The 57,671-nt window shown below is 34.4% G+C and carries 51 protein-coding genes, 2 pseudogenes and 2 other annotated features; of the genes and pseudogenes, 10 read left to right on the top strand and 43 right to left on the bottom strand.

Annotated features, from left to right (window positions below; translation table 11 throughout):
- Positions 1–203 precede the first annotated feature (203 nt).
- The 8 genes from LJC66_RS09435 to LJC66_RS09400 form a co-directional block, all read right to left on the bottom strand.
- Complete coding sequence (locus LJC66_RS09435) at positions 204–614, bottom strand: GNAT family N-acetyltransferase (RefSeq protein ID WP_195694509.1); 411 nt, start codon at positions 612–614, stop codon at positions 204–206.
- Positions 615–699: 85 nt separating this feature from the next.
- Entirely contained in the window at positions 700–984 is a 285-nt protein-coding gene (locus LJC66_RS09430) for a DUF5316 family protein (protein WP_195694510.1), read from the bottom strand.
- 175 nt (positions 985–1,159) lie between these two features.
- Entirely contained in the window at positions 1,160–1,642 is a 483-nt protein-coding gene (ybaK, locus tag LJC66_RS09425; protein WP_230932402.1) for a Cys-tRNA(Pro) deacylase, read from the bottom strand.
- A 258-nt stretch (positions 1,643–1,900) separates the two neighbouring features.
- A complete protein-coding gene (locus tag LJC66_RS09420; protein ID WP_195694511.1) occupies positions 1,901–2,890 on the bottom strand; it encodes an ABC transporter ATP-binding protein in 990 nt (329 codons plus the stop codon).
- Positions 2,883–3,881: an ABC transporter ATP-binding protein gene (locus LJC66_RS09415; RefSeq protein WP_195694512.1), complete on the bottom strand. Its 999-nt coding sequence runs from the start codon at positions 3,879–3,881 to the stop codon at positions 2,883–2,885. The genes LJC66_RS09420 and LJC66_RS09415 overlap by 8 nt, the downstream gene beginning before the upstream one ends.
- Positions 3,878–4,786, bottom strand: a complete 909-nt coding sequence (locus tag LJC66_RS09410) for an ABC transporter permease (protein ID WP_230932401.1) — start codon at positions 4,784–4,786, stop codon at positions 3,878–3,880. Before LJC66_RS09410 ends, LJC66_RS09415 begins: the two co-directional genes overlap by 4 nt.
- Positions 4,787–4,795: 9 nt before the next feature.
- Positions 4,796–5,749: an ABC transporter permease gene (locus tag LJC66_RS09405; RefSeq protein WP_050691645.1), complete on the bottom strand. Its 954-nt coding sequence runs from the start codon at positions 5,747–5,749 to the stop codon at positions 4,796–4,798.
- A 59-nt stretch (positions 5,750–5,808) separates the two neighbouring features.
- Positions 5,809–7,347: an ABC transporter substrate-binding protein gene (locus tag LJC66_RS09400; RefSeq protein ID WP_230932400.1), complete on the bottom strand. Its 1,539-nt coding sequence runs from the start codon at positions 7,345–7,347 to the stop codon at positions 5,809–5,811.
- A 291-nt stretch (positions 7,348–7,638) separates the two neighbouring features.
- Here LJC66_RS09400 and LJC66_RS09395 point away from each other — a divergent pair, with 291 nt between their 5' ends.
- A complete protein-coding gene (locus tag LJC66_RS09395) occupies positions 7,639–8,385 on the top strand; it encodes a gamma-glutamyl-gamma-aminobutyrate hydrolase family protein (RefSeq protein ID WP_028408913.1) in 747 nt (248 codons plus the stop codon).
- Positions 8,386–8,533: 148 nt separating this feature from the next.
- Here the strand turns inward: LJC66_RS09395 and ppsA are convergent, their stop codons facing one another.
- The 6 genes and pseudogenes from ppsA to LJC66_RS09365 form a co-directional block, all read right to left on the bottom strand.
- A complete protein-coding gene (ppsA, locus tag LJC66_RS09390) occupies positions 8,534–11,140 on the bottom strand; it encodes a phosphoenolpyruvate synthase (protein WP_230932399.1) in 2,607 nt (868 codons plus the stop codon).
- Positions 11,141–12,119: 979 nt separating this feature from the next.
- Positions 12,120–13,191: pseudogene (locus LJC66_RS09385) on the bottom strand (globin domain-containing protein).
- Positions 13,192–13,726: 535 nt separating this feature from the next.
- On the bottom strand, positions 13,727–14,104 hold the full coding sequence (locus tag LJC66_RS09380; protein WP_230932398.1) for an SMI1/KNR4 family protein: 378 nt from the start codon (positions 14,102–14,104) through the stop codon (positions 13,727–13,729).
- Positions 14,105–14,117: 13 nt separating this feature from the next.
- On the bottom strand, positions 14,118–14,633 hold the full coding sequence (locus LJC66_RS09375; RefSeq protein ID WP_195696256.1) for an SMI1/KNR4 family protein: 516 nt from the start codon (positions 14,631–14,633) through the stop codon (positions 14,118–14,120).
- A 121-nt stretch (positions 14,634–14,754) separates the two neighbouring features.
- The gene (locus LJC66_RS09370) at positions 14,755–15,087 is read right to left on the bottom strand and encodes a YolD-like family protein (RefSeq protein ID WP_230932397.1); all 333 of its coding nucleotides are present in this window, start codon (positions 15,085–15,087) and stop codon (positions 14,755–14,757) included.
- Between the two features lie 14 nt (positions 15,088–15,101).
- Entirely contained in the window at positions 15,102–16,367 is a 1,266-nt protein-coding gene (locus LJC66_RS09365) for a Y-family DNA polymerase (protein ID WP_230932396.1), read from the bottom strand.
- A gap of 154 nt (positions 16,368–16,521) precedes the next feature.
- On the opposite strand from LJC66_RS09365, the gene LJC66_RS09360 reads away from it, so the two are divergent.
- Both LJC66_RS09360 and brnQ read left to right on the top strand, forming a co-directional pair.
- Positions 16,522–16,764 (top strand): hypothetical protein, encoded by a 243-nt coding sequence (locus LJC66_RS09360; RefSeq protein WP_028408923.1) that lies wholly within the window; start codon positions 16,522–16,524, stop codon positions 16,762–16,764.
- A 602-nt stretch (positions 16,765–17,366) separates the two neighbouring features.
- Positions 17,367–18,719: a branched-chain amino acid transport system II carrier protein gene (gene brnQ / locus LJC66_RS09355; RefSeq protein ID WP_230932395.1), complete on the top strand. Its 1,353-nt coding sequence runs from the start codon at positions 17,367–17,369 to the stop codon at positions 18,717–18,719.
- A gap of 582 nt (positions 18,720–19,301) precedes the next feature.
- Here the strand turns inward: brnQ and LJC66_RS09350 are convergent.
- The 5 genes from LJC66_RS09350 to LJC66_RS09330 all read right to left on the bottom strand — a co-directional run bounded on the left by LJC66_RS09350 (position 19,302) and on the right by LJC66_RS09330 (position 23,104).
- Positions 19,302–19,526: a hypothetical protein gene (locus tag LJC66_RS09350; RefSeq protein ID WP_011106165.1), complete on the bottom strand. Its 225-nt coding sequence runs from the start codon at positions 19,524–19,526 to the stop codon at positions 19,302–19,304.
- Between the two features lie 65 nt (positions 19,527–19,591).
- Positions 19,592–20,182 carry an HMA2 domain-containing protein gene (locus tag LJC66_RS09345; RefSeq protein WP_029714746.1) on the bottom strand — a complete coding sequence of 197 codons (591 nt, stop codon included), beginning with the start codon at positions 20,180–20,182 and terminating at the stop codon, positions 19,592–19,594.
- Positions 20,154–22,268, bottom strand: a complete 2,115-nt coding sequence (locus LJC66_RS09340; protein WP_230932811.1) for a heavy metal translocating P-type ATPase — start codon at positions 22,266–22,268, stop codon at positions 20,154–20,156. The genes LJC66_RS09345 and LJC66_RS09340 overlap by 29 nt, the downstream gene beginning before the upstream one ends.
- Positions 22,268–22,801 carry an HMA2 domain-containing protein gene (locus LJC66_RS09335; protein WP_195694586.1) on the bottom strand — a complete coding sequence of 178 codons (534 nt, stop codon included), beginning with the start codon at positions 22,799–22,801 and terminating at the stop codon, positions 22,268–22,270. Before LJC66_RS09335 ends, LJC66_RS09340 begins: the two co-directional genes overlap by 1 nt.
- An 18-nt stretch (positions 22,802–22,819) precedes the next feature.
- Complete coding sequence (locus LJC66_RS09330) at positions 22,820–23,104, bottom strand: HMA2 domain-containing protein (protein WP_050691359.1); 285 nt, start codon at positions 23,102–23,104, stop codon at positions 22,820–22,822.
- 398 nt (positions 23,105–23,502) lie between these two features.
- On the opposite strand from LJC66_RS09330, the gene LJC66_RS09325 reads away from it, so the two are divergent.
- Positions 23,503–24,489: a permease gene (locus LJC66_RS09325; RefSeq protein WP_230932394.1), complete on the top strand. Its 987-nt coding sequence runs from the start codon at positions 23,503–23,505 to the stop codon at positions 24,487–24,489.
- Positions 24,490–24,503: 14 nt separating this feature from the next.
- A complete protein-coding gene (locus LJC66_RS09320; protein WP_195694588.1) occupies positions 24,504–25,466 on the top strand; it encodes a TIGR03943 family putative permease subunit in 963 nt (320 codons plus the stop codon).
- Between the two features lie 330 nt (positions 25,467–25,796).
- Here LJC66_RS09320 and thrS read toward each other — a convergent pair whose 3' ends face one another.
- The 3 genes from thrS to LJC66_RS09305 form a co-directional block, all read right to left on the bottom strand.
- Positions 25,797–27,722, bottom strand: coding sequence for a threonine--tRNA ligase (thrS, locus tag LJC66_RS09315; RefSeq protein WP_230932393.1), 1,926 nt, complete (start codon positions 27,720–27,722; stop codon positions 25,797–25,799).
- 51 nt (positions 27,723–27,773) lie between these two features.
- Positions 27,774–28,003, bottom strand: a binding site (T-box leader).
- Between the two features lie 90 nt (positions 28,004–28,093).
- Positions 28,094–29,308, bottom strand: coding sequence for an MFS transporter (locus LJC66_RS09310; protein WP_230932392.1), 1,215 nt, complete (start codon positions 29,306–29,308; stop codon positions 28,094–28,096).
- A gap of 74 nt (positions 29,309–29,382) precedes the next feature.
- Entirely contained in the window at positions 29,383–29,868 is a 486-nt protein-coding gene (locus LJC66_RS09305) for a MarR family transcriptional regulator (protein ID WP_195694591.1), read from the bottom strand.
- A 351-nt stretch (positions 29,869–30,219) separates the two neighbouring features.
- Between LJC66_RS09305 and LJC66_RS09300 the strand changes: the two genes are divergently transcribed.
- Positions 30,220–31,146: a group II intron maturase-specific domain-containing protein gene (locus LJC66_RS09300; RefSeq protein WP_230932391.1), complete on the top strand. Its 927-nt coding sequence runs from the start codon at positions 30,220–30,222 to the stop codon at positions 31,144–31,146.
- A 187-nt stretch (positions 31,147–31,333) separates the two neighbouring features.
- Here the strand turns inward: LJC66_RS09300 and LJC66_RS09295 are convergent, their stop codons facing one another.
- The 5 genes from LJC66_RS09295 to LJC66_RS09275 form a co-directional block, all read right to left on the bottom strand.
- Positions 31,334–31,837, bottom strand: coding sequence for a DinB family protein (locus LJC66_RS09295; protein WP_195694592.1), 504 nt, complete (start codon positions 31,835–31,837; stop codon positions 31,334–31,336).
- A 263-nt stretch (positions 31,838–32,100) separates the two neighbouring features.
- Complete coding sequence (locus LJC66_RS09290; protein WP_164797703.1) at positions 32,101–32,574, bottom strand: hypothetical protein; 474 nt, start codon at positions 32,572–32,574, stop codon at positions 32,101–32,103.
- Positions 32,575–32,980: 406 nt separating this feature from the next.
- Positions 32,981–33,343 (bottom strand): phosphatase PAP2 family protein, encoded by a 363-nt coding sequence (locus LJC66_RS09285; RefSeq protein ID WP_230932810.1) that lies wholly within the window; start codon positions 33,341–33,343, stop codon positions 32,981–32,983.
- 627 nt (positions 33,344–33,970) lie between these two features.
- Positions 33,971–34,444 carry a stress protein gene (locus LJC66_RS09280; RefSeq protein ID WP_230932390.1) on the bottom strand — a complete coding sequence of 158 codons (474 nt, stop codon included), beginning with the start codon at positions 34,442–34,444 and terminating at the stop codon, positions 33,971–33,973.
- A gap of 130 nt (positions 34,445–34,574) precedes the next feature.
- The gene (locus tag LJC66_RS09275) at positions 34,575–35,027 is read right to left on the bottom strand and encodes a VOC family protein (protein ID WP_230932389.1); all 453 of its coding nucleotides are present in this window, start codon (positions 35,025–35,027) and stop codon (positions 34,575–34,577) included.
- Positions 35,028–36,272: 1,245 nt separating this feature from the next.
- Between LJC66_RS09275 and LJC66_RS09270 the strand changes: the two genes are divergently transcribed.
- Entirely contained in the window at positions 36,273–36,743 is a 471-nt protein-coding gene (locus LJC66_RS09270) for a DinB family protein (RefSeq protein ID WP_230932388.1), read from the top strand.
- Between the two features lie 817 nt (positions 36,744–37,560).
- Here LJC66_RS09270 and LJC66_RS09265 read toward each other — a convergent pair.
- The 4 genes from LJC66_RS09265 to LJC66_RS09250 form a co-directional block, all read right to left on the bottom strand.
- Positions 37,561–37,746, bottom strand: coding sequence for a hypothetical protein (locus LJC66_RS09265; RefSeq protein ID WP_230932387.1), 186 nt, complete (start codon positions 37,744–37,746; stop codon positions 37,561–37,563).
- An 868-nt stretch (positions 37,747–38,614) separates the two neighbouring features.
- Positions 38,615–38,893, bottom strand: coding sequence for a MerR family transcriptional regulator (locus LJC66_RS09260; RefSeq protein ID WP_050688991.1), 279 nt, complete (start codon positions 38,891–38,893; stop codon positions 38,615–38,617).
- A gap of 944 nt (positions 38,894–39,837) precedes the next feature.
- Positions 39,838–41,037 (bottom strand): MFS transporter, encoded by a 1,200-nt coding sequence (locus LJC66_RS09255; protein WP_230932386.1) that lies wholly within the window; start codon positions 41,035–41,037, stop codon positions 39,838–39,840.
- A gap of 101 nt (positions 41,038–41,138) precedes the next feature.
- Positions 41,139–41,585 (bottom strand): MarR family transcriptional regulator, encoded by a 447-nt coding sequence (locus LJC66_RS09250; RefSeq protein ID WP_098113792.1) that lies wholly within the window; start codon positions 41,583–41,585, stop codon positions 41,139–41,141.
- 1,532 nt (positions 41,586–43,117) lie between these two features.
- On the opposite strand from LJC66_RS09250, the gene LJC66_RS09245 reads away from it, so the two are divergent.
- Positions 43,118–43,285, top strand: coding sequence for a gamma-type small acid-soluble spore protein (locus LJC66_RS09245; RefSeq protein ID WP_053074040.1), 168 nt, complete (start codon positions 43,118–43,120; stop codon positions 43,283–43,285).
- Positions 43,286–43,478: 193 nt separating this feature from the next.
- Here the strand turns inward: LJC66_RS09245 and LJC66_RS09240 are convergent, their stop codons facing one another.
- From LJC66_RS09240 to LJC66_RS09225, 5 genes and pseudogenes are all read right to left on the bottom strand, one after another.
- Complete coding sequence (locus tag LJC66_RS09240) at positions 43,479–43,865, bottom strand: hypothetical protein (RefSeq protein WP_230932385.1); 387 nt, start codon at positions 43,863–43,865, stop codon at positions 43,479–43,481.
- Between the two features lie 86 nt (positions 43,866–43,951).
- On the bottom strand, positions 43,952–44,128 hold the full coding sequence (locus LJC66_RS09235) for a hypothetical protein (RefSeq protein WP_230932384.1): 177 nt from the start codon (positions 44,126–44,128) through the stop codon (positions 43,952–43,954).
- A 151-nt stretch (positions 44,129–44,279) separates the two neighbouring features.
- Complete coding sequence (locus LJC66_RS09230; protein WP_098333349.1) at positions 44,280–44,765, bottom strand: YrvL family regulatory protein; 486 nt, start codon at positions 44,763–44,765, stop codon at positions 44,280–44,282.
- Between the two features lie 331 nt (positions 44,766–45,096).
- Positions 45,097–45,273, bottom strand: a pseudogene (locus tag LJC66_RS28030) (IS3 family transposase); the annotation flags it as partial.
- A gap of 350 nt (positions 45,274–45,623) precedes the next feature.
- Entirely contained in the window at positions 45,624–46,139 is a 516-nt protein-coding gene (locus LJC66_RS09225) for a DinB family protein (protein ID WP_230932383.1), read from the bottom strand.
- Positions 46,140–46,661: 522 nt separating this feature from the next.
- Positions 46,662–46,876, top strand: a binding site (T-box leader).
- Between the two features lie 43 nt (positions 46,877–46,919).
- On the opposite strand from LJC66_RS09225, the gene LJC66_RS09220 reads away from it, so the two are divergent.
- A complete protein-coding gene (locus tag LJC66_RS09220) occupies positions 46,920–48,296 on the top strand; it encodes an amino acid permease (RefSeq protein ID WP_195694764.1) in 1,377 nt (458 codons plus the stop codon).
- A gap of 315 nt (positions 48,297–48,611) precedes the next feature.
- On the opposite strand, the gene LJC66_RS09215 is transcribed toward LJC66_RS09220, so the two are convergent.
- Positions 48,612–48,971: a hypothetical protein gene (locus LJC66_RS09215; RefSeq protein WP_230932382.1), complete on the bottom strand. Its 360-nt coding sequence runs from the start codon at positions 48,969–48,971 to the stop codon at positions 48,612–48,614.
- A gap of 267 nt (positions 48,972–49,238) precedes the next feature.
- On the opposite strand from LJC66_RS09215, the gene LJC66_RS09210 reads away from it, so the two are divergent.
- Positions 49,239–49,964: a ZIP family metal transporter gene (locus LJC66_RS09210; RefSeq protein WP_230932381.1), complete on the top strand. Its 726-nt coding sequence runs from the start codon at positions 49,239–49,241 to the stop codon at positions 49,962–49,964.
- Positions 49,965–50,156: 192 nt separating this feature from the next.
- Here LJC66_RS09210 and LJC66_RS09205 read toward each other — a convergent pair whose 3' ends face one another.
- From LJC66_RS09205 to LJC66_RS09180, 6 genes are all read right to left on the bottom strand, one after another.
- Positions 50,157–50,480, bottom strand: coding sequence for a hypothetical protein (locus LJC66_RS09205; protein WP_230932380.1), 324 nt, complete (start codon positions 50,478–50,480; stop codon positions 50,157–50,159).
- A gap of 187 nt (positions 50,481–50,667) precedes the next feature.
- Positions 50,668–51,336 (bottom strand): DUF3885 domain-containing protein, encoded by a 669-nt coding sequence (locus LJC66_RS09200; RefSeq protein ID WP_230932379.1) that lies wholly within the window; start codon positions 51,334–51,336, stop codon positions 50,668–50,670.
- 299 nt (positions 51,337–51,635) lie between these two features.
- Positions 51,636–51,824, bottom strand: a complete 189-nt coding sequence (locus tag LJC66_RS09195) for a hypothetical protein (protein WP_195694769.1) — start codon at positions 51,822–51,824, stop codon at positions 51,636–51,638.
- A 325-nt stretch (positions 51,825–52,149) separates the two neighbouring features.
- Positions 52,150–53,004 (bottom strand): malate synthase, encoded by an 855-nt coding sequence (locus tag LJC66_RS09190; protein ID WP_195694770.1) that lies wholly within the window; start codon positions 53,002–53,004, stop codon positions 52,150–52,152.
- A gap of 857 nt (positions 53,005–53,861) precedes the next feature.
- On the bottom strand, positions 53,862–55,304 hold the full coding sequence (gene aspA, locus LJC66_RS09185; protein ID WP_195694771.1) for an aspartate ammonia-lyase: 1,443 nt from the start codon (positions 55,302–55,304) through the stop codon (positions 53,862–53,864).
- A 37-nt stretch (positions 55,305–55,341) separates the two neighbouring features.
- A complete protein-coding gene (locus LJC66_RS09180) occupies positions 55,342–56,613 on the bottom strand; it encodes a cation:dicarboxylate symporter family transporter (protein ID WP_195694772.1) in 1,272 nt (423 codons plus the stop codon).
- Positions 56,614–57,671 lie beyond the last annotated feature (1,058 nt).

Here is a 57,671-nt window from a genome sequence, read left to right as displayed (position 1 = left end):
TCAGTGAGAACACGGTTAAGAAAATACTCTTATCAACTTGTGACTGTAAGCTGCTTACATTTACATAATATGTAGAATAAACGTAACTTGTACTAAGCTCTAACCTAAATTTAAGGTAATTATCGAATTTTAATCTTGTCCTCTATTATATATACAATCATGGATGCTCTGTAATTTTGTTACATGGGCGACCTTAATTTGGCTCATTTGATTTTAAATTCACACAAAAAGCGTTCTATCCCGAGAAATTTTTCACCTAAGCTTGTTATTTGGAAACCAAACTTAGAATAAAAATTTACTGCCTCTATATCTGTCTCAGCAAAAACAGAATGTATATCATGTTTCTTACAAAGAAAATTAATCATGCTGCTTCCTATTCCTCTACCTCTTTCTCTTGGTAAAACAGCTATATGTTTTATAACAGCTTCTTTGGAGTTAAGAAGTTCAACTCCTATACAACTAACGGTTTCTTCGTTTACTTCCATACTGTACAATTTCCGACTTGGCAAACAAACGTATTTTTTATATTCTTCATCAACCTTCTCTTCTAAAGCTGCATAAGATAACAGTTTTTTTATGGACGGACTTACCGCAGATGAAGTGATTTCTTTCATACTAGCTCCTCTTTCCCCCTATTACCTAATAATTAGTTTGTTTCTTAGGGATCTTGCTGCTTGCCCTTATTATGAAAGAAAATGACTATACAAAATAATGAATGAGAAGAAATACGCCGAGAACTGGAGCCGCAGCTAACATGAAGTTTATAGAATTTCTAATTCTCCACTTCTTGTCTGTTTTTGATTCCGCGGCCAGATTAGCTCTCATTCGATCACCGCTTACAGCTGCTCCAGATATAATAATGGCTAGCCCTACTAGTATAATGAACACTGCCAAAAATACTGTTTCTGAATTTACGTTAGCTATTGTACATGCTACTAAAAGAATAAAAGATAAGACGAACCCACCAATAATGGATTTAATCATTTTTATTTTCCTCCTAGTCCTTTTATAAAGCTTCTAAACATTAACTATATAATATCATTTTTTCTATATTTTTACTTTTACTTTGTTGTTTTAACAGATAAAAAGACAGTAATTAAGGGAACTAAAAAAGCGAAACGCTCATGTCGGAGTGCGTTTCGCTCAAGGGAACTGCATTTCAACTATCTTTTGTGATGTCTGCTAAACCTATGCGAATTACTTTTGATAAGTCACTTAACTTTAACTGTATTTGGTGACCTACACGTCCACCTGAAAAGTAAATCGTTTCACAGTTTTCTGCTGTAGAGTCAATGAAGGTTTCGAACTGCTTTTTCATTCCGATAGGAGAACACCCTCCGTGAACATATCCTGTAAGAGGCAACAGTTCTTTTTGAGGAATCATTTCCAAAGACTTTTCACCAGCTGCTTTTGCCGCTTTCTTTAAATCAAGCTCCTTTTCAACCGGTACCATGAAGACAAAATGTTCTTTTGATTTCCCTACGGTCACCAGCGTCTTAAAGACTTTAGCAAGGTCCTCTCCGAGCGAAGTAGCTACCTGTACCCCACTCAGCTTTTTAGTGTCATAAGAATAGTAGTTGTACTCAATTTTTTTCTGATCTAAAATTCGCATGACATTCGTTTTATCTGCTTTTTTACCCATAATTATCACCGATACTATCATAACACGTTTTGTTTTTATATCTCCATATATTAGGATAGGTAGGTTAGTAAAGACTGTTCATATCTTTTATATAAAAATGAATCTAATACGCTGAATAATGACTTTTCACCACCCTTTAAATCCGCTATTTTCACACAAAAAAGCCACTAGAGGCACTAGTGACTTTTTCATTTCTATTTATTCAATTATGCTGCTGCATCAATACGCTTGTTTTCTCTATCGCCACAGCTTTTCACCTTAACTATAAAGATGACATTTTACTTTATGATGGCTGTCAATCACTGTATCTTCAGGTGTTTCTTTCATGCAGCGGTCAAATGCGAACGGGCATCTTTTATGAAACGCACAGCCTGAAGGTGGATTAAGAGGAGAAGGAATTTCACCTTTAACCTCAATTTTTTCGCGTTTTTCATGTTCGTGAATTGCCGGGACAGATGATAAAAGAAGTTTTGTGTAAGGATGACGAGGATTTGAAAAGATCTCATCTGTTGGCCCTTCTTCTACTAATCTTCCTAAATACATCACGCCAACGCGGTCTGCAATATGTCTTACGACGCTTAAATCGTGGGAGATAAAGAGATATGACAGCTTCATTTCTCTTTGCAAACTGCGCAGTAAGTTTAAGATTTGTGCTTGAATGGATACGTCCAGCGCTGAAACCGGCTCATCACAAATGATAAGCTTTGGGTTTAAAATCAATGAACGCGCAATGCCTATGCGCTGGCGCTGCCCCCCTGAAAATTCGTGCGGATAGCGGTTGTAATCTTCTTCGTTAAATCCAAGCTTTTTTAATAACTCAATGACAAGCTGCTTTCGTTCGCTTTTTGCGCCTACATTATGAATTGTTAATGTTTCTTGAATGGAAGCACCAATTTTTTTTCTTGGATTAAGAGAAGTATGCGGATCTTGGAAAATCATTTGTAAATCTTTACGAATCGTTCGTAAGCGTGATGCTTTAGATTCGAAAATACTTTCTCCATTAAACTGTGCTTCTCCGCCCGTTGGTTCTACTAATTTTAAAAGCGTGCGCCCTGCTGTACTTTTCCCGCAGCCAGATTCACCTACTAATCCGTACGTTTCGCCTTCATAAATATCAAAGGATAAATCTTGAACTGCTTTGATTTGGCCTTTCGCTTTCCCTAAAGCAGAACGAACCGGATAATATTTTTGCAGGTTGCGAACTTCAAGCAAGGGCTTGGCGCTTTGCTGCTTTGCTTCACTAGACATACGCAACCTCTCCCTCTTGAATTTTTTCATAGTGCCAGCATCGAATGCGGTGCGTATCATCGGCATGCTCTAAAACAGGTACTTCTTTATGGCATTTTTCCGTTGCAAATGGGCATCTTGGTGCAAAACGACAGCCGTCTGGCACGTTTGAAAGCGGCGGCACCGTTCCGGGAATGGACGAAAGCTCTTGTGTTCTGTCCCCATCTAAGTGAGGAACCGACTTAATTAGACCCATTGTATAAGGATGAAGCGGCTTTGAAAACAACGTTTTAACGTCCGTTTCTTCCATCACTTGTCCTAAATACATCACGGCTACTTTTGTACAAATATTAGCTACAACGCCTAAATCATGAGTGATGAAAAGCACGCCCATGTTGAGCTTTTCTTTTAAATCCATCATGAGGTCAAGGATTTGCGCTTGAATGGTTACGTCTAAAGCTGTTGTTGGCTCATCGGCAATCAGAAGCTTTGGCTCACAGGCTAAAGCCATCGCAATCATAATGCGCTGCCTCATTCCACCGGAAATTTCATGCGGATACTCTTTTGCTCGCTGTTCTGGAGACGGAATGCCAGTTAGTCTCAAAAGCTCTACGACTTTCTTTTCCGCTTCTTTTTTGGAGACTTTCTGATGCAGACGAATCACTTCAGCAATTTGTTTTCCAATTGGCATAACGGGATTTAATGACGACATTGGATCTTGGAAAATCATTGAGATTTCGTTTCCTCTTAGCTTCTGAATTTGCTTTGAAGACATGTCTAATAAGTTTTTTCCTTCAAACAAAATCTTGCCGTCGTAGCTTGTTAGGTCTTCATCTAATAGCTGAAGAATAGATTCGGACGTTACGCTTTTTCCAGATCCAGATTCACCGACAATCCCTAATACTTCTCCTTTATTTAATTGAAGAGATACATTGTCAACAGCCGTTACTTCTCCGCTATACGTTGTAAAAGTTACTTGTAGGTCTTCTAATTTTAAAAGGGCGTTACTCAACGTTTTTTCCTCCTTTTCTTCAGCATTACGTTTTTCGGATTTAGCCAATCGCGCAGACCGTCACCAAATAAATTAAGGCCAAGTACAATTAAAATGATGAATACACCCGGAAACACGGTCATCCACCACGCGTTGTAAATCGCAAGCTTTCCGTCATACAGCATATTTCCTAAGCTCGGTGTCGGCGCAGGAATCCCGGCTCCTAAAAAGCTTAGCGAAGCCTCAGTTAAAATCGTTACGGCAAACACGTATGTTACTTGAACAATTAAAGGCGATAAGACGTTTGGCGCCATATGAAAACAAATGATTCGAAGTGAGCTTGCTCCTTGAGCTTTTAGCGCTTCAATAAACGTTTTTTCTTTTACAACAAGCGCAGCTGAACGAACAATTCTCGCAATCGAAGGAACAAATACAAGGCTCAGTGCGATAATAACGTTGCTTGTTTTAGGTCCTAAAGCAGACATGATGGCAATTGCCAGTAAAATAGATGGAAAAGCAAACAAGCCGTCACAAATTCTCATTAAAATATAATCAAGAATTTTATAATAAGAAGATAGAAGTCCAACGATTAAACCAAGTACAGTAGCAATAATCGTTACTGCGGCTCCAATCATTAATGATATTCTGACGCCGTACATTGTCCGGCTAAATACATCTCGTCCAAAGTTATCCGTTCCAAACCAGTGCGTGCTTGACGGCGGTGCTAATCGATTTGCAGGATCGATTTGTAAGCTGCCAAAAGGAGAAATGAGCGGAGCAAAAACAGCAATCAAAATAGATAATAAAATAAGTATCGCTCCTCTTACTAGCAAACGATTTGAGAAAAAGCGCGCTGCCGCTGGGTTTCTTTTTTTCTTTGCAGTTACTGAAATGGTCTCTGTATTTTGTTGTGCGTTCACATTCATCACCCTCCTTTAATCATGATAAGAATTGCGTACACGCGGATCAATCACGGCATACAGCAAGTCAACAACTAAATTGATGACCACATAAGCAACCGTAATTAAAAGTACGGCTCCTTGAATGAGTGCGTAATCACGGCGTTCAATTGATGAAACAATCAGCTGACCTAGCCCTGGAATGTTAAATAATGATTCTGTTACCGCCGCTCCGGTCACAAGTCCCGCAAATGATTCTCCGATAACTGTTAAAATCGGTAAAAAACTCACGCGCAGCGTATGCTTGAGCATAATTGTGCGTTCATTTAATCCTTTTGCTTTTGCCGTTTTAACAAAGTTCTCAGAAATGGTATCGAGTAAAGATGAACGCGTCATACGCGTAATTAATGCAGCTTGAATTGCTCCAAGCGTAATCGTTGGTAAAACTAAGTACTTTAAATACTCAAATAATCCAGCATTTAACGGAACGTATCCTGAAACAGGAAAAATTCGAAGCTGTACCGCAAAAAGCAAAATAAGGAATGAACCGAGAAGAAAGCTAGGAATGGAAATACCTAAAAGGCTGGCTCCCATAATGCTTTCATCACGAATCGTTCCTTTATGTTTAGCTGCATATATACCAAATAGTAAAGCAAACGCCACACCAAAAATTTGCGCGAGTATAGCTAGAGAAACCGTAGGACCTACATTATCCCAAATTGCCCCGAGCACAGGTTTATTTAAAAAGTAAGAATAGCCAAAATCTCCGTGAAAAATGTTAGATAGCCAGATAAAGTATTGATTAATAACAGGCTCATCCAATCCCATTTCTTTGCTCAGCGCTGCAATTTGTTCCGGACTTGCGCCTTGTCCTAAAATGATTGCTGCGGGACTCCCAGGCGTTAAGCGCGTAATTAAGAACACAACAATAGACACAATGAATAAAACAGGAATTAGTGCAAAAAGTCTTTTAAGTGTATAAGCTCCCATCGTAAACTCCTTTCTAAAACAGAGAGCATAAGCCCTCTGTTTATTAGATTAATAAGATATTATTTTGTTAAACTCATATTGTAGAAAATTGGACCTAAATTATACTCATAGCCTTTTGCGTTGTTAGAAACGGCATTGATGTTCACTTTATGACCAATAAGCGTAAACGGAAGCTCGTCCCATACGTATTGCTGAATTGCATCAATGTCACCGCGAGCTTCTTTAACAGAAGGAGCAGCTTTAATTTTGTTTAAGTAGTCCATTGATTTTTCAACTGATGTACCTTTTGTAGTCCAGAATCCTTGGAAGATAGTAGAACGAGCGTTCCAGTCAACAGGATAGATATCCCATTGGCTTGTATCACTCATTTTATCGCTGAATGTCGCCCAGTCGTATACTTCGAGTTTTACATTCATACCGATGTCTTTTAATTCTTGTTGAACAACAACAGCTGTATTGTATTGATCTTGGTAATCACGAGACGCCATTAAGCGAATTTCTTCCCCGTTATAACCAGATTTCTTCAAATATTCTTTTGCCTTTTTCTTATCATGCTGGTTGTATTCTTCTTTTCCAGCTGTACTGTAGTAATTTGGATACTCTTTGTTCACAATGGATGAAGAAAGCTTGTAATAATCTGAGCTGCCGTAAGAACTGTCTAAGATATCTTTTGAGTTAAGAGCTGCGTTAACTGCTTTTCGTGCATCGATGTCTTTAAAGACGCCTTTATCTGCGTTGTAGAAAAGTCCCATAAATCCGCCTGGTGATGTTTCTACTTTTGCATTTTGGCTGCCTTCAACTTGTTTGGCATTATCACTTGATACAGATAGCGCAACGTCAAATTGTCCGGTTGTAATACCAGAAATCCTAGTTGACTCATCGCTTACGAAACTAATCTTAATTTCATCGACGTGAGGAGTTTTCTTAACTTCACGGCCTTTTGAAGAATAATCTTTAAATTTCTCTAATAAAAGATATTGATTTTTCTTCCATTCTTTTACTTTATATGGACCTGTTCCTATGTAGTCTTTGATCCCTTCATCAGATGCATTATCAACCACTTCTTTTGGTAAAATAGCTGCTGCGGGGATTGGATCAGCTAATAAAGAAAGCGTGTTAACATTTGGTGATGGTAAATGAAGTTCTACCGTATAATCACCGGTTTTGGTCATTTCAGCACCAGAGAAGTTTGTTTTTCCAAGGGATGATAGCTTAATCCAGCGGTTAATAGAAGCGACAACGTCATCTGCAGTCATTTCTTTACCATTATGGAATTTAACCCCTTTTCTTAATTGGAACGTGTATGTTTTTTTATCATCGCTAATATCTACTTTAGACGCTAAGTCAGGCTTAGGATTTCCTTTGTCGTCTAAAATCATTAGTCCTTCGTAGATACTGCGCGCTGCGTCTTTCACATCTGAGTCCCCAGTAATTTGAGCATCTAGCGTTGCTGGCTCACTTTGAGACGCGACGTTTAGCGTTCCGCCTTCTTTTCCTTCTTTTTCATTTGAAGAATTTTTGCTTGCGTTACCACTGCACCCTGCTACCATGAGGACAATGGTTAAAAGAGAGATGAAAAGTAAATAAGTCCTTTTCACTAAAATCACTCCTATTTCCTTGTATAAAATTTTAATCCGACTATAATAAGAAGAATAGTAGGAATGTGAACAATTGTAGCACTACCTTCTACCTTTGGCAATTAGTATTTTTGACACACAGAGGCTATTATACCATTTTCTATTAAATAAATATGGTATATATGTATAATAGTTGAACAAAAGAACCATTTATTTCTTATAGAGCAAGCGGTTGAGAACACTTTATCAGCGCATTACAAAAGAAAAAACATTTCAAGAAATGGTAATTTAACAAAAAAGGAGAAAACAACAGTGGGATTTTTAATTGGTATATCAGGAAGCATTATTGTGGATCAAGGAGGACGCTTTCCAGGCTATAAGCGAGCGTATGTGAATAACGACTATATCGAATCAACAGCGCTCAGCGGCGGAGTTCCTTTCATCTTGCCAGTGCTAAAAGACGAAGAAATGATTAAAGCGCAGGCAGAAAGTATAGACGGGTTGATTTTATCAGGTGGACAAGACGTTAATCCCCTTTTATACGGAGAAGAACCGACAACCAAAACGGGTTCACCTTTTTTAGCACGAGATCAGTCTGAACAGCTATTGTTAAAGCATGTGATCGATCAAGGAAAGCCCGTGTTAGCGATTTGCCGCGGCTTACAAATTTTAAACGTTGCTTACGGCGGCACTCTTTATCAAGATATGTCAGACATTAAAGAGGCATTTATCAAACATGATCAATACAACAATACAAGCGACCCTTCTCATTCCATCATGATTAAAGACGGAACACGCCTGCATGACCTTTACGGTAATCAAGCTCTTATTAATTCATTTCATCATCAAGCTATTAAAGACGTAGCGCCAGGTTTTGAAGTTTCTGCATGGGCAAAAGATGGAGTTATTGAAGCCATTGAAAAACAAGGAGAGCAATTTGTAGTCGGCGTCCAGTGGCATCCAGAAATGATGGCAAAAGAACATACTTCAATGCTAAACTTGTTCAAACTGTTTATGGAGCATGTGCAGCAGTCGGCTGTAAAGAAAGTCAGCATTTGACGTTCTACTGGTTCACCAATATGAAAAAGGCAGGCCGTTATAATGGCCTGCCTTTTTGTATTGACTGAAGATACGTATAGGAATCTAGACAAATTTTCATCTATTAATTAGGTAAAAAGAAGAAAAACAGCGCAAGCATCTTTAGCTTTTACAATAGTTCAATGTACCCTTCTGTTCCATGTACGCGAATTCGCTGTCCGTCTTTTATCAGCCGAGTAGCATTCTCTACTCCGACAACCGCTGGCAATCCGTATTCACGTGCAATGACTGCTCCATGAGTCATCAGTCCACCAACTTCCGTAACAAGCCCCTTTAGCCCTACAAATAACGGGGTCCAGCTAGGGTCAGTAAAGGAAGTGACTAATATATCTCCCTCTGATAGATTAGTATCTTCCATGTTTAAAATGACGCGCGCGCGCCCTTCTATCACTCCTGAAGAAACCGGTAAACCTACAATTGCCTGGGACGGAAGATTTTCTCGTTTGTACGCACCTGTAACAATTTCGCCATGAGACGTGATGACACGCGGAGGTGTTAGCTTTGTGTATAATTGGTATTCTTCTTTTCGCTTGGTGATGATTTGATCATTCACTTTATGTGTGCGCACGACTTCTTGAAGTTCGTCAAACGTCAGATAGTAGATATCTTCTGTTTCAGAAATAACGCCCGCTTTTACAAGCTGCGCGGCTTCTTTCAGCAGAGCCTGCTTATAAACAAAATAACGGCTAATCATGCCGTATTTGGGATATTCACGATAACCGATAAAATTCCGTATGAGATTAATCTTTTCTTTTGTTTCTTTAGCTTTTTGTTCACCATCCGGCAATTGCTTTAATCGATTTAATAACTCTTGCTCTTTTTTCAAGGCTTCCTGCAGACCTTTGTTAAATTTTTGTTTGCTAGCGTTAGCCTCAAAGTTTTTAATATTACCAAGAATCACAGAAATAAGTGCAGCCGGTTTTTCGCTCCAGCGAGTTTTCGTAATATCGATTTCGCCGGGGCATCGCATTCCGTATTTGCTGAGATAATCATAGATAGCGTCTTGAGTTTTCTCTCCGCCTTCAAACTTAACTAGTTTCTCCAAAAAATGATCATCTTTTCCATGTTTTAAATAATGAATTACTTCTGGATAAGGACGAATCACATCTGCGACATCCAATAGCGCCAGACCCATTTCTGAAGTAATATTGTTTGGTACGGATTGAGAAAGCACGTCTGCTGCGTTTTTTTCACCTAGCCACGTCTCCATTTTTTCATTGATCCATGATGAAGCATCCATAGCGGCCATAAACACAGCTGTACTTTGTGGGTCAAATAAAATTTTCTTTAATGTCCCGATATCTTCTGAAATAAAATCGACTAATTCCGAACCAGATTTCGTTTGGATGGTTTGCTTTAGCTCTTCTATTGATGCTTGATTTTTCTTGATCAAGTCAGAAACGATTGTCGAATCGTTTTCGATTTGTGCCTTAGGCTTCGTAGGCGGCACGCTTTTTTTGCTTTTACCAGAACTTTGATCATTTGGTAAAGGTTTTATAAAGTCTCCTCGCTCTATTATGCTTGTAAGTGCGTCTTTCATGAGCGGATCATGTTGTCCCATGGCGCCTAATATCATTTTTCTGCTGTTAGGTGAAGCCAGCATAGGGGTGACATCAACAAACAGCCTTCCACCGGCTGTACGCATCGATGCATTAGTCGTTAACAGAAAAAAAGACAATCCCAGTGGTTTCATGGCATCGGTCATCATTTGCTGGTGTCCAACAGATACATAAACGCGATTTTCCTGATCATGTGCTTCAGGAATTGGATATAAAGTAGTGATTGGACGACTTTGAACAATATAAAATGTATCATCAGCCAAGCACCATTCAATATCTTGAGGACAACCAAAGTAAGCTTCAAGCTGTCTGCCAACGCGTTCTAGCTGTAAAATTTGAGAGTCAGTGAGCGCTTGCGTTTTTTGCAGATCGAAATGAACTTCCTTCGTTTCTGTTCCGCCTTCTTGTAATCCGTAAATAGCTACCTTTTTAGCTGCTATTTTTTTATCGACGATTTCGCCTTCTTTTACTTTATAGCAATCGGCAGAGACCAAACCTGACACTAGCGCTTCTCCAAGTCCAAAGCCTGCATCGATTGATAACAGATTTCGGTTAGAAGTAATTGGGTCAGCGGTAAATAAAATACCTGAAGCCTGGGGAAAAACCATTCGTTGAACAATAACCGATACGTGCACTTGACTATGATCAAATCCATTTTTAATCCGGTAGGTTACCGCGCGATTTGTAAACAGGGAAGCCCAGCATTTGCTAATGTGCTCAAGGATAGCTTTTTTGCCTCTGATGTTTAAATAGGTGTCATGCTGACCAGCAAAAGAAGCATGTGGCAGATCTTCAGCAGTCGCACTTGAACGAACGGCATAAGCATGCTCTTCCCCAAACTGAGAGAGAGAATGAATAACTGCTTTTACAACGTCAGAAGGAATTTTTATTTCCAGAATGATTTGGCGAATTTTTTTGCTAATTTCACTAATTTGATCTCGATCATCTGCTTTTAGCATCGTCAGCTGATTCAGTAACGCTTGAAACGTTTCATTTTGTTCAAGAGCTTTTTGATACCCGGCCGCTGTCACACAAAACCCTTCCGGTACTTGTATTCCTTGAATTTTTGATAACGCCCCTAAATTTAAGCCTTTTCCTCCAACAAGTGAAAGCTGTGTATCTTTTATTTCTTGAAAGCTAAGAACTAAAGAGTTCATTCAACATCTCTCCTAACCAGTAATGTTTTATTGATTTTACCAGCAGTAAATGAGAATAAACAGTCTATATCGGCGTTTTTTTATATGGTATAATTAAAATAGGAAGAGAAATACATACCTTTTTGTTTGCGGTTACATATTTAAAAGTTGTATAACTAACTTATCTAATTGATTCATATCCTTTTTAAAGCAGGTAAGTACACGTTTGAAGGATTTGTTGATCTTCCTCATTTAACACTTTCTTTTTAGAGGATAAAACTTCAGCAGCTCTCCTCATTTTAACCCTTCTTTCATTTGGTCACCTGAAGAGTCTAGCTCATTAGATGATTAACTCTCTTTTTTTGAACTATTCCGAAACCATAGTATTACGAATGTATCTCTTCGCTCGTTTTCGAGCAAGTGTATAAATAATTACCTGCAGCACTAGCGCTGCAAGGCTTATGAGTACTACTTGTTCGACAGAATTAAAGGGCGAAAAATATTTCTCCCATTTAGAATCAGGAAGCCTTAATGCGTTATAAAAATATGAAGTACTAAAAGAAATTATATTTCCTAAAATAAGTGATAAATCCGCTCTAATAAGCCCACTTAGATAAGACAGTGCTAGTGTAACTATGGCCATGATTATATAGTTTACCTTTGAATCATCTTCAAAATCCTTTCGCATAGATAAATAAACATATGGAATGCAGTAAATGGTAAAAATTATAAAAGGGAGTATTCTTCTCATATAGTAATCTCTCCAATATTTAGGATTCGACATAGTTTTCTACTATTATAAATTACCGAAGAGAATTTTTTCCAGTTTTTTGTACGCAGAGAGTGTAGAAATACTTATATGTATCATGATCGTTTGTAGAATCATTCCTTAGGGCAAAGTAAAAAAGCACGCTTATGAGTGCTTTTTTACAGCATATTTATTTAAACAGTACGTGTGTTTTAATCGAACATTTTCTGTTTACTGGCAACAATTACTTCTTTATTTTTCTCCTAAAATGGCTACAGGGCTAAATACCTCGTAATGAATACGTTCGTTTGGTATATCCCATCTATGTAGTGCTTTAAGAATAGCTTCCATAAACGGAATCGATCCGCAGAAATAAAAGACAGCTTCTTTTGAGGGAACAACGGATTGTAACAATTCTAAATCAATATAACCCTCTTTATCAAAATCAGTACCAAGTCGATCCCCTTGATTAGGCGAGCTATAACAGACGAAGGAGGTAACATTTTCGTTATTTCTATTTAGTTGAGCCACATGTTCTTTAAAAGCATGCGTTTTCCCATTAATACTTGCATGAAGAAAGGTAACCTTACGTGTAGGTTGTTTTTCTACAATGGTATTCAGCATACTAAGCAAAGGTGTAATACCTATACCTCCACTAATTAGCACAACGGGAAGTTCACTGTGATCAAGTACAAAATCTCCAGCGGGAGCTGAGAACTTATTTCTCTCCCGGAACATTTGCTGCTAATGTAAGGTATTGTCCTGCTTTATAAGAGGCAATTCCTTTCTCATTTTTAGCTCTTAAGTAAAAAGATGTTACATTGTCACTTTCTTCTACCTTCTTATCTATATAAAAGCTTCGATATCCTTCCCAACCTCCATGTTGACTCTCTGTCTCTTCGTAGAGAGCTTCTTCTAGCTCAATAAAAGCATTGGCAATATATCCGTACGCTTTTCCCCATGCTTCAATAATCTCATCTGAAGCTGTATCTCCTAAAACATCCTTTACTGCTTGAAGTAAGGTTTCACCAACGACTGGATATTGTTCTGCCTTTACCCCTATCGCACGATGTTTTTGTGAAATTCGTTTAATTACAGGTTTAATGGCTTCTAAGTTTGTAATATGTTCCCCAGCAGCATACACGGCATAGCCTAATGCTTCCTGCTGAATCCCTCTTTTTTGATTCGTTTGGTTGAACATATTATACAAATCTGGCGCTTTTTCAAATAACAATTCATAAAATCTCTTTCCTATTTGTTTACTATGTTCTTTCAAAACTGGCACTGTTGATTGGACAATTTCAATCGTTTTAGAATCAAGCATATAACATCCACCTTTTAAGAATTTTTCATATGTATTAATCTTTTTCGGCACTACAACTTAATATAGCTAAATTTGGATTATCCTATACGGGAATGAAAATACTAACTCTAGTTACCGTAATGAATAGGTTCTTTAAGAAACAAAAGAACAATCTCCCCTTTTTGTACATCATATTTTCTGTGGTTAAACAAACTAATAAAAATTTGTTGAATTAGAATTAAATTAGAAAGGTGAATATCTCTATGACCAACACTTTAAGATATACCTTATACATTATTGGCATGCTTTTGATCATTGTAGCCATATACTATTCAATTGTTAGCAGTATTCAACGATAAAAGAACGCAAAGGATATGAATGCCTTTGCGCCTTCGTATATCGGTAATACAGAAATCGATTCCTACCATCAGTCCCTTCCTCTACATTCTTTCTAAGTTTAATAGGTACTAAAAAAGAGGACAGTTAGGTATATACTAAACTACTATCTGTCCTCTTCTAGCCGTACTTTTATCAAAATCTTTTAACGAAGCAATAATTAAGTAACATCTTCTACAAACTCTTCTAGAGAATCATACATTTTTAAAGCTTCCCATTCGCCCATGCCATGTTCAGCTGTAAAAACTGGGTAATCTACATTCACTATATCAATAAAGAGCGGGTCACCGCCTATTTCTTCATCATACCCTATGACAAACCAGTTTTCTTGCCAATCTCCTTCTTGATTTCCTATAAGGGAATTTGCTTCTAAATCTTCTCTGTAACCTAATTGTCCGTCTAGAAACTCGCTTTTAAGGTAGATATAATAAGGAGTAGAAAGAATTTCTCCCACTTCATCTTCAAATTCTACTTTCACCGACGTACCTGGAAGTGCTTTGAGAATTTTATAGATTTTCTCTATATCAGGTTTTATCATTTACTTCACCCCTTTAATGATCTGTATGATTTATCGTGGCTATTACCCATTCCTCTAAGCTGTCCGCTATTACTTCACGCTGTTCCCAATCGTGCCAAAAGGTGATAATTTGGCCAATTCTCCCTCCTTCATCAGGATCCAAGTCTATACAAATATCATCTCCTCCTCCATTCGTGGCAATCGAAATCCAACGTGGGTTCCACCAAAATTCTTTTTTTACTGGTCCAATAGGTTCAATTTCTGGAAAATCTTCAAATTCTCCTCCCTCTAAAAGTTCTTTTAATGTTTGCCACGTATACAGAATCTCCTCTAAAGGTAGTAGCGTATAATTGTCGATAGCTGCTATATATTCATCACGCTGTCCATTATGTATCATTAACCAGTCTTTAAGGTTTTTGGGGAATGTTAGGCCCATCTTTTGTTCAACCTCTGCAATTTCTGCTTCAGTAGCAGCTTCATTAAGCGTTCCTACTGCTTCCGGTCGATGTATTTTCAACCACTGCTCAAACTCAGTCCAAACCTGCTTCATATTAGGAGCCTCCTTATATAACATCTTTAAATGAATCTATGAAAAATGATTAAATACTTTTTAAGCTTATACTAATTATGTATGGAAATCTTATGTAAATAAACTGTTTTATTATTTTCTACTACACGAAACGAACATCCATTAGCTCGCTTAACCTCATTTTTTCCGTTTGCTTACATCCTTCATCTATAAATACAAATAAACCTCCAAGGGAATCTACAAATTGAATAACGCCTGTTTCCGTTATACATTGCCCGTGCTTGTAATACGTAAGGTATACTTTTTTATGTGTATGGAGCGCTTCGATCAAGGTAAAATTAATTTGTTCCATTTGATCTTCTGTTAAAAAAGGTTGAGGTATTTCTGAGTGCTTTTTTATAACTTCTTGTAATCCTCTGTATTGCTCTGGCATAGTGGCAAATGGTCGCCACTTTTTCATTCCTCTGTTTTGCATATCATCTTCCTCCTTTATGCTTTATGACCTCCTAAAAGGCCGTTTCGATAACGAGCTGTTGAATGCTTGAGATGGCTTGAAGCTCGCAAAACGCTATTCTTCCCATAACGCATCTGTATTTCATCAATTGTTTTAGCAAGGGCATAGGCTTTTTCACGCTGATCAATATCTTCAAATAAACTCATTTGCTCTTCTTCTTGAATACTCGTGTTCGATAAAGAAATTCCAATCGATCGAATGGGCATTCCGCTATCAAACGTGTGTAGTATGGTTAAACAATAAGGAAAGATATCTTGACTTAGGTTCGAAGCCCGCCCCATTTTCTTTTGTCTTGAGAAGCCGCCACCTGTTTGTTTGCTGTAGCCAATGGATAAATGAATAGTTTGTGCCACGACTTGATGCATACGTAAACGAAAGCACACATCATCTAACAGCTCTAATAGCAACAATTCCACTTCTTTTCGATTTGTATAGTCTCGAAACAGAATTTGACTCTTCCCGAATGATCGAGATCTCGGAATATACACGTCAGAAATGCGACTAAAATCAATTCCATTTGCATGTTGGTGGATTTCTTCTCCCAAGACACCAAATTCTTTACGTAACATCTCTACAGAAGAAAGAGCGAGTTCTTTGATGGAGTGAATGCCCAAACGATTTAAGCGTCTTTCCGTAGCGGATGAGATTCCCCAGAAATCCTTCATTGGGTGAATCGACCATAACTTAAAAGGAATATCTTCGTATCGCCAATAAGCAACCCCTGTTGGGTTATTCTTGGCCTCATGATCTAAGCTCACCTTAGCCAGTAAGAGATTCGGACCGATTCCTGCCGTGGCTGTAAGCCGTGTTTTACGATAAATCTCGTTGATGATTTTACGGGCTAATTCGTCTGGTGTACGAGCGAATAAATGTAAAGAAGCTGTCGCATCAATAAACAACTCATCAACGCTATATGCATGGAAATCTTCAGGAGCGACATACTGTAACACTAAACTAGAAATATAGTTCGAGGCCTTGACATACCTTTTCATGGATGGGTTTACGACATGGATATCTTTCCTTCTAGGAATGTCGAAAAGACGGCTGCCTGTTTTGATCCCTTCTTTCTTTAATAAGGGTGTGGCAGCTAACACAACTGATCCCGACCGCTTTGTATCTCCTACAACTGCCAACTTTGTTTTTAATGGATCTAGCCTACGTATCACGCATGAAACAGAAGCAAAGAATGCCTTCATATCAATACAAATAATGACTCTGTTTGGAAGATATTCATAATCCATTGGAATAACTCCTTGAATAAAGAACGTTTGTTCTCTATTATATACGAACAAACGTTCTTTATTCAATAAAAAACTCTAAATTTTTCCCGATTATTGTTACTATAATAAGTGAAAAGAGCATCACATATAAACGGGAAGAACGGAGGGGTGACCTATGAATAGAAAAATGCCTAATTATATTATCTTTTTATCATGGTTTTTGTTTTTAGTTCTTTTATGGATTATCTTCTCATTTTTTAAAGGTGAAAATGGACAGTGGTGGTCTATGTATCGTTTAAATATAAAAAAATATGGTCCTTGGGCTTTAGAGGTTTCTTACATAAAAATTAGTTTTGCTGCTTTTATCTCTTTATTAATAGCTTATATGATGAGTTTTGGCTTCAAAAAGAAAAGATAAAAAGACCTTAATTAATTTGTTAATAAGGTCTTTAAGGAAACAGAAACGTTTGTGATTCTAGACAGTGATTTTACATTAGAAAAGTACTATGTCTAGAGATAAGCTGTTGATTGTCAAATTACTAGCTCAGGAGATAAAAGTAAGCGTTCTTTATAAGACTTAGAATACTCCATTTCTTGAAGCAATAAATCAACTACTTTTTCCTTTCAGATGTTTAGCTGATATTAAAAAGTTTTATAAGTTTCGTAGTACTATATTTACAAACTTTCTTGACTTACTTGCATATCATTCAATCAAATTAATTAAAAGAATAGTATACGCGATTAGAATATGATTTATAAATTTTTTTTAAAAAAACCGTTATTGACTCACTTAGCGTACGCATTTTGAATAAAAATCTGGATTTTTAATATTACTTTTATTTTAATAATGGATAATGAACGGAAGATTGATAATTTTTAAAATTTTATTAAAAAAGTTTATTTTTTATATTGAAATATGTAATTTGACTGTTTATAATACAAAAAAGATAAGTTATTTACAGTTTAAGTTGTCTGAAAATTTAATTTTTTATGAAGAATATTATTAATGGGGGTTTCACCGTGTCAAACAAAGTACCGTTTTCTTTTATAGTAATCATTGGTTTAATGTTATTTGCATTATTTTTTGGAGCTGGAAATTTAATATTCCCTGCCATGCTTGGTCAGTCAGCGGGAGCAAATATCTGGTCAGCAAATGCGGGTTTTTTAGTTACTGGAGTAGGCTTACCCTTACTTGGTGTACTAGCTTTTGGATTCTCCGGAAAGGAAGATTTACAATCATTAGCAAGTCGCGTACATCCTATCTTTGGTTTAATATTTACAACTGTTCTTTATCTAGCTATTGGACCTTTATTTGCTATCCCACGAACAGGTAACGTCTCTTTTGAAATCGGACTTAAACCTTTCATTTCTGAAGGCTCTAGTTCTATGGCTTTACTCGTGTTTACTATTATATTTTTCAGTATTACATGCTTTTTTTCTCTCAATCCGGCGAAAATTGTCGATATTGTCGGAAAATTCTTAACGCCAATTAAATTAACATTCATCGGAATTCTAGTTCTAGTAGCTTTTATTCATCCTATTGGAAAATTTCAAGCACCTACAGAAAAATATGTAACAAACTCTTTTTTCAATGGGTTCCAAGAAGGATACCTAACAATGGATACTCTTGCATCTTTCGTTTTCGGAATCATTATTATCAATGCAATTAAAGAAAAAGGCGCTAAAACAAAGAAGCAAATTATAACTGTTTGCCTAAAAGCTACAGGAATTGCTGCTATTATTCTTGCAACTATCTATTCTGCTCTTTCATACATGGGCGCTTCAAGTGTAGAAAAGCTTGGGCATTTAGATAATGGTGGTACGGTGTTAGCGAAAGTTTCTGATTATTATTTTGGAGAATATGGAGGTTTACTGTTAGGCTTAATGATCACAGTAGCTTGTCTGACAACTAGCGTAGGGCTTATTACTTCATGCTCTTCTTATTTCCATAAATTATTACCTTCTATTTCTTATAAGAAAATTGCGATTAGCTTATCCGTGTTTAGCGCAATCATCGCAAATGTTGGATTAAATCATTTAATTTCTTTTTCAGTACCTGTTTTAACAGTGCTCTATCCATTAGCAATTGTTCTAATCTTTTTGACTTTCCTTCATTCTTTATTTAAAGGATGCTCTGAAGTATACCAAGGTAGCCTATTCTTAACATTTGTTGTAAGCCTGGTAGATGGATTAAATGATTTTGGCTTACACATCCCTGGTATTGACCAATTATTTACTTACTATCTTCCTCTTTACCATATTGGATTAGGTTGGATATTCCCTGCAATTCTTGGAGGTCTTGCAGGTTATGGAGTTAACTTATTTAAAAGTAAAGAGCAATTTACTTCTAAATCAACAAGGTTAAATAAATAATAATTTTACTTTAATTATCTTAAATAAAGCAAATACAAAAAGAGTCTTTACTTTTTATAAGTTAAAGACTCTTCTTATGAGTTTCCTATATATATTTAGATGATGCTCCTTCTTTTGTACTTTTATAATTAAGTTAAATTAATATTTATATTATTACGAAAATAAGTTCGATAAAGTCTATGTTTTTAGAGGACGTTTATATGTCATCTTTAAACTTAAACGAACGGTAAAAATAATAGATTTCTTATGTAAATGATAGGTTCGTAAAGGTATACTTTTACGGTCGGTACGTTCAATTTTCTTCAAAAGTTATAGAGGTAAAGTCTAGAATCTTATTTGTAACTTTTTAACGCTGTATAAATAAAAAGTAAATTACTCCTTCTGATCATTTGTAAAATTAGAACATTCCCCTCTATAATTATTGATAATTTTTAAATTGCAGAATATAATAATAACAAGAGTTTACCACAAGAAACTTTTTAGCGTACGGTAAATAAGCGTTTCATCATTTAAAAATGATTCCCTCATTATGAATAAAAAGAGTGAGAGTTAGCCTGGAACTATCCCTCACTCTTTTTATCATTATTTTACTTGTAATTCAGCAATCATATCTTCTAGACGCTCTTTCTGTGCTTGAAGCTCTTCCATAGAAGGTTGATAAGATGAAATAGTTTGTTGTCCACCATATGCCTGTTTAGGTTGAACCAAACGTTGTAATTGCCCACCGTTTTGTTCATATAAACGGTAGCCTACTGCGCCTACCACTGTTCCTGATACAAATCCCATTAGAAAATCGCGATTAATCATTATAAAACTCCCCCATAATCCTAAGTTTTTTATATCAATTCATACAAAAGGTATGAATGAATATCTTACGTAATTGTAGATAGCTTTTGTGATTGCACTTTCTGCTTTTCATGTAACAATTCCAACACATTCACAATCCATGTAATCATCGCTACATATAGCATATTTGATGGCCCTAGAGATAACATCGTAACAATGCCGGTTAAAATATCTGGGTGCCTCATTTTATTGCTCGTACCGTGGGATAAGACCGTATAGCCTGTTGCAACTACTGCTCCATATACGAGTGCATCTGGTTTATAAAAAGATGATTTTCGAATACCTGCCAATAGAAGTAATCCCCCAGAAAACAATGTACGTAGCCAATCATTTCGTGTGGCAGGATCCATTTGAATCATAATATCATCTAATGGATCTAAACGCGTTTGCTGAAAAAAGATAGATACATAACGAAAAATGGTATTGCGAGAAAGTTGTGAAACATCATAGTAAATAAGCATGGTTTGAATGGTGGGTTCTATTCTCACACTCGTTATACCTTTTAAAGCAGAAAACATATGCTCTATTTCCACATGATTTTTCTTATCTCTCAATGCTGGGATATGAAATCGAATACGACCTGGTATATCATGCAGAACGTAGAATTTGGGATTCATTAGTTTCCCTCCCTAACCATAAAATTCTTGCACTATTTATTACTACACCAATAGTGGCCGCATTATGAATAGCTGCTCCCACAATTGGAGAGAAGATACCTAAAGCACCGAATAAAATTGCAATACCATTAATAGCAAACGTGGCAATAAAGTTTTGTCTAATAATGTTCATGGTCTTTTTAGATAGTCCAACTAATTCAGAAAGCATTTCTGGGTTATCAGACGTAATAATAACGTCACTGGCTTCTGAAGCAATGTCTGTTCGTTTAGCACCCATCGTTACACCTACATGAGCATGAGCTAAAGCTGGTGCATCGTTAATGCCGTCACCTACCATCATGACAGCTCCTGTGCTCCCATACTTCTTCACATAAAAGGCTTTATCATCTGGCAAAGCCTCTGCATGATACCAGTTCAGTTTTAAGCGACGCGCCATCTCTCTTGCAACCGTTCTCTTGTCTCCAGTAAGCATAATGATGTCGTTGATACCTTGATGTCGAAGATTATTCACTGCGCGGTGCATACCAGAACGTATTTTGTCAAAAATGCTAACTACTCCTACAAGTGTTTGATCATAAGCTACATAAATCACATTTTCGTCGTTTTGCATGTGTTGAAGTAAGTTGGTTGTTTTGACTTTTAATTCATTCATAAAGCGTAAACTTCCAACAACAACTCTTTTACCATTTAGCCAAGTGGAAATTCCTTTTCCTACCGTTGTTTCTACTTGAGCATTATTGTCTCTAATAGGAATTAAAATGTTCCATTCTTTCGCTTGCTTCATAATTGCATCAGCAATAGGATGGGTAGAATTTTTCTCAGCTGCTGCAGCTAAACGAATAACATCTTCTTGATTAAAGCCTTCAGCAGCAATTACTTGCTGAACCACAGGCGTTCCTTCTGTAATAGTTCCTGTCTTATCAAGAATAACTGTATTTAGTTTAGACATCTTTTCAATATGATGACTGCCTTTAACAATAGCCCCTTCTTTTGCAGCACGTCCGATGGATGCGTATAAAGCTGTTGCCGTTGATAATTTAATCCCGCAAATAAAATCAATAACTAACATACTCATCGCTCTGTTAAGGTTTCGAGTGAAGAAAAATGTAAGCAGTGCCAAACCAAAAGAAACAGGAACCATTTTTTCAGCTACTGTATCGGCTATATTTTGAATAGGAGCGCGTTTATCTTGTGCTTCCTCCAACAGTTTCACAATTTTAGAGAGAGATGTATCTTCTCCTACTTTTTTAACTGTTACGGTAACATGTCCACTCTGCAAGACACTTCCAGCGTACACATTATCTCCACCACTTACCTCTCGCGGCATATACTCCCCAGTAATTGAGGCCTCATCTGCTGTACCGTTCCCCTCTATTATGATTCCATCCACGGGGATCATTTCTCCAGTAAAAACTACAACCTTATCACCAACTTGAATATCCTCGACTAAAACCTTTTCTTCAACACCCTTTTCTTTTACTCTCCAGGCATATGAGACATCTAATTTTAGAACGGAGTGAATATAATGCTTGGTTTGTTCAGACGTATAGTCTGTTAATAGCTCACTAATAGTAGACATCAAAGTGATAATTAAAGCCGATCCTGGATTCTTCATATACAAAGAAGCGAATATAGAAGCAGCTGTTAATGTATTAGCATTCCCTTTTCGTTCTTTTAGGACATGAAGAACACCATCTTTAATTACATCATAGGAAGTACTAATAGCAGTAAAAGTGCTAACCCAATAGGAAAGTACTTTTACTATAGCAGGATACGAAGAACGTTGAAGGTACCAGTTAACTAAAAAAATAGTTCCACAAGCTATGATAGGTATAGCCTTTTTCCATGAACATGCTGCTTGCTTGAGTGTATGTTTATATTTATGGATGAACGATTTTAGACTGTATAAAGAGAGAGTAATATGATGATAAATGAGTAGACTTCCGGTTACTTGATTATAGTTTGCAGAATATACCCCTGGAAAAGAGCGTAACCAAGTTTCAATATGGTTTGTCTCTAGCTGTTTAGGTATATAAAATCGGGTTCTTCCAGGGAGAGAATGAGCTAACTTTACCCCGAACATCATCACCTATTCTTTTCCCCCTTATCCTTAATGATGTTGTATGACCAATAAAGTAAGCTTGCAGAGAAAGCAGGCGCACTTCCAAACGTCTGAATTCCTTTTCCTAATAAAAAGAGAACAAATAAACTATCAAAGTCAGCAAAGCCATTGGTTTGCTTTTTAATCCCTTTATCTATCAATCTAAGTGTGTTAGTCATACCATTCATTAAGGTAGCATCTTTGTTTAAAATGGCGTTAGATGCTATTTGTACGATATAACTCATCAGTTCGTCTAGCTCTTCCTGGTTAATATGCGGTACAACAAATTGAAGCACTAAACTTCCGGTTAGTTCTGAAGCTTCCGATGTTAAAATAAGAGGATGTTTTTTTACTTCTTCCGTTAGAGCATGTGCAATGATACGGTGCTTCCAACTGTCACATTGTATACGCAGTCGCCCCGGCATCGCATGCAATACTTTTATTTTTTGATCACGGAATTGAGACATAATTTTTGGAGCAATAAAAGAGGCACCTAAACCAATTATAGTAGGAAGCATGCTCATCCCTCCCTTTCCTTAAGCTCTATATTCTTCTTGATATATTTGTTCAATAAGTTGAAACCACTCTTCAAGCTCTTTGTTATTTGTCATATAAGAAGCGTTATATGTAATAAGTAAACTCCCGGTATCTGGTGTAAATACTGCGTCATAGACAAGGGTTTGAGACTTCAAATTTAAAATAATTAATTTAACTAGTTTTTCATTCTCTTTCCAAACAGTTGAACGAAGTCTAATTCTTCCTGGAATAAAATGCACAAGATCAATTTGTAACTTATGTAGTTTTCTTTCTACATGCTTCATCAGTATCTTCTCTTTAATGCTCATCAATGTTTAGCTACCACCAATCGTTTTTCTTTATTTTACCAACTTATATATTTTATAACAATATAAGTATTAAAATATTGTAAATTTTATTACGTACAAATCAGTACTAAAATTTACAGTATTTTAGTACTGATTTTCAATAATAAGATAAGAAATTGTAAAACTAAACGTATCTATATTTCTCAGTTCTATACCTTATGCTTTTTACATAACATATATCAAATCGTAAACATTACGTTTTGATTAAGGGATAATTATTATTTTTAAGGTTTTTATCTTTTAAATATTTTTTATATTAACTCTTTCTTATTAGCTGCATAATGTGTTTAAACTTTATCATATAGTTCTAGTAATTGGAGGTGAGATGATAGATTATGACAACTCTATCACAGTTAAGTAAAGACCTAACAGGTGTGCTGTTACTAGTGCTTTTTGGTTACTGTTTTTTCTTTGTTGATATAAATACAAAAGATTTAGCCATTCCAGCATCTCTATTGAATGTAAACTCAATCTTTTTAAGTATTGTACTTGAAGCTATCCCTTTTATCTTGCTTGGAGTATTTGCATCTGCTCTTATTCAAGTATTTGTCTCAGAAGAACTTGTTCAACGTCTGATTCCAAAAAATCCATATATTGCGCTTCTACCTGCTGTTTTAGTAAGCGCCCTTCTACCCGTTTGTGAATGTGCCATTATTCCAGTTATAAGGCGGTTATTAAAAAAAGGAATGCCTCTTCATATCGGGGTTGTCATTCTAGTGGGGGCCCCCATTTTAAATCCCGTTGTCTTTGCTGCTACTTTTTATGCCTTTCAATCAAATACATCCATCGTCTACAGCCGTATGGGACTAGCTGTTGTTGCTTGTCTATTAATTGGTCTATCCGTTTATTTCTTTTTTAAAAATTCGAATCAGCTACGACATGTACACGTTCATGAACATGAGGACGCAAAAGTAGGTAATAAGTTAAAGCAAACGTTGTATCATGCTAGTGATGAATTTTTCGATATGGGTAAATATTTATTATTCGGGGCGCTTGTGGCAAGTCTATTTCAAACCTTTTTAGATAGACAACTATTAACGAACCTTGCAAGCAATGACTATATGTCTTCTGCCGTTATGATGGGATTTGCTTATGTACTGTCACTTTGTTCAGAAGCAGATGCTTTTGTTGCTTCATCTTTTTCTCATACATTTTCACCTACAGCTCTTCTTGCCTTTCTACTATATGGGCCTATGATGGATTTTAAAAACACAATTATGCTATTGTCTTTTTTTAAAAAACGTTTCGCATTTAGCCTTATTTTTATCATCACTGTGATTGTGTATCTCGTTGTCATGACTTATGGAATAGTTAGTAAGTAGATAGGAGAAGTGGTATGAAAAAAATTGATCAGCAGTTTGTTCTCTATATAAGGGGGATATTACTAATTGGCTTTTCACTACTTATGTTTAAACTTATATTAACGGGTAAAATCGTTCAATTTATCGCGCCCAAAATGATGCCTTTTATATTATTTTCTTCTGGCACCTTTTTTTTGTTGGGCATTATCCAAATTTGGCGAAGTAGCGTAAATAAAAATCTAACTTGCGAATGCGGTCACGATCATGCGGAAAAAGGCAAAATTCGAACAACGTTTATTTACTCTTTATTTCTATTACCTATTATGACGGGCTTTTTATTTTCTAATCACACACTTGACAGTTCCGTTGCAGTAAAAAGAGGATTAACTTTTTCAGTTACTGAATCTGATACTCAGCAACAAACCAGAAGTGATAAAAACATTGAAGCCACTAATTCAGAACTAGAAAAAGATACGAATGATTTATTGTCTGGAAATTCAGAGGAAGCACCAAAGAATGTTCCAACAACACATCAAAATAGTCTTGCTGCTAAAGTGGCTCCTAGAGGTTTCTATGAATTACTTGAAAAGAAGCTAGTCAAACAAACGAAGATTTCTATAAATGACACCGATTATATTCCAGTTATGAATATTATTGAAAACAACACAGAGCAGTTCATTGGGAAAAAAATCGAGGTCAATGGCTTTGTATATCGTGAAAAAGGATTTAAAGATAACCAATTTGTTGTTGCTCGCTTTGGGATATCTTGTTGTGCAGCAGATGCATCTGTATACGGTTTATTATCTAAATTGGAAAATGCGTCAACATTAAAAAACGATAGCTGGGTTCGTATAAAAGGGATAATACAAAAAACTACGTATAATGGAGAAAATGTCCCCTATATTCAGGTTCAACAGATTGAGTCCATTGACCAGCCTGACAATCCGTACGTATATGAACTTTATCAAGGTGAACAACTGATAGGCCCTGAAGAATAAAAAGACTATAAGATATATGTATGATACCAAGGGCCAACTACACGTAATTTATTCGTTATGTTAGATACTTGGGAAATACAAAGGTGTCTAAAAAACTATACTTTTAAGGACTGTAAAATTTCTTATTCTATTTAATAAGTGGAGAAACGTTCTCAAAGGAGATTAACTTTAATTTTACATAGAACAAGAACAATTAATGCGAATCTCAGCGCTTTAAATTTTTTTGATTTTTACTATCATCGATCCTTCAAGATCCTGTTACCATAAACATGATTATTAGAACAAAAAGAAGGTTCCTTGTCGAATGTTAAGGAACCTTCTTTTTGTTCATTATCTCAGTTTCTTTTCAACAATTTCATCCTGAAGTTTTTCAATAAAGTTATCCAAATTGAACGTTTCAGACTTTTCCTCTCCGTGTTTTCGTACATTTACGGAGTTACTTTCCATTTCCTTATCTCCTAATACCAAAATATAAGGAACTTTAGCCACTTGAGCTTCTCGAATCTTATATCCGAGCTTTTGTTCTCGATTATCTAACTCTACTCGAATTCCCTTCTGTCCTAACGTTTCTTTAATTTGTTGTGCATATTGCTGGTGAGCTTTCAGCGATACGGGAATAACCTTCACCTGTACAGGTGCCAACCATGTTGGGAAGACACCTCCAAAGTGTTCAATTAAAATCCCAAAGAAACGGTCAAGAGATCCAAAAATAGCACGGTGAATGACAACTGGACGCTGTTTTTCGTTCTTTTCGTTAATATAATTTAAATCAAATTTTTCTGGAAGCTGGAAGTCTAATTGAATTGTTGCACATTGATGACTTCTTTTTAAGGCATCTTTAATATGAAAATCGATTTTAGGACCATAAAATGCTCCGTCGCCTTCATTCAGTTTATAATCAAAGTTCAATTTTTTTAATACGTTTTCTAAAGAGCTTTCAGCAAGTTCCCATAAGCTATCTTCTCCCATAGAGTCTTCTGGTCGAGTTGAAAGTTCAATATCATATTCAAAACCAAATGTTTTGTAGATATAATCGACTAATTCAATGACCGATTTAATTTCACTCTCAATTTGTTCAGGAGTAACAAAGATATGAGCATCATCTTGACAAAACGTACGTACTCTTAACAATCCATTTAGAGCCCCACTGAATTCATGACGATGAACTTGGCCGAATTCCCCCATGCGGATTGGTAAATCTCTATAGGAATGGAGCTTATTTTTAAAGATAAGCATATGACCAGGACAGTTCATAGGCTTTAGGGCAAATTTAGCGTTATCAACTTCTGAAAAATACATATTATCCTTGTAATGATCCCAATGACCCGATTTTTCCCATAATTGTTGGTTCATCATAAAAGGTGTGCGTACTTCTTCATATTGATGCTTTTCTTGAACGGATCGTAGGAACTGCTCCATCTGATTTTTAACGATTTGCCCTTTAGCTAAATAAAAAGGCATTCCTGGTGCTTCATCAGAAAACATAAATAATTCTAGTTCGTTTCCTAATTTTCGATGGTCTCTTTTCGCTGCTTCTTCTAGAAACATTACATACTCGTTTAACTGTTTCTGAGAACGAAAAGCTACGCCATATACACGTTGTAACATTTGGTTATCGCTGTTACCTCTCCAGTAAGCTCCCGATACTTTTGTTAATTTAAACGCCTTAACCATTCCAGTAGAAGGTAGGTGAGGGCCTCGACATAAATCGAAAAATTCTCCTTGCTTATAAATCGTAACTGTTTCATTCATAGGGATATCACGTAATAACTCGAGTTTCAACTCGTCATTTATTTCGCTAAATATTCTTTCAGCTTCACTGCGTGTCACTTCAGTACGTTCAATAGGATGATTTTCATTAATAATTTTCTTCATTTCCTGTTCAAGTTGTAGCAACTCATTAGAAGCAATCGTTGTAGAAAGATCCATATCGTAATAAAATCCATCTTCAATAACCGGTCCTACACCTAATTTCACATTCTTATGTACTCTTTTTACTGCCTGAGCAAGTATGTGAGCTGTTGTATGCCTCATAATTTCTAGACTTTCGTCAGACTCTAATGTTAAGATTTCGATTTCTGCATCTTGATTAATAGATCGATGCAAGTCATATAATTCTCCATTTACTTTACCCGCAACGGCTTTCTTCTTTAGGCTAGAACTAATCGATTCTGCAATAGTATGTAGCGTAATACCTTTTGAGAACTCTTTCTCATTTCCATCTAAAAAGCGAATTTGAATCAAATCTTTACTCATAATAACCTCTCCCATTTAAATAAAGTCAAAAAAAAACATACTCGTCCCTAAGTAAGGGACGAGTATGTTTTCACACGTGGTACCACCCAAATTCCCATCAATATAAAAAATAGATTGATGGCTCTGGTGCTGTAACGTCGCAAACGTTATTAATTACTACTATTTCACTAATAAAGCTCCAAGGTGGTAAATTATCTCTCTTTCTTAAGGGCTCACAGCCAAAGACCCTATTCTCTGTAAAGAAATATAAAAATAATTCGTGTCCTTTTCAACGCTCAACATGTTTATTTCCAATAAATGAAATTATAATTTATATTATTTGTAAATGTCAACACTTAATTCTAAATATGTAATTAGTTAGATATTTTCACTTAAAAAGATGGTTTATTGGTAGGGCTATTTTTATCTATGTTTTTTGTATTGTACACTAGTAAATATCCAAAAATACTTATAATACCAAAAATAACCCCAAACATTGTGAATATGATTTCACCTCTTAAAACTTCTAGTAATGTACCCGACAAAATGGGGCCTATGGACATACCAGTATATCTGACAAAGTTAAATACTCCCATAGCACTAGCTCGGTTTTGCTCAAATTGATGAGTCAATATAGTTGCATAAGAAGGTGTTAAAATGCCAATTCCCATTCCATAAATGAATAGGCTTAGCGACATAAGGGATAAAGAAACAGTATGTGTGAGTCCAAACCCTATAATACTAAAAGCAATTAAAAAATTAGTAAAGGTAAATACATTTATAAGAGAAATCTTCTTTTGAATGTATTTAAATAATAGACTTCCGGCTATAAGACTTATCGTCATAGGCAGATAAAGCAAACCAACAAGCTTTAGATTTAGATGATAGTGGCTTGTTAATAATACGGGGAGATAAACTAGAACAGAAAAGTAAATCAAAAAGTTCAAGAAGCTTAATGACAACAATATACTTCCCATCTTGTCCTTCACCATTACACGATAAAAATGAAGCCCGTTCCTCTTGCTTGTCTTGTGTTTTTTTGGGTCTTTAGGAAAAAACAATATATTGATAATGAGTAAAAGAATAGATGTACCCACTAATGACCAGAAAACACCCTCATAATTGTATCGGTCTCCTATGAATCCGCCTAAGATGGGAGCTACTGCGGGAGCAATGGATAACAAGGTTTGATAAGTTCCCATAGCACTTCCACGTTCTTCCCCATCAAAAAGATCCGTTATTGTAGCAGCCGCAATCAATGGAATAGCTGCTGTTCCGAGGGCTTGCAAAGATCGAAAAATGAGAAACAACGTAAAGTTACTTGTAACAGCGCACCCAATACTAGCCAATACTGTAAGCATAAGACTAGGGAGAAGAATAAAACGACTTCCTTTAAAATCAAGAATGGTACCGTAGACTATTTGCATAATAGCTGTAATAAAGATGAACAATGAAACAGTTAGATTGACTAATGTTGTGCTCACATCAAATGAATCCTTAATTAACGGAATAATAGGCGAGTAAATATTTTGATTTAAAGATGCAAAAAATGCACTTATACAAACGACGTATAAGATAAAAATAGGTTTTGTATTTGTATGTCCCATATAAATCTCCTACCTTGTAAATAAGTTTTTCCATATAAAAAGTATGTTTGACATTCTAAGAGCACCTAATTTGGTTATTCTTGTCTTAATCCATTAATCATCGTTTCAAGGAATTCTAATATAATTTTTTGTTTGTCATCAGAGAAATCATCAATTAAATTATAAAATTGTCGTTTCCTCTTGCTATGTAGTTTTTCGTGAAGGTCGAAAACTTGTTTTCCTTTTGCTGTTAACTTAAAGTAAACCTCTTTCTTATTGTCTGCTAATTGAAATCTTCTAATTAACTCATCTTTCGTTAATTTTCGGGTAATTTTTGTGATATTTGCTTTAGATAAATTCATCCTAGTCGCAATCCCTATATTATTTATAGGTCCATTATTTCCGATGCATTCAATCACGTGGATGCTGCTCATATTACTGGGTAATGCTCCTATTTCGTTCAGTTCTTTTTCATCAAGATAATCAAAAAATGTTTGGGAGACTGAGTCAGCTTTTTGTTCATTCAAGTGTAATAATTGCAAATAATTTTCGTATATTAACTGTTTAGATAATAGAGACATATTGGTTCCTTACCTTTCTAATGTATAAATGATTAATGTTTACTAGTAAACATTATACTACTAATAAGCTATTAAATGAATGTAAAATCTCATTTTCATACAATAAAATGAGATTTCATAGTAATTAAAACCTATTATATTTGCAGATAAAACACTTATTTATTTACAAAATAAAGAAAAAATGTTGACTTTTACAAATATTTGGATTTAAAATAGTTTTTGTTTACTAGTGAACATTAACTGTTTAATTATAGGAGTTCAAATAGCTATGTCACAAATTCTTTTAGAAAAAATAGCTAAGCCTTTATTTGCTGTTGAATCTTTATCACAAAATTGCCAGCGAGGGGAATTGTGTCTCCCCTTCTAGCTAATATCGCCTTATGCGGTATGGAAGAAGAGATTGGTATTGTCTATAAAAAGACGTACAAATCAAACGGAGGATATAAAATCGATCCCAAATGTAAGGTAGGACGTGTTCTCTACGCTGATGACTTCGTCATCGTAACCGAAACGAAGGAACAAGCTAAAAGTATGTATCAAAATCTAATTCCTTATTTACAAAAACGAGGAATTACACTCAGCGCCGATAAAACTAGGATTACACATATCGATAATGGGTTCGATTTTCTTGGCTTCTCGCTGCGTCAATACGAAACAGGACAAGGAAAGAAGTTATTCATTAAACCTAGCAAAGATAGTATTAAAAAAGCTAAAAACAAGATAAAAGATACGTTCACAAGGATGAGAGGACGACCAGTAAAAGAAATTATACGTGTCTTAAATCCTATTATTAGAGGTTACGGACAGTATTGGAAACATGTCGTTTCCAAAAAGACGTTTAGTTATATGGACCATTATGTTTTCTCTAAGTTAATCAAACATCTTAAACAATTACACCCAAAGAAGTCGTGGAAGTGGATTACTAAGCGTTATTTTAAGAAACCCAACCACGGTGGAAATAATAAATGGACTCTCACCTGCCCACTTACTAATATTCAATTGTTGAAGATGGCCTGGATTAAAATAGAAAGACACGTGATGGTAGCCTATAAGAACAGTCCAGATGATCCGAACCTAAAAGGATATTGGGAAAAGGGAGACCGTAAGGTCTTCAATAGCGAAAATACGCTAGACAGAATGAAACTCGCAAAAAAACAAGGTTATCGTTGCGCATTATGTAAACACACTCTACAAAATGGCGAAGAAGTTACAGTGCGAAACTTAGAAACTTCTATAGGTAAAGCTGCTAAATTAGTACACGTACCATGTATTAAATAAGTTGTTCGGATAAAAAGAAGGCTTGAGCCGTATGACGAGAAATCTGTCACGTGCGGTTCTTAGGGGGGCGGGCACTCGTGAGAGTGCCTGCCTACCCGACTAAACTAGCAATGCATATGATATACATAACAAAGAGCACATATATTGTTATAAAAATGTGCTCTTTTAGGCAAATTTTTTTAATTTATTATTTGGTAAGTTCTTTTGCAGATAGCCCTAATATGTCCGTATTTTTAGGCGTATGCCCAAGTAGACGTAACATAGCTACAATTTGTCCTTTATGATGTGATTCGTGAGTAATTGAATGTACAAGCAATTGACGAGGTGTTTTTCTTATAACACCACTGTTTGCTCTCCAAGCAAGTTCTTTTTCGATAGATTCATCAAATTTATCTGTAAATTGCTCGAATACCTTTTCTACGTAGCTATCAGCTTGTTCAAAATAACGTTTAATATCTTCTACCTGCATAGTGTTAATGACTTCTTTTGTAAGTAGTGGTGATGAGGTTTCTGAAAGAACAAAAGAACCTAACCAAGCATGATAGCAACCTGCTACATGAACTAAAGAGTCTCTAATACTTTGAAACCCAAATTCAAACTCTTTCGTAAAGTCATCTTCATTTAATTCTTTACACTGATCTAGTAAAATCTGTCTTGTTTGTTTTACCCATTCATAGTCTAACTTTTCCATAGCAATCACACCTCTTAGATATATAATAAAAAATTATTCTTTACTATACACTAATTGGAAATATTATCAAGACTACTGCTACCTATAAATTCCATTATGGTAACTAAAAATTTATGAAGTATAAAGCTTAAATATAGATAAATACTGCTTTCGTATAGTAATTTTTCTGTTACGCAGATACCTTATGATTGAGTACTAATGTCTCAACACATCTTGATTAGTTTTATTTATATGTAAATATTTACTGTTTTTATCCTAACATTCTAGGTTCTTTTGCAGGATAAAGTGTTATCCTTTACATACATTTCATAATGTCCATTTATGTAACTTGATACTTTTAAATTAAGTAAAAGAGCCTTGAGATTAATTGTTTCTTCCGTATCTAATCCGCACTCTTTTGCTAGCTCTTCAATTTCGCCTTTACTAATTTGTATGTTATTTTCCAAATCAGTTACTGTCTCTTTACTGTATTGGAAAGGAACTTCATCTACAACTTCTGTAATTAGTTGATCCTGTCCTTCATATTCTAATCTCCCTTTGGCTGCAGAGTGTTTTCCAATTAATACAGCCTGCTCTTTTATATCCGAAAGGAGAATCATCAATCTAATTCGTTGATTCACAAGAATACGTTGTTTATCAAAAATAGAGATAATTTTGGTTTGATAATCATCCATAGTTAGGTGAAGTTGATACTTCGCTTCTCTTATTACTTCTTCACTGTTTTTAATAAGTATCATATTTAAATCCTCTGCCCCCCGTATTATATGTACTTTCATTATAACAAACTAAAAAAGGAACATCATTCCCTCTAATTAAATCAGCAATCCACCGATTGGCTCTGCGAATAGCTTTAAAAATAAATGTTGTAACCTTATCTATTTTCGATATTTTAATAAGTAAATACTAAAGTACTTCATATATTATTTAGGTTTTATCATTTACACTAACTGACGACAAATAGCGTATTTTTCTACAATCTATGTAATAGTTAACGCTATTTTTAAATAAATACATTACCTATTATATCTCATAACTACATTAATTTAATTTTTTATAAAACAATAAGGATTACATGACACGATTAAAAACTTTTTATTTTTTGTTATATTAGTTGGAAGTAACATAATAACTATTCTTTATGAGTTAGTTTATACGTTTATATCTTTTCATAAAATATTTTTCTTGATACCTTTGATAAAACCAAATACATAGTGCAAGCCAAATACCACTAGCAAGAAAACCACCAATAATGTCACTAGGGTAATGTACACCTAAATAGATACGACTTATTCCAATCATTAGAATTATTACACTACTAGTTAGGATTAAAGCTATGCGTCCCCACCTTGTAGAGATATCATGCCATAATAGAAATGAAAGAGCACCATATACAGCAAATGCACTCATAGCATGACCACTTGGAAAGCTATAACCATCGATTTCAATTAACCTATGTAAATTAGGTCTATCTCTTTGAAAAGAAACCTTTAATAATTGATTTAATATGACATGTCCTCCAACGATGGCGATAAATAAAATAAGCTCTTTTCGATGATGTAATGTAATACTTTATATAGAAAGAAAAGACTCAAAAGAGAAAGAGTAACGACAGAAGGTGTAGACCCTATAAAAGTAAAGGTATTCATGACAGATGTTACTAGAGATGATTCGAACCCTTGAATAAAAGATATAAGGGCATAATCAAATTGAGTCAATATCTGGTGGTGCATAAGTACAGATAAGATGCCAAAACAAATAACAAATAATATACATAAGATAAAGCTAAGAGTAAATCGACAGTGAGCATTCATACAAGTAAACATCTCCAATTTAATATCTAAGTAAATAATGTTCATATAATTAAAAGTGTATAGATAAATTATGATTTAGAGTTATCTAGGCATTTATTAAAGTTAATCAATGTACTTTAACTAAAAACAATATGCTTATTCTGTATGTAAAAACAATACTTTCCTTTATTGTTGGACAGAGAAACGCTAAAGTTTGGGATTCTCATACTTTTTCTAAATAGCCAAACCGGTTGCATAATAAGAAGAGCCTTCCCCTTTAATGGTAAAAGGGAAGGCTCTTCTTATTATTACCGTTTTAAATTTTTTGTTATCTCTATTTTAATTAAGGTCTATGAAAATTGACGGTTTTATCGTCATCTCCTGTACGTTCAAACCATCCTCTAAAGGCCCAGTTATCATATCCTCCGTCGCCTTCGTTAATAAACGTACCTTCTTCAAATATCCAAACTCCAAACGTAATACCATCGTAATCTACAGTATCAAAATATTGTACACCTTGTAGTTGATCAGAATTATAACCTTGACTTAAATTCATTACCATTACATTGTACTGTTGACCCGATTCAAAGAAAGCTTTTTCCATTGCTCCTTTAACAAATCCACTTCGATTGTCAGCTGTTTTAGCTGCATCTGCAATCGCTTGTCCAATCGCTACTGGATCAATCCCTACGTCTGCTCCAACTTCTGCAGCTGCCGCAGAGCCAGCAGAACCTCCTAAATTCGGTAGAGCTAATGGTGTCGCTAACATAGCTATACCTACGGCAGAAGCTACAACAGCTTGTTTCGCTCTTCTCATTTGATCTCCTCCTATTTTAGTTGATTCTTAAAACATTTACCCTTTTTTTACACATTAAAACAAAAATACCATAATTAAGTTAAAATAGGATTACTGAGTAAATACGAGATAGGGGTAGAGTATCGCTTAATTATTTATTACCAAGTTGTTCTGCCAAACCAATTAAAAGTCCTTCTACTCCACGGATGTAGCAGAGCCGATACGAGTCCTCATACTGAACCACTTCGCCAACGAGCTGCGCACCAAGCCTGATGAGTCTGGACACCATCTCGTCAAGGTCTTCAACTGTGAACATAACGCGTAGATAGCCCAGAGCGTTTACAGGAGTATTTCGGTGATCTGATACAATAGATGGGGTGAGAAATCGCGAAAGTTCAATCCGGCTGTGGCCATCTGGAGTAACCAACATCGCAATCTCTACGCGCTGAGAACCCAATCCCGTTACGCAGCCAGCCCATTGACCTTCGACAGTGGTGCGCCCTTCGAGACTCAAGCCAATCTCTTCAAAAAAAGAAATTGCGTCATCAAGGGATTCTACAACAATGCTGACATTGTCCATTCTTAGTAAGTTGTTTTTTTCCATGGTTTTATCTCCTTATGTGTGAAATTTTATTATCTGTTCATTTTCATAATGATTCTATTAAAAAGTTACAAATTCCTTTCAAACAAAATATTGTTAAGCTGTCACTAGGTCTTATTTGTTATATGGTTTATATTTTTTGTAGAAAAATGATTCACTAAAACATTTATTTTCAAGTATATCTGTATATGAATCTACAAATCTGGCCAGACTAATAACATATTCCCCCCATTCCAATAAATTTAAAAACCCTTTGCCTTTATCAGCAAAGGATTATTTTTATATTAATTCCTTTTAATGGTTAATAGAAAAGACGCTGTTAAGCATCCATTTAGAGAACGTTGCTAAAATTGTAAATATAAGAAAACACTAATTTTTTGTTTTTTTACATAAATTTTTTCTATACGGATCAAACTACTTAAGACGCCGTGAGGTATCTACCACTAAAATCATATTCGTATTCCCAACAGAACAACCTACTGTACAGGAGCAGTAGGTTGTTCTGTTTTACAGCTGTATATTTTATACTTATTTAGTTAACATAAAATATTTTTCAGGAAAAGATAAAGCAGTCTAATAACACTTAGGCTGCTTTAACATTCGTTCTTTAATTATCTATTAAATCCACTCACTAACTATACATGTTTATGTCTGGATATTAACTCACTCATTAATCTGTTTAAAGCAATGTCTATTATGTCATGTTCTGTATACTCTTGTACAAAAGGTAACTTCCTTGTTTCTTTTTTTATTAACAACTTTCTAATCTCATCACACAAGTGAATTTGAGAATTCTAAAGCCTTATTACTTGTATATCTTTCATTTGTTCAGACATGAAATCAACCCCTTTATGATTTTTAAGGAACCTATTCTGCTTTAAAAAGGAAAAACCCTTTTGCTAATGTGCTATTCACATAAAGGTATCTTTCTCCACCCTATTATGTTAGTGTCAGGGAAGAAACAAATAAAACAAATTATTTGGTCTCTTTGCACCTGATGTTTCCTTATAGTAGAAAGGGATATACCTATTTATGAGCATAATCAAAATTGAAAAACTGCTCGTAAAGCTTTACATATAATCTTAAATTCTATAAAAGAAGAGGATCTTTAACGTGGCCTTCTTCCCTTTATACAGTTTTAGTTAGCATAGTGGGTTTTATAAGAACCATAAGCATTTGAAATAAGGTTAATTGGATATTATTCTTTTTGGTAAAATAATCTAATTTAGTGAAAAGGGGGAAGTAAGAATGAGCACAACGGAAATCATATTATTAAACATAAAAGAGATTAGAAGAAGAAGTATAAAAATATGGGAAGCAATTCCTCAAAGTAAATTGAATTGGAAGCCAGATAAAGAAGCTATGACATGCTTAGAAATGATTCGACATGTCTTAGAATCAGAATACTATTATTATCTAGCTATTAAAAATAAAGGGAGCTTAAAAAAATTTGACTCTCCTTTCGAAAAAAAACCATTAATTTCTGTAAGAAGTGAATTAGAGTTTGCAGAAACATATCATCAGCAATTTTTAGAAATGATAAGTACTTTTTCGAATGCAGATTTAACAGATATTCAAATAGATCGCTCAGATGTCGGCTACGTTCGTTCTTTAGGAGATATGTTAATGCGCATAGGTTATCACGAGTCCGTACACGCTGGACAACTCTTACAATATTTAAGAACAATGGAGGTTGATCGTCCCATAGTATGGGATTAAATCAATTAAACACTGTGTATACCCTATAAAGCAATAATTACTATCGTGTTTTTTCTGTTTGTGATCTTATTGTGATCTTATGCTCTATTGAAGTATAGTACATTGTCAGTATGTATAAATTATAATATCGCCTGAAGAAAGATTAACAAACTAAGTATGATATAATGAAAGGAGCCCCCTGATCGTGAAACGGTTAGAGGGCTTTTCTATTTTAAAGAGAAATATATAGTATTTCCTCCATTTTAAGACGTCTAAACAAGTAGATTTATCTCATAAAAAAAGACCAATACGATTATTGGCCTTTTTTATATTTCGTATAAACACAACACTTTTTATATAGAAACCATTATATCTTTTAGATTTACGTCATTTTTTTAAAAACTATATAATATATATTACGATCAGAAAAAGGCCTTATTTGTCGTTACTAATTTTAAATAGTAAAACTATTGATCTCAACGAGCTACTTTACTATTTACTCAACAGAATCAGTTTAATTAACAAAGACCTATTGATCCACTACTCTAGAGGTTATGGATGTAAGTGTGTTAGTCTAAGGAAAGCCAAATAGAAGACTGTCTTCTGTGATCTTTTTTTAACTGTTAATAACAAATAATTAGATATAAATATATAAGCACAACTGTAATTAAACAGGATTTTGATACCACTAAAGGATTTCAAAAAAAGTTCTTTATAGAACCCCCTTTTTATTTTTAAGATTTAACCTTTAATCTCTACGTAGAAAAATATGTTTTACTTTCGGTTTGTCTTTTTTCCTAAAATGCTTTATGGTCGTGCTGTTTAAACAATTTATTCTCTATCCACTAACCCTTTCTTTTAAATAACCTAGAAATCCATTTTGGACTTTAACTATATGGTCACCTATCCAAATACTATTGACTCTAAAGTAATACCAACTTCGGGATTCACCTAAAAATTCTCTAACGCTATAACCTTCTTTGATTAAATGAGCTTGAATTTCTTCTTTCCAATCACTAAACATCTTCTTCCCTCCTATTTAAGGTTGTTAAGACTGTCCTTTTACTAATCCCCATTTCATTCAAGGAGAAACCAATCATTCCTATTATTCATATATGTTAGTAATATCTATGTCATATAAGTTTTATAGCAATTTCAACTACGCTGCATTGATCACCTTCAAAAGATTTGTAGAGGGTAACATATCTCTTGAAACGTATGGGCAATTACTATAAAAATGAGGTAGTCTATAAATATATAAGGTAGTTAAGAACAGCGAAGGGTAACCTCTAATTCAAGTGAGCTTACTCTTTATATCCATGTGTATAATTTTATTTCATAAAAACAAACTTTGGTGGGTACATCAGAACATGTGTGCATGACGGATAGAGTATAAAACGGGATTTGAAATAGAAATAAGGTCTAATTAATATAAAAAAAATTATTGTAGCTGTTCTTTAAAACATTGATATTAACAGCAGTGACTACATGTAATTGATGCAAATAATTAAGCTGATAAGCTCTAATACTGAGTTTTAAAAATGATAGACGTTGATGTGGTTAGTGATAAGAAATAGTTTGACAACTAAAGGTATATATAATATACATCTTTTGGGGTGAAAAATTACTTCATCGACAGTGATTTTACGATAACAACGTGTAATTCCACAAAAGAGAGCAATGCATACAAGTAAATAAATTCAACTGTACAAATACTATTTTTAATACTCATCCCTATAAATTTTTTCATATTATTGGCCCCTTCCCCATATAAGCTATTCGTTTCAACTTATTTAAATGTAAAAGTATTAATCTTGAGTGAGGTAATAACAATTGCTGCTTAGCTGTGAAGTTATCAAGTGGAATTTGTAGAAAAGTAATAGTGAATTAGTCTACAATCTTTTATTTGCTTTACGAATACCTTTTCCTCTTTTATAAAAATCATCCCGAATTTCTCGAGTGAGCACGCCCTCTTCTATTTTTTCTGCAATATCCATTAGTGTTTCAATGTCAGAAAAGGAATATCTTCGGGTGCCCGAAGGTGTGCGTGCAGGAAAAATAAGCTTTTTGGTTTCATAATAACGGATTTTCCTTTCAGAAAGTCCTGTCATGTCAGTAACAATCTTCATGGTCATTATTTTTTTGTCTCGATATGCGTAACGTTTCTTCAAATCATCTTGCTCCTTTGTCTAGTTTGTTCATTGTAAAACAGAAATATAGTTATTAGTTAACTAATTTGTGTACTTCACTTATTGTTCAGTTGTACATATATCTGAATTATCAAATAATTATGTTTACATTAGCAGTAAAACATACAAATAATCTACAACTTGGTTATAACTCCTGACATATTAAATATTTAATTATGACTTTTTCTCCAATGTTAAACAAAAAATAATACATAAAAATCTTTTTATTCTTACTATATTGCTTAGAGAAAATAGTTCAAAATTCCAGTTGAATATGCTTATATATAGTCAAAGAAAAGGCCCTTGCTACATTAACAGCATAAGGGTCTTTTCTTAATTGAATTAAACATTTCCATTCAAACTAATTAACTTTAAAGGATAAATAGGGATAGAAAAAAGCACCCTCATCGTTAATGGCATTGAAGAGTAAGGGTGCTTTTTGGGAATTTAGATTTTCTATACTAAAATATAAGAAATATTAGATCTGTAGTCATTGTAACATATTATTTGAAAGATTGTCATACAAATTTTGTTGTGAGAAGGGAAAACTTGTTATTTGATTACAGAATTGCTCTTTATCAGGCTCATATATATCCATGTGTGAGACAAATGACTTTTACCATTTTACCCCTTCGTATACTATCTTTTTTAGAAGAGTATATATCTATAAGATGCACTTTTTATACATTGCTTTCATTGCCTGGATTAACAGAATAAGTATCGTTTCAAAAATGTATAAAAATCTGCATGTTTCATAACAAGAAACTCCTTGAGAACCCTTGCCTTCCTATTATTCTCTTTTTTGTATGTTCTGGAAAGAGATTTTATGTTACCTAAACGCGTATAAGATATACAGTTATAAATCAGAAAAAATTGCTATCGGTGAAGAAGCAGTTCTTCTGTTCTTGTTTAATGGTTGTTTTTTATTAAATATAACGCTGCTTTTTTGATAAAACGAGAGTAGAGATACCAATCAATCCTACACCCATGATTGCCGGAGTAGTGTGGCTAACTACTGAATACAACTGACCGCCAATAATTGGTCCCATGAACCGGGCTAAAGATTGAATACTTTGAGCTCCCCCTAGTATATGACCTTGATCACTGTCACTAACAGATTTTGAAAGCATACCATTAAATGATGGCCCAAAGACCGAATCACCCAGTCCGAAGAAAACCATCCCAGCAATAAAGACTAAATAAAAAGCTGTAAGGGCTGAAATCGCAATAAGGATAAAGCCAATAATTTGACTTATCATGCCTAAAAGAGCAATTTTTTTATCCGTCAAAAATTCGAGTAGCCGTGGCATAATGATTGCTTGAGAAAAGATATCCAGTACACCTATTACAGAAAATGTCAGACCAATAAATATAGGCTGCCATGCAAATGTATCTATTGAAAACTGAGAGAAGATAGCTTGTAATGATCCGTTAGGAATCCAAATTAGGAACCCAGCAATTAGCAGCCATTTAACAGATTTAAAGGAAAAAACCTTTGATAATTGTATAAATGGATTAAGGTGTCTAACAGATATACTGGAAGAGCGTCTGGACTTCTCAAGACTCTCAGACATGAAAAAATAGCCATATATGGCATTAAGCAATGTGATAACCGTACCAGCATACATAGGAACACCGTTTCCGAAAGTTGCAAGTGCACCACCAATGATAGGGCCCAGAGCAGTGCCAATCCCAACAACAGCACTAATCCAACCAAAGTATTTAGTGCGTTCATTTGAATGGGTGATATCTGCAAAGTAAGCAAAAATCGCTGAAATTTCGCCACCTGTCAAACCTTCTATGATACGACCAAGGAAGAGAATCCAAAGTGCACCTCCAAGTCCAAAGATAAAATAACCAAGAGCAGAACCAATAAGACTAATAATTAATACTGGACGACGACCATATCTATCGCTTAACGCACCTAAGACTGGTGCAGCCAAAAAGACAGAAAGAGCGTATATAGACGTAAGTAATGTTACTGCAGTAGCCTGACTATTGGGACTACTAGTATAAGTCTTTACTAAAAAAGGTAAAACAGGGCTAACTATAGTCAATCCAAGACCAGTTAAGAAGACAGTGATAAACCCAAACGTTAGGGCATGTTTATTTATTGAAGTATCCATGATAGTTCTCCTTCGGATTTATTGTTTCTAAGGAAACAAATATAAGTTTACTTCTTTATTGTTTCCTCGTCAACAATAAATCATCGTAAAAAAAACACCACTTACTCAGTGATATTTTTCAGATGATGTCTATATCGACCAATGAAACGAAAAATAGTGTCAAATTCCTCATCGGTCATGTACTTAAATACTTCTTTATCACGTTCAAGAAAAGATTGGTGTAATTCTTGATGGACATCATTTATTTTTTGTCCATTGGTTGTTAGGCGAAAATATATTTCCTTTTTATTTTCAACACTTTGATAACTCTCAATCATATTTTTAGCTATCAGCTTCTTAGTAAGCTTACTTATAGCACCTCGAGTCATGTAGCTTGCAGCTGCAAGCTTTGTTACATTTGCATTTGGGATCAGAGCAATATTTTCGATTAATTCTATTTCACTCAACTTATAGTCCTTTAAAGCCAATTCTACTTCCGGTTTATTACGCCAGATTATTTCATTACACAAATCCATAAGTTCACTCATTAACTGCTGTCTTTTATCCATAATGACTCCTCCCTAATTTGTATACAGTATAACGAGTTTTGGTTTCTTTCACAACAAAACGAAATAAAGCATTATAATGTTTATTAAGAATATGTAATAAACGTTATTTTAATGAGAAGCAACTTAAACTCTTTTATGAAAATTGACGGTTTTATCGTCATCTCCTGTGCGTTCAAACCATCCTCTGAAGGCCCAGTTATCATATCCCCCATCCCCTTCATTAACAAATGTTCCACCTTCAAACACCCACACTCCAAATGTCCCACCATCATAATTTACCTTATCAAAGTACTGAATGCTTTATAGTTTCTCATCGTAACCTTGACTCAAGTTCATTACAATTACGTTATATTGCTCACCTGCTTTATAGAAAGCTTTTTCTCTTGCTCCTTTGACAAAACCGCTTCGATTGTCAGCCGTTTTAGCTGCATCTGCGGAACCAGCAGAACCTCCTAAATTCGGTAGAGCTAATGGCGTCTAACATAGCCAAAACTACAGTTGAAGCTATAACAGCTTGTTTCGCTCTTCTCATTTGATCTCCTCCTATTTTAGTTGATTCTTAAAATGCCTACCCTTTTTTACATATTAAAACAAAAATAACATAGTTAAGTAAGTTTGTGATAACCGAGAAAAAAGAGATGAGGGTGTTAAAAAAGCTGTCTCTACTCTCGAGTAGAGACAACTCAAGAAACAATTAGCTATTCAGCAGGAGTTTGTCGTGTCTTATGAGCAGATACTTTTATCACATACCTAATAAGGAAATGCTACCCATTATCTAATTTAATCTTTCACTTTTTCGACATAATAAGTTCACTCATATATTGAAAACCATATAACAGGAGTTGTCTGACAGTCAAAATGGTTACATACTGAAACGGATTAATTCTCTTCAGCGTAAAGATGTTTGTCTTTTTTAATTTGGGTACAACTACGAATGTGAATGTAGTATGTATCATAAAATTTACAGCTATATACAGAGGAAACTTGCGGTATGTGGATTTAAGCACCCATATAGATACGGTAAAAAAGGGCCCCCATGTCCACACATCTTCACCAGGAATTTTCGGATGTATACTGCGTTTAAAAGACCAAAAATTCTTCCTCTTAGCATAACAATTAAGGTATTTAGTCACCATGCAGATAGCAATGGATGCTGGAAGAAAACGTTTAAAATCTTTGCTCTTCATAAATGAAAAGCTGGACCAACAAGTGATAACTAACAGTATTAAAAATAGCCTATTCTTTTTCATGATTCTATACACCTCTCTATTTTAAGGTGTACATCTATTCTAAAATTACACAAAGAATTCTTGTACATGTTACCTGATAGAACGACCTGCTGAGAGTGACAGCAGGTTGTTCTATTTTTAGCTTTAAAACTTAATGTTGATTACTATAGCTTTTAAATACGTTCTGATTCCTGATAGCGATGTGCCCAATATCTTCTGAAATTTTCAAGTTTTTCTTACTAGGTAATTCTAAGGATACTGGCTCTTCACTTGGATATATTAATTCTTGTGGAGGTGATAGTAATGGAAAACAAATACTCTAACAAGACTGCTTCAGGAACAGACGTACAACATGTGAAGCAAAAAAATGCTCAAGCATCTTCTGGTAAATACGGTACAGAATTTGCAAGCGAGACTGACGTACAACACGTGAAGCGTCAAAACGCTCAAGCAAACAAAAAACAAAAATAATTTTTAAAAGGGTTCTTTCATAATCGTTGAAAGAACCCTTTCTTATGCTTAATCTCCCATTAGCTTGTATCAAAGTTTATTCTACAGATATATCTTAAAAACTTAGTTAACATAATGTTTCTTTATCGGTAGCAACATAATAAAAAGCCCTTTTTAAGGGGTTTTATAGCTATCTACTTATTTTTTATTTTTATTATTTATTCGACTCTCGCCAATCCCAATATGAACTATATAATTCATCATGTAAAAAATCTTCTTCGTCCTCCTCTTCCTGCTTTTCCACCAACTTTAAGCCAAACCATATGTCATCATCATTTTCCAATACAGGATCACTTACTCCATCAAGTAAACAAAAAGCACTATGAAAGGCGCCCATTATGTTATCTCTTACGATTTTTTCAATTGCACTAATACTTTCATCTGTGAATTCCTGGGCCTCTAAAGAATTTATTTCATCTTTAGTTAAATTGAATTCTTCCCACGGTAATTCCTTAGGAGGTTGTTTTAATTGTTCCCCTATTTCTGAATATTCTTTGATAATATTATGTATTTCTCTTAAAAATAATTGCTTAGAATCCATCTTCTATTCTCCTATATGTACGTTATATGTTAGGGGTTTTTATGACATTAATTTATAGTACCATAAAAATATTAACGTTCATTTTCTTACATTGTTCGATAAGGCATAAATGTTCCGCCCAAAAAATAACCCCATACTACGAAAAGGACAGCAAATAAAATGAACAAGAACCAACCTCTGGCATAAGTGTTTAATTCTTGTTTGTTTTGTGTCTTTTCTCTGTATTTTCGTTGGATATCATGATGTTTCGATATATTTTTCATTACCATCCCTCCCTTGAATATTGACCAAACAATTGGAACCAGTGTTATGAAATATAAAGCATAATGTACATTACTTTTTTTCCTTATAACTATATTTATGAAAAGTGGTCTTTTAGGTTGAAGCAATCTTTGCACCAGAACCCCAAAGACTTCAAGGAATCAGTGAGCTCTTATTACGTTCTCCTTTGCTATTCATATCCATTATCACTTCTAACAAAAAGAGTAGAAAGACAGCTATAAGCTCAGTTATAGAGGGAATAGTAATGCTTCTAATTAATTCATCAGCAGTATGTATAGAAAACCAAGAAAAGCTACAGTCAATAACCAGTCTCACAAGGAATTTTCTTTTAGAGTTTTTAATTTGTTGGGAAAATGTATTAATGAGAAATATTGATAATAAATCAACTATAAACCCAATAATAAAAAACATTAATAGGAATATTAATAGAGATAGAAATGAATCGTATTGCACCCCAAATATTTCAAATAAACCAATAAATCCAAACACAAATGCTCCTAACATTAATAAAATAGCAATAATAACAATTAAAGTTATAAAAATAACAGTAAATGCTTTAACAAAAAAATTAGATATATTGTGAGAGGGGCCAGTTTTCTTTGCTTTCAAGGTAAACATTCACATCCCTTGCTGCTAATTTTTCTTCACTATATTTATTTTACTAAATATTACCTTAATTATCCAAGGGGAAAATGTAGATCAAATTATAATAAATACATAGTGAAATTTTATAAATTCAGGGGTATACAAATATAATTGATTTACCTAGATATTAATCGAAATAGAGAAGGATCAAGAAGCTATTTGTCCTCATTTTATATAAAGGATAAAACTAATAAATTTAATAAGATACTGTATCATTTACTTAACATAGACACTCTTTCCGGAACACACGCAAAAAGAGAACCCTTGGAAATGGACCGAACCCAAAAAGTTAGACGATTTATATTTAAACAACGTAATTGGCATAAGTACAGTATTCGACTGGACCCATGCCTTTTAATTTTTCCTTAATTCGAGTGTTATTATAGTAGTGTATATATTCTTTTAGCTCTCTCTCAAAATGGTCCATATCTTTAAATTGTTGAAGGTATAAAAGCTCTGGCTTCAGTTTGAAAAATAAATTGATAACAAGAAAATGAAGGTTCTACAACGCCGAAATTTGCGTTGAATCAGGAATTATATAAAAAAATTATATGAAAAACAAAAGTTAATTTTGTCAGCGAGCAGTTCTCTGCATTTCAAAGTCTTTGATTAACTAGGTTTTTATTTATAAATGAGTGTGACGAGAAAGCACCTTTCTATTTGTACGGGAGCTGCTTTTTCGTTTCTTATAAAAATATAAAAATGGAGGCACGAAAAAAAGGCCCAATTTCTCTAGTTTAATACTTAGGAATTGGGCCTTTTAATATTAGAATTCCCTTAACGTTGTAAATCCGCATTTCCTGACGCTACCCTTTTTAGATAGAGGAGAAACTACTCTTCTATATCCCTTTCATATAAATATAACATATAATCAGTCATAACACCGGGATGGCCCAGTTGCCTTAGCATAGCTGTAATATTGCCACGATGATATGTTCCATGATTGACAACATGTTGTACTACATCAGATAAACGGGTTTCGAGTCGTCCAGCAAATGAAGTTTCAAGCACAAAGGCGGTTTCTATATCTTCTTGACGATTGAGAAACGCTTTGTACCGGCCAGATAAATCGAAAAACATTGTTTCTACTTCCTCGATTCTTTTCGTTTCAATCTGTTCGCTCAATTGATTAGCCGACGCAGATGCTTCATCAAACTTTTTACCAGAAATACAATCTAACCATATGTTGTCAGAAACATAAATGTGCGCCATCAACTTTGATATAGAAGGAAAAACGCTCTGAATTTCCTTTTCGTAAATGTCCTCAGAAAGTTCTTTTAATCGGTCGAAAATTTTTTGGTTTGCCCATACATGGTAGTCGTACAATTTTAATGAGTGATGTGACATTTGAAACTCCTCCTATTTCCCAATTCATTATCGACATTACACAAGGTATCAGTAGTCAACTTAACTATACTTCTATAAAAATATCCTCCAGACCTTTTGTTTAAAGAAATTTTTTGTTCACTTAATATGAATTATAAGAAGTAACAAAGCTTTAAAATTCCTATTGTTAAAGGTTTGGTATATGTGTAATTCAAATGTTGTAAAAGAAAAGAATAACTCTTGCATTGTTCTATTCTTTAGGATAAAATACGATACTGAGATATTTTCTCACCATTTTTATTCTGATTTGAAAACCTACTGTACTCTTGTTTGCACAGTAGGTTTTCTATTATAGAAAAGCCTACAATTCAATCACAGTACAAACGAATAGAAAAGGAATGATTAACTACTAAATAGTGGTAATTATTATTTTTATGTAAAATCTAATAACTCTTCTTATAGCTGTAAATAGATAAAAACATATTGACATTTAATTTCAAACTAACTAAGATGATATACATTACATACACTTTAATTTAATAAACAAAAGCTAAGATAGGATCTTAAGTAATCCTAATCTCCCTGTTATAGCGAGCTGATAATTGGTGGAAGTCAGTACAAAGATTAGAGATGAAATTCACTCCTAGAGCTTCCTCTTCTAATGGTGTTTTAGAGAGGACGGATAAAACCGTTATGCTAATTAAGAGGTAAGATGTTTTTACAATATAGGGTGGTACCGCGAAATTTTCGTCCCTGCTGAATAATTCAGCAGGGACTTTTTTATGTTAAAAGGAGGGCATCATGAAAGAAAATACCGTATCAAAGAATACGTTAAAAAAACAGTTATTACCGCGACACATTCGAATGATTGCTATTGGAGGAATGATTGGAACAGGAATTTTCAAAGGAAGTGCTGATACAATTGGATTAGCAGGACCTTCGGTTATCTTTTCGTATCTATTTGCTGGACTATTGCTTCTCATTGTAATGGGAGCTTTGGCTGAAATGGCTATTGTATACCCATCTCACAATATGAAAGATCTAATTCAAAAAGCTTTTGGAAGACGTTTTTCTTTTGTAACGGGAACTACTTATTGCTTTATGTGGCTTACTGTGTGCGTTATTGAAGTCATCGCTGCAGGTAGTTTTCTGCAATATTGGTTTTCTTCTATCCCTTTATGGATTCTCTGTCTCATTTGTTCAATTGTACTTATTTTAATTAATGCTACAAGCGTAAAGTCTTTTGGAGAAATTGAGTTTTGGTTTGCTGGTATTAAAATCTTTGTTATTATTGCTTTTATTTTATTAGGTATAGCGATACTATTTGGAATTATGCCAAGTAATAATTCATCTTCTCATTACCTTCACAATTATAGTGATTTTGTGCCAAATGGCTGGAAAGCCGTTTTTTCTACATTACTTGTAGTCATTTTCTCGTATGGAGGATCAGAACTCATTGGTTTAACTATTACGGAAACAAAAGATGCTGAAAAGGTATTGCCAGGGGTAGTTAAAGGCGTTATGTGGAGAGTAGTTCTGTTTTATACCTTGCCTATTTTTATTATCTGCGGCTTGATACCATGGGATAAAATTGATGCAAATGCTAGCCCTTTTGTCCAAGTATTTGAAACAGCCGGGCTTCAAGGGGCTTCTCATGTTATGAACTTTATTTTATTAACAGCTGTCCTTTCAGCAGCCAATTCAGGTATTTATGGCTGTACAAGGATGCTTCATTCTTTATCTCAGTCGGGAGATGCTCCTAAAAGTTTGTCCTATGTAAATAAACAAGGCGTACCTGTTTACAGCTTAGCTTTCAGTGTCTTATTTTTATTATTGGGAACGTACCTCGTATACTTATATCCTGAAAAAGCTTTTTCTTATTTATTAGCTATTCCTGGATTTACAGTTTCTCTTATATGGATTAGTATTTGCTTAGCTCAGCTAAAGCTACGTCCTCAATATAAAGAAAAACCATATTTTAAACTTTGGGGCTTCCCTTATTTAACGCTTTTTGCCGCATGTACATTAATTATTAGCTTCATAGTCTTTCTCATAGACAGTGCGAATAAGTTGAGCTCTATAGTTTGTGTAGCATTCGTTCTCGTAATGGTAATTCTTTCATTTTTCAAAAGGAACACCAAACCTACTTCTCTTGAAGTACCGAATGATACCAATTAGATTTTACATTCTTCAAAAACTTAAATCAAAAAAGCTACTTTTTAAAGTAGCTTTTTTGATTTATAGAATCACTTGCTTCATCTGACAGCATTTTTAGTGATTTAACTCACGATTTGTTTTTGGGATTTTTGTTCTTCATTCCAAGCATCTGAGGTTTCAAGGCCTGGTAAGTGTAAGATACTCTTTGCACCTCCTTATAGTTGTTTTCGCTGTGAGTGTAGTTTATCCCTTTAGCGTAATATGCCATATTCGTTTTGAGCACTTCTTTCATTTTCTGCATAGCTTGTAGATTACAATAAGCAACATCGATTCCCATTAAGTGCCCAAAATGGTGATGTACGATTGTGTTTGACATACCTTTGTTATCCACACTGTAAATTCGTTAATCATGTTAATTAACTCACGAATGTACTTGTTTTTGTGATGATCAAACTGTTTGTACGTTCCCTCTACTTTGCTAAAATCAATCCATTTCTTTAGTTTAATCATAGGCGGATTAGTGCTCAAAAAATACGCGAGTTCTTGCAGCTGATTACTGATCCTCAGCCATGTTTCTGCTTTGATTTCTGTCACTTGGGTAGGTTGATACTGTGGCACATACTTGCAAATCGTGGTGTAGAAATAAGCAAAAGCTTCATCAGCAAAATAGACCGATTCTTTATTCCAATTTTGCATTGTACTCCCCTGGTTTCACTTCTATATAATAAGCATTTTCGACCTTGTTCACATTTGTTATCATTTCAAAAGGAGATTCCATAGCAACACCTCTTTTTTAGATAACGTTAGTATGTCCTTTTTTATTAGTGATTTACCTAAAAATCACTCCCAAGTTAATATCATGTACTTTTATTTTTTAAATCATTTATAAAACATAGGTATGATTGCCTTTCCTTTGAATAGGTTAGTTGTAAAAAAACATATAGCCGAAAGGAAGTAGCAATTATGCATATAGAAATAAATATCTTATTTACTTTAGGTTCTTTACTGGGTTTATTAGTAGGAGGAGGACTTCTCAAATTAGTAAACCATTTGGCAAGGGGGAGAATCCAATTTATGTATGCTATATGCGGTGGAATCTTATTGGGCTTATTGTTCTTTGATATCCTTCCGTCTACTTGGCATCTATATGATTTAAGAGGCGTTTTATTAGGAATTGTAGTCGGATATATCATCATGCTATGCATTGACCTCTTTTTGCATAAACAAAACAGCGAAATTTCACCCTTACAGGCACTTATCTTATTAACGGTTGCTATCTTTTTTCATAATGTCATCACAGGTATTACATTTGGAATAACAGATATGCACCAATCAGCTTCTGTATTCGCAGCTACCCTTTTACATCAGGTCCCAGAGGGGATGGCAATTATGACAGTCCTCTCTATAGCAAAAATACCTAACATCTTCTTTTTACTAATTGTAGCCATTCTGTCGCTGTCTTTAGGAGGCAGTTTATTCATTGGTGAAAGTGTACAAGTTTCCTCACTTAAACTACAAGCTTTATCGACTGGCGCAGCAATCGGTACACTGTCTTTTGTTATCTTTCATGAAATAATTGGAAATACCATCAAGCACTTCAGGAAATTGCATGTATGGCTATTAATTTCGCTAGGATTCGTAATTATTTATGTTTATCAATATTCCCTTTCATTATTTCATGGCCATTAGAATGATTAAGTATAAGTGGCAAAAAGACAACTGCAAGTGTATGCAGCTATACCTCACTCTGATCATTTATAAAAGAAGAACATTTCATAGAATGTTCTTCTTTTACATTACTTCCTAGAGTCATGATTATGGTAACTAGAAATAACTGTTTAGAATCCATATTTCATTCTCTTATATGTAAGCATCTGTATGTTACCACTCTTCTGTGATATCCTCTTCAGTCTCTAAGGCAGCTGCATTTGCGGCTTTAATGATAAACTCGCAAAGTTCTTCTCTTTCTAACGTTTCGTTGAAATAGTCAAATTGTTCATTTAACTCATTTAATCCTATAACTATCTCTTGTACATATTCTAAAATATCTTGTTCTGACATTTTATCTACAGAACCTTCAAGTCTATTCATATAAGCATCAAGGATTTCATCAGTGGCTTTAATATTCTCTGCAGTGAAAATCTCATCATCTTCCATTCTTTGTTGCCAAGCTGCTGTCGGTTTATTATTTTTTAGGTCTTGCATTATTGTAATATCTCCTTAGGGTCATATTTTCATTTAGCTATAAGCCTAATGCTAATCTGATTATATATCAAAATTAACCTAGAAGATTGTAGATACCCTTTTTATTTTTAGTTACTGTGAGACAGGTGATTATGGATATGAAAAATGTGCTAATTAAATGTGCTAATTAGTGGATGAATCCTACTTTTCACTTAAATAAAAGGTCAATTTCTCCTCGATCATAATCCAAAATCCAATTATTATATTCTTCATAAAGAAAGCGTATAGATTCTTTACTTGAGGCTAAGACATCACATCCGCGATCATCATACAAATGAAAAATCATTTTTTTAGAGAGATTAATAAAGTAAATATCATAACTACTTTGGGAATTACTCTTCAGAATAGTAGATGGATGAGCAAAGTCTTCATAATTAATAGCCTTTAAAAGCTGCGCATATCTTAATTCTGTTTTCTTACAAGAAAGTCCAAAGCGATGGGTCAAAGATTGATCATCGTCTTCATCTTCATCCTGAAATATACTCGGCAAACAGTGATGGTTTAATTGATATAGCCGCTGTTTATCTTTTATGTATTTTAAATAAACGTTTAAAGGTCTTTTTTGAAGGAAACGATCTTTGTTCGTAGTATGCACATCCGTAACAAAAAGAATCTCATCTCCCTCTCCAAATACCCTTTGAAATAATGTGATTGATCGATGAAAAGCTTGATTCAAACAATCTTTTTCGTGAGATGAAATTAATGGATCTGATATTTCAAAGCGAATGCTATATTTCCACGAATAAAACAGAGCTGCACTTAAAGTTAATCCTTCAAAGTATTTTTCTAAAAATGAAGGCAGAGTGTTAGTGCTCATGTATTTTTCTCCATATTTTTTAGTTTTTATAGTTTATAAGTAACTTTTTTTACTTAAACATTAAGTAATTGTTTTAATTCTTTTTTTAAAAGCTTTTATAGTGCCAATTAATATGGTCAAGTTCTAACTCTATTTCAATTAATTGTTCTATAACTTTCTCTTTATCTAGTGAAGAGCTAAGAAGAGCTTTAATTAACCGCTCAATTTTATTACTACTCTGAGAAATGTCATTTAAATTTAAATCAGTCTATTTATTAAAATAAAAAGCACCTCAATTAATAGATGCCTAGTTTTTATTATTATTTTTCTTCTGTAATCATAAACTGTACCACATTATTTAAATTGATGTGCACTAACTCTTTTTCATTCGAAATGAATCTTTTATATTTTGTTATATGACTAATGACTTCTTTCTTTGATGCGGCTTCGAATTTTAATTCCTTTGTCCTGCCATTTATAAATTCGAAAATAACTTTAAATTTAAGCATAGGTGTATCTCCTCATTATCTACTTATTGTTCTTGTTTCATCAATTCTTCTTCAAAAAAATACTTGGATATTTAGTAACCGTATAAGAGTATCTTTTCATGTTTTTTACATAATGACTTTTTAAGATTGTTACTAATTCATTCGATACTCTTATAGTTACTGTTTTTCCATTACTAAATATTTTCACGTTATATCCTTCATCTTCTCTCCTACGTTCTGTTCTTGCCTTTTTAGTAGCGAACAGAGCCAAGGAACGTTCGGTATTAATGATGAGGGAGAAAAATGTGTCAGTCCTTGGTCATTGCTATTATCTTTGGGCTAACGTTTACATACGCATCAATGCGCCATTAGGCTTTGGTAACTCCTCAGCTGTTATCAGATTCATTTTACAAAAATGTTCAAAAAATTGTTGTGCCAGCTCTCTTTCCTTTGCGTCACTTTTCAACTCAGCTATATCAAGCAAAATTTGAGCCATCCATAAATTATCAAAATAACGGTATTTACCTGTATTCCATGTCATTTTTTGTGATGCTCTTTCATTTGCATAATATTTCCAGAAAGGCATCTGATCCGATTCCTGTTCTGTAAGCTGGAGTCTGTATTTTGAATGAGCAGGAATATATCCATCTTCACAAAGCTTACCGATAAAATCTTCATTCACCATATAGACGCCTAAGATACGTCTGTCTTTTTCAGGCATACTGGAATCTATTGCTGTTAATAAGACAGCACTATTTTGGTGCAAACGGATGGGTTTGGTTGGCTTCCCCTTGTTATTACCGCTTTTTATTACACCTGAAAAAACCTTCCACTCTAAAAAAGAACTATTCTGTTCTTCTGTGTCACACCAAAAAACCATTTGTGATTCAGAATGAAGTTTATGATTTTTCATAAGTTTTTCAAGTCCCCAGCGAAGTTCTTGGTTTTTTCGTTGTAGTTTTTTTTCCTCTTCCTTCTTCCGTTCTTCCTCGTTGTGTTCCATTTCCTTTTTTTCTATAATTTTTTCGAGCGAATGAGCAACACTTTTATCATGCAGTTTTAGATGCTTTCCAAATACATCGGGGAAAACAAACTTTTTATTTTCCGATGCGAAATGTATTTCAATACTAGAATCATTACATTTAACTATACTACCTATCCCAAAAAGCTTGTGTGTAACTTTCTTATTGATTAGATTCATTATTCTAGGCCTCCTTGTAGAATAAAAACTCGGTTACTATTAGAGAGTAAATTAATAATTTTATTCAACTAACTTACCTTTAAAGCTCACACAACTGTTTGAGTTTTTTTCAGTTTAAAAAAGGGTATTGAAAAAATGTATCCATAATTCTATCTGAAACAAACACAGCGGAATTCGGAATACGATCGAAAAAACAATTGTAAAACTATTATAACATTTTTTGAAAATATTACAATTTTTTCATTGACAATATATTTTAATTTGAGGTAAAATGAAGTTTTGTTATTTATAATAACCCAAAATAAAAGTCTCCAACAAGTCACGAAACTTCTGGAAAGTCCCTATAAATAATCACTTGATTACCGGTGATAAGCGAAATGATTCCACCATTAAACTAATCTTTAAACTAACCCTCATTACGTTGGAGGCTTAGATTAGGGATGTACTACTACAGCAAGTGTTCGAGAAAGAGTGTTTATGTAAACTCGAAAAGAAGAAGCCTGGATCCCCTTAGATCCAGGCTTCTTCCCATACTGTTTAAGAAGTTGTTCATTTGCCCTTGTGAGGCCCTTTCGTTACGTATATCGGTTCATAACTAAAGTGCCTTGTGTGAGATACGAATACCTGCTTTCAATTTGAGGCAATACGTTTGTTGAAGTCGCTGTTAATTCTTTCAAAACTAATCAGTCCCTTCATAAATTAAGTATTTACCTTCCCACAACAACCAACAATAATATTAGCGTTGTACTATATGTGTACCACATGTTTTAAAGTTAAAACGTTAATCCAACAGATATTATTTAATTAAAGAATCAAACAGATGATGGTAGTGAATTTCCTTTCATATTAAAACCTGTTTATTCTCTATCAAAAAGGGAGTTTCCAGCAATCCCTGGATTAGTCATTTCAAAAGGATTTAAAATTAGATCTAATTCTTCTTCTGTTAAAACATCATACCTTAAGCATAATTCACGTACAGATTCACCTTTTAGGATTGCTTCTCGTGCGATTCTAGCAGTCACTTCATATCCAATATGAGGATTAATAGCCGTAATAATACCTACACTTTTTTCTACGTATTCTTTTAAATGTTCTTCATTCGCTTCAATCCCCTGCAGGCAATAATCCGTAAATGTCTGAAAAGCATTATTCATGATGCTAATTGATTGAAGTAAATTAAAAACAAGAACAGGTTCCATAACATTAAGCTCAAGCTGACCTGCTTCAGAAGCCAAGCAAATTGTATGATCATTACCGATAACTTGAAAGGCAACCTGGTTAATCATCTCTGGCATGACAGGATTAACTTTTCCAGGCATAATAGAAGACCCTGGCTGACGAGCTGGCAAAGTGATTTCTGCTAGTCCTGCACGGGGACCAGACGCCATTAGACGTAAGTCGTTCGCTATTTTCGACATATTTACCATACAAATCTTTAATGTTGCAGAAACTTCTGTATAAGCATCTGTATTTTGAGTCGCGTCTACAAGATGATTGGCCTTCTTAAGTGGTAAACCACTGATATTTGCTAGATATCTTACAACATTTTCGATATAACGTGGATCTGCATTTAAACCCGTTCCAACTGCAGTTGCTCCCATATTAACCTCATATAAATGTCCATAGGATTGCTTAATACGTTTCATATCGCGCTCAAGAACACGACTATATGATTCAAATTCTTGACCAAGACGGATTGGAACCGCATCCTGTAGGTGAGTACGTCCCATCTTTATAATAGAATCAAATTGTTCTGCCTTTTTCTGAAATACACTGTGCATATAATTCATTGTTTTCAGTAACTTATCTAGCAGATTAAGCGTTGCAATATGGATAGCAGTTGGGAATACGTCGTTTGTTGACTGTGACATGTTTACATGACTATTAGGGCTTAAATCGGAATAAGAACCTTTCTTATGACCAAGTACCTCTAAAGCTCTATTTGCAATAACCTCATTTGCATTCATATTCATTGAGGTCCCCGCGCCACCCTGTATTGGATCAACAATAAATTGATTATTTCTTTTTCCTTCAATAACCTCGTCTGCTGCTTCAATAATTGCATTACCCAGCCCATCATATAACCTTTTTGTTTCCATATTAGCAAGAGCAGCAGCTTTCTTAACAATTCCTAATGCTTTAATGAGTTCCGGATGAATCTGGTAACCTGTTATTGGGAAATTTTCAACTGCACGTAATGTTTGAATCCCATAATAAGCGCTGACAGGCACCTCTTTCGTTCCTAAGAAATCTTTTTCAATTCTTACATCTTGTTTTTCAAGTGTTCCTATATTTGTCATAATATTGATCTCCTTCTTTATAAACAAATAAATTATTTTAAGCTACATCTGATTTTTTAATAGAATCTGTATAATGCTTTGCTTTTTCTTTATCGAATCCGCCTTCCCACTTAGACATCACAATAGCAGCTAATGCGTTACCTACCACGTTGACAGATGTACGAAGCATATCTAAAATACGATCAATACCAGCAATGAATGCCATACCTTCTAGAGGTAATCCCATTGAGCCCAGTGTTGTTAACACAACAACAAATGATGCTCCTGCAACTCCTGCCATTCCCTTAGAAGTCAACATCAACACAAGTAAAAGTGTAACTTGTTCTATGAAAGATAGATGAATGCCATACATTTGTGCAATAAAAAGGGCAGCAATGGCTTGGTAAATAGATGACCCATCAAGGTTAAAGGTATATCCTGTCGGAATAACAAATGATGTGACAGCTTTCGGACAACCAAAGTTCTCCATTTTAGTCATTAACCTTGGCAATACTGCTTCAGAGCTTGCGGTTGTAAACGCTAAAATTAACTCATCTTTTAAGATTTTTATAAGGACTAAAACATTAGTTCCAGCCATTTTTGCAATAATACCTAATACTACAAAAACAAAGAAAATCATGGTCAGATATATAACGAGTACTAACTTTCCTAAAGGAATTAATGAACCGATTCCAAACTTCGCGACATTTAAACCAATTAAAGCAAATACGCCAAATGGAGCAAATTTCATAACTAAGTTTGTCATCCAAAACATAGATTCTAGTACGCCTTCAAAAAAGTTTAAAACTGGTTTGCCTTTTTCTCCAATTGCTGCAACTCCTAGACCAAATAAGACTGAGAAAAAGATAATCGCTAATAAATTCCCTTCCGTCAACGATTGGAATATATTAGTTGGGATAATATGAACGATTTGAGCTGCTACACCTGCACTCTCAGTTGTTTTAGATGTTTCTTCATATTTGGATATATCACCTTTCTCAAGGTTCCCCATATCTATACCACTACCTGGATGGAATAAATTTGCGGCTAATAATCCCACTGCTAATGCAATTGTAGTAACAATTTCAAAATAAAGAATGGTTTTTCCACCTAGTCTTCCTAACTTTTTAATATCACCTACACCAGCTATAGATACGATTAGTGCAGATACAACGATAGGAATAACAATCATTTTGATTAGGTGAAGAAAAATATCTCCTAAAGGTTGAAGAATCGCCATCGCTGTATTATTCCCATAAAAAATAGCGCCTATAGCAATCCCGAACGCAAGTCCAATAAATATTTGTGTAGCTAATCCCAATTTCTTCATAGTTGTAACCCCTTTCAATTTGCGGTTCATTAAAACACTTAAAGAGAGCCTATTCTTAGGCTAGCGTCTATAAAAAAGACAATAATTAAAAATAAGTCCAATGTGTAAATAATCTTTAAAATAAATGATAACCATATGATTTGAAATTAACTCCCCCCTTCAGTAAAGCGTTTTCAAAATCTTTAATGTAAAATACACTTTTTCGGCTCATCTTATATACCTGAGCATATAGTATCGTTTATAAAGAGATTTTCTATTATCCTTTTAACCTTTTTGAAATCCTGTTTATTGTCTAACATTCATATAAATCTAGTGACAGTCACTTCTAGATTTATATGAATGTTAGACAACAATATCCTAATCTATTATTCCCTCATTTCAGATAAAGAAATATCTTCTTTTTTATCTAGTGTCTAGAGATAAGGTAGCAATAACACTAGATATCTCTATAACTTGTTAAAATAATTAAATCTCTTAAAATGTTTTTCTTCAAATGAAATGATATCGCTTTCAAAAATTTCAATCGTAGTAACTACATATATCTTCTCCGAAAGCTAAAGGAATTTAGGATTTATTTCATGTGTAACTTAAATTACGAAAGTACAGCATTAAGTTGGGGTATCTCCTTCAGCCTCTTCATACTGTAATCTCATTATAATAAACATGCGTTTATTGTATATAGGTAATGAATGGAACCAAAAAAATGATAATAACGAAAAGTATATTTTTAATTTCATGTTCTCTTTTTGCGTACTTCAGTTACATTATATTTATATACGACAGATAAATCAAGAAAATTATTATTCATTTCGCGTACATTTTATTTAGACAGGTCTCATAGAAGTGAGTGTACTTTAATAATGACGAACTGTTACGTAAATATTAACAGTTTGTAGCGTGAAAGAGCCTATACTCTTAAGAAATGCTATAAGCAAGGCCAATGCACAACAGAGACAGGATTAACAACTGATTCATTTTACTTTTCAACGCATAATCCCTTCTTTCTTCTCTTTCTCATTATACTGGGATTATGGTAGCTAACATTAATAAGTAAGCCT

The sequence above is a fragment of the Priestia sp. TSO9 genome (assembly GCF_021029645.1).
GTDB lineage: Bacteria > Bacillota > Bacilli > Bacillales > Bacillaceae_H > Priestia > Priestia megaterium_E.
Note: the sequence above shows the minus strand (reverse complement) of the source record. Positions and strands in the feature narration are given on the sequence as shown.

Coding starts and splice junctions, on each gene's coding strand:
- LJC66_RS09375 (WP_195696256.1), bottom strand. CDS start 14,633: ATGAAGCAGGTTTGGACTGAGTTTGAGCAGTGGTTGAAAATACATCGA.
- LJC66_RS09370 (WP_230932397.1), bottom strand. CDS start 15,087: ATGCAAAACAGAGGAATGAAAAAGTGGCGACCATTTGCCACTATGCCA.
- LJC66_RS09410 (WP_230932401.1), bottom strand. CDS start 4,786: ATGAATGTGAACGCACAACAAAATACAGAGACCATTTCAGTAACTGCA.
- LJC66_RS09240 (WP_230932385.1), bottom strand. CDS start 43,865: ATGGATTCTAAGCAATTATTTTTAAGAGAAATACATAATATTATCAAA.
- LJC66_RS09365 (WP_230932396.1), bottom strand. CDS start 16,367: ATGGATTATGAATATCTTCCAAACAGAGTCATTATTTGTATTGATATG.
- LJC66_RS09405 (WP_050691645.1), bottom strand. CDS start 5,749: ATGGGAGCTTATACACTTAAAAGACTTTTTGCACTAATTCCTGTTTTA.
- ppsA (WP_230932399.1), bottom strand. CDS start 11,140: ATGAACTCTTTAGTTCTTAGCTTTCAAGAAATAAAAGATACACAGCTT.
- LJC66_RS09220 (WP_195694764.1), top strand. CDS start 46,920: ATGAAAGAAAATACCGTATCAAAGAATACGTTAAAAAAACAGTTATTA.
- LJC66_RS09195 (WP_195694769.1), bottom strand. CDS start 51,824: ATGCTTAAATTTAAAGTTATTTTCGAATTTATAAATGGCAGGACAAAG.
- aspA (WP_195694771.1), bottom strand. CDS start 55,304: ATGACAAATATAGGAACACTTGAAAAACAAGATGTAAGAATTGAAAAA.
- LJC66_RS09420 (WP_195694511.1), bottom strand. CDS start 2,890: ATGTCTAGTGAAGCAAAGCAGCAAAGCGCCAAGCCCTTGCTTGAAGTT.
- LJC66_RS09335 (WP_195694586.1), bottom strand. CDS start 22,801: ATGCTTCCTACTATAATTGGTTTAGGTGCCTCTTTTATTGCTCCAAAA.
- LJC66_RS09290 (WP_164797703.1), bottom strand. CDS start 32,574: ATGATACTTATTAAAAACAGTGAAGAAGTAATAAGAGAAGCGAAGTAT.
- LJC66_RS09205 (WP_230932380.1), bottom strand. CDS start 50,480: ATGCAAGACCTAAAAAATAATAAACCGACAGCAGCTTGGCAACAAAGA.
- LJC66_RS09235 (WP_230932384.1), bottom strand. CDS start 44,128: ATGAAAAATATATCGAAACATCATGATATCCAACGAAAATACAGAGAA.
- LJC66_RS09215 (WP_230932382.1), bottom strand. CDS start 48,971: ATGCAAAATTGGAATAAAGAATCGGTCTATTTTGCTGATGAAGCTTTT.
- LJC66_RS09245 (WP_053074040.1), top strand. CDS start 43,118: ATGGAAAACAAATACTCTAACAAGACTGCTTCAGGAACAGACGTACAA.
- LJC66_RS09340 (WP_230932811.1), bottom strand. CDS start 22,268: ATGATGTTCGGGGTAAAGTTAGCTCATTCTCTCCCTGGAAGAACCCGA.
- LJC66_RS09225 (WP_230932383.1), bottom strand. CDS start 46,139: ATGTCACATCACTCATTAAAATTGTACGACTACCATGTATGGGCAAAC.
- LJC66_RS09280 (WP_230932390.1), bottom strand. CDS start 34,444: ATGAGAAGAGCGAAACAAGCTGTTGTAGCTTCTGCCGTAGGTATAGCT.
- thrS (WP_230932393.1), bottom strand. CDS start 27,722: ATGAGTAAAGATTTGATTCAAATTCGCTTTTTAGATGGAAATGAGAAA.
- LJC66_RS09320 (WP_195694588.1), top strand. CDS start 24,504: ATGAAAAAAATTGATCAGCAGTTTGTTCTCTATATAAGGGGGATATTA.
- LJC66_RS09345 (WP_029714746.1), bottom strand. CDS start 20,182: ATGAATCCCAAATTCTACGTTCTGCATGATATACCAGGTCGTATTCGA.
- LJC66_RS09270 (WP_230932388.1), top strand. CDS start 36,273: ATGAGCACAACGGAAATCATATTATTAAACATAAAAGAGATTAGAAGA.
- LJC66_RS09265 (WP_230932387.1), bottom strand. CDS start 37,746: ATGTTTAGTGATTGGAAAGAAGAAATTCAAGCTCATTTAATCAAAGAA.
- LJC66_RS09325 (WP_230932394.1), top strand. CDS start 23,503: ATGACAACTCTATCACAGTTAAGTAAAGACCTAACAGGTGTGCTGTTA.
- LJC66_RS09210 (WP_230932381.1), top strand. CDS start 49,239: ATGCATATAGAAATAAATATCTTATTTACTTTAGGTTCTTTACTGGGT.
- LJC66_RS09305 (WP_195694591.1), bottom strand. CDS start 29,868: ATGTCTCTATTATCTAAACAGTTAATATACGAAAATTATTTGCAATTA.
- LJC66_RS09380 (WP_230932398.1), bottom strand. CDS start 14,104: ATGATAAAACCTGATATAGAGAAAATCTATAAAATTCTCAAAGCACTT.
- LJC66_RS09350 (WP_011106165.1), bottom strand. CDS start 19,526: ATGATTAATCGCGATTTTCTAATGGGATTTGTATCAGGAACAGTGGTA.
- LJC66_RS09200 (WP_230932379.1), bottom strand. CDS start 51,336: ATGAGCACTAACACTCTGCCTTCATTTTTAGAAAAATACTTTGAAGGA.
- LJC66_RS09230 (WP_098333349.1), bottom strand. CDS start 44,765: ATGTTTACCTTGAAAGCAAAGAAAACTGGCCCCTCTCACAATATATCT.
- LJC66_RS09310 (WP_230932392.1), bottom strand. CDS start 29,308: ATGGGACATACAAATACAAAACCTATTTTTATCTTATACGTCGTTTGT.
- LJC66_RS09275 (WP_230932389.1), bottom strand. CDS start 35,027: ATGGAAAAAAACAACTTACTAAGAATGGACAATGTCAGCATTGTTGTA.
- LJC66_RS09255 (WP_230932386.1), bottom strand. CDS start 41,037: ATGGATACTTCAATAAATAAACATGCCCTAACGTTTGGGTTTATCACT.
- LJC66_RS09430 (WP_195694510.1), bottom strand. CDS start 984: ATGATTAAATCCATTATTGGTGGGTTCGTCTTATCTTTTATTCTTTTA.
- LJC66_RS09330 (WP_050691359.1), bottom strand. CDS start 23,104: ATGAAGCATGTAGAAAGAAAACTACATAAGTTACAAATTGATCTTGTG.
- LJC66_RS09180 (WP_195694772.1), bottom strand. CDS start 56,613: ATGAAGAAATTGGGATTAGCTACACAAATATTTATTGGACTTGCGTTC.
- ybaK (WP_230932402.1), bottom strand. CDS start 1,642: ATGGGTAAAAAAGCAGATAAAACGAATGTCATGCGAATTTTAGATCAG.
- LJC66_RS09360 (WP_028408923.1), top strand. CDS start 16,522: ATGAATAGAAAAATGCCTAATTATATTATCTTTTTATCATGGTTTTTG.
- LJC66_RS09250 (WP_098113792.1), bottom strand. CDS start 41,585: ATGGATAAAAGACAGCAGTTAATGAGTGAACTTATGGATTTGTGTAAT.
- LJC66_RS09295 (WP_195694592.1), bottom strand. CDS start 31,837: ATGGAAAAGTTAGACTATGAATGGGTAAAACAAACAAGACAGATTTTA.
- LJC66_RS09190 (WP_195694770.1), bottom strand. CDS start 53,004: ATGAATCTAATCAATAAGAAAGTTACACACAAGCTTTTTGGGATAGGT.
- LJC66_RS09435 (WP_195694509.1), bottom strand. CDS start 614: ATGAAAGAAATCACTTCATCTGCGGTAAGTCCGTCCATAAAAAAACTG.